The organism is Candidatus Alcyoniella australis, from assembly GCA_030765605.1.
Lineage (GTDB): Bacteria > Lernaellota > Lernaellaia > JAVCCG01 > Alcyoniellaceae > Alcyoniella > Alcyoniella australis.
The window spans coordinates 1-57,105 of sequence record JAVCCG010000038.1 but is presented as its reverse complement, the minus strand read 5'-3'; the positions used below and the strand labels follow the sequence as shown (position 1 = coordinate 57,105).

51 protein-coding genes and 1 tRNA gene (1 of these 52 only partly in view) are annotated in these 57,105 nt (G+C 62.2%); 34 read left to right on the top strand and 18 right to left on the bottom strand.

Annotated elements, in window-relative coordinates; all coding sequences use genetic code 11:
• The 3 genes from P9M14_04625 to P9M14_04615 all read right to left on the bottom strand — a co-directional run.
• On the bottom strand, positions 1 to 1,375 hold the 5' portion of the coding sequence (locus tag P9M14_04625; GenBank protein ID MDP8255011.1) for a GMC family oxidoreductase. 173 nt of this gene lie to the left of the window's left edge; the window shows 1,375 of its 1,548 coding nt (coding positions 1–1,375); its start codon is at positions 1,373 to 1,375; its stop codon lies off the left edge, out of view.
• A 2-nt stretch (positions 1,376 to 1,377) separates the two neighbouring features.
• Entirely contained in the window at positions 1,378 to 1,797 is a 420-nt protein-coding gene (locus P9M14_04620; protein ID MDP8255010.1) for a hypothetical protein, read from the bottom strand.
• A gap of 263 nt (positions 1,798 to 2,060) precedes the next feature.
• Entirely contained in the window at positions 2,061 to 3,749 is a 1,689-nt protein-coding gene (locus P9M14_04615; GenBank protein MDP8255009.1) for a carbamoyltransferase C-terminal domain-containing protein, read from the bottom strand.
• A gap of 106 nt (positions 3,750 to 3,855) precedes the next feature.
• Between P9M14_04615 and P9M14_04610 the strand changes: the two genes are divergently transcribed.
• A complete protein-coding gene (locus tag P9M14_04610; protein MDP8255008.1) occupies positions 3,856 to 4,572 on the top strand; it encodes a hypothetical protein in 717 nt (238 codons plus the stop codon).
• Between the two features lie 155 nt (positions 4,573 to 4,727).
• Here the strand turns inward: P9M14_04610 and P9M14_04605 are convergent, their stop codons facing one another.
• The 3 genes from P9M14_04605 to P9M14_04595 are packed head-to-tail and all read right to left on the bottom strand — an operon-like array spanning position 4,728 to position 8,192.
• A complete protein-coding gene (locus P9M14_04605; protein ID MDP8255007.1) occupies positions 4,728 to 6,281 on the bottom strand; it encodes a hypothetical protein in 1,554 nt (517 codons plus the stop codon).
• Positions 6,268 to 7,917: a carbamoyltransferase C-terminal domain-containing protein gene (locus P9M14_04600; protein ID MDP8255006.1), complete on the bottom strand. Its 1,650-nt coding sequence runs from the start codon at positions 7,915 to 7,917 to the stop codon at positions 6,268 to 6,270. The genes P9M14_04605 and P9M14_04600 overlap by 14 nt, the downstream gene beginning before the upstream one ends.
• On the bottom strand, positions 7,914 to 8,192 hold the full coding sequence (locus P9M14_04595; protein MDP8255005.1) for a hypothetical protein: 279 nt from the start codon (positions 8,190 to 8,192) through the stop codon (positions 7,914 to 7,916). The genes P9M14_04600 and P9M14_04595 overlap by 4 nt, the downstream gene beginning before the upstream one ends.
• A gap of 180 nt (positions 8,193 to 8,372) precedes the next feature.
• On the opposite strand from P9M14_04595, the gene P9M14_04590 reads away from it, so the two are divergent.
• The 4 genes from P9M14_04590 to P9M14_04575 are packed head-to-tail and all read left to right on the top strand — an operon-like array spanning position 8,373 to position 12,510.
• Positions 8,373 to 9,779, top strand: a complete 1,407-nt coding sequence (locus P9M14_04590) for a radical SAM protein (GenBank protein ID MDP8255004.1) — start codon at positions 8,373 to 8,375, stop codon at positions 9,777 to 9,779.
• The gene (locus tag P9M14_04585) at positions 9,776 to 10,756 is read left to right on the top strand and encodes a hypothetical protein (protein ID MDP8255003.1); all 981 of its coding nucleotides are present in this window, start codon (positions 9,776 to 9,778) and stop codon (positions 10,754 to 10,756) included. The genes P9M14_04590 and P9M14_04585 overlap by 4 nt, the downstream gene beginning before the upstream one ends.
• Positions 10,757 to 11,434 (top strand): glycosyltransferase family 2 protein, encoded by a 678-nt coding sequence (locus P9M14_04580; GenBank protein ID MDP8255002.1) that lies wholly within the window; start codon positions 10,757 to 10,759, stop codon positions 11,432 to 11,434.
• Positions 11,431 to 12,510, top strand: a complete 1,080-nt coding sequence (locus tag P9M14_04575; GenBank protein ID MDP8255001.1) for a hypothetical protein — start codon at positions 11,431 to 11,433, stop codon at positions 12,508 to 12,510. The genes P9M14_04580 and P9M14_04575 overlap by 4 nt, the downstream gene beginning before the upstream one ends.
• Here P9M14_04575 and P9M14_04570 read toward each other — a convergent pair.
• Positions 12,478 to 13,269, bottom strand: a complete 792-nt coding sequence (locus tag P9M14_04570) for an MBL fold metallo-hydrolase (protein MDP8255000.1) — start codon at positions 13,267 to 13,269, stop codon at positions 12,478 to 12,480. The two genes, P9M14_04575 and P9M14_04570, sit on opposite strands and share 33 nt — an antisense overlap.
• Positions 13,266 to 14,087, bottom strand: a complete 822-nt coding sequence (locus P9M14_04565) for an inositol monophosphatase family protein (protein MDP8254999.1) — start codon at positions 14,085 to 14,087, stop codon at positions 13,266 to 13,268. Before P9M14_04565 ends, P9M14_04570 begins: the two co-directional genes overlap by 4 nt.
• Before the next feature lie 106 nt (positions 14,088 to 14,193).
• Between P9M14_04565 and P9M14_04560 the strand changes: the two genes are divergently transcribed.
• A complete protein-coding gene (locus P9M14_04560) occupies positions 14,194 to 16,128 on the top strand; it encodes a sulfatase (protein MDP8254998.1) in 1,935 nt (644 codons plus the stop codon).
• Here P9M14_04560 and P9M14_04555 read toward each other — a convergent pair.
• Positions 16,120 to 16,482 carry a response regulator gene (locus P9M14_04555; protein ID MDP8254997.1) on the bottom strand — a complete coding sequence of 121 codons (363 nt, stop codon included), beginning with the start codon at positions 16,480 to 16,482 and terminating at the stop codon, positions 16,120 to 16,122. The genes P9M14_04560 and P9M14_04555 overlap by 9 nt on opposite strands.
• A 156-nt stretch (positions 16,483 to 16,638) precedes the next feature.
• On the opposite strand from P9M14_04555, the gene P9M14_04550 reads away from it, so the two are divergent.
• The 12 genes from P9M14_04550 to ptsP are packed head-to-tail and all read left to right on the top strand — an operon-like array spanning position 16,639 to position 26,814.
• A complete protein-coding gene (locus P9M14_04550) occupies positions 16,639 to 18,252 on the top strand; it encodes a radical SAM protein (GenBank protein ID MDP8254996.1) in 1,614 nt (537 codons plus the stop codon).
• Complete coding sequence (lptC, locus tag P9M14_04545) at positions 18,249 to 18,854, top strand: LPS export ABC transporter periplasmic protein LptC (protein MDP8254995.1); 606 nt, start codon at positions 18,249 to 18,251, stop codon at positions 18,852 to 18,854. Before P9M14_04550 ends, lptC begins: the two co-directional genes overlap by 4 nt.
• Before the next feature lie 8 nt (positions 18,855 to 18,862).
• The gene (gene lptA / locus P9M14_04540) at positions 18,863 to 19,477 is read left to right on the top strand and encodes a lipopolysaccharide transport periplasmic protein LptA (protein MDP8254994.1); all 615 of its coding nucleotides are present in this window, start codon (positions 18,863 to 18,865) and stop codon (positions 19,475 to 19,477) included.
• Between the two features lie 23 nt (positions 19,478 to 19,500).
• Positions 19,501 to 20,214 (top strand): LPS export ABC transporter ATP-binding protein, encoded by a 714-nt coding sequence (lptB, locus tag P9M14_04535; GenBank protein MDP8254993.1) that lies wholly within the window; start codon positions 19,501 to 19,503, stop codon positions 20,212 to 20,214.
• An 18-nt stretch (positions 20,215 to 20,232) separates the two neighbouring features.
• On the top strand, positions 20,233 to 21,657 hold the full coding sequence (gene rpoN, locus P9M14_04530) for an RNA polymerase factor sigma-54 (protein ID MDP8254992.1): 1,425 nt from the start codon (positions 20,233 to 20,235) through the stop codon (positions 21,655 to 21,657).
• Between the two features lie 27 nt (positions 21,658 to 21,684).
• Positions 21,685 to 22,017, top strand: coding sequence for a ribosome-associated translation inhibitor RaiA (raiA, locus tag P9M14_04525; GenBank protein MDP8254991.1), 333 nt, complete (start codon positions 21,685 to 21,687; stop codon positions 22,015 to 22,017).
• Positions 22,018 to 22,037: 20 nt separating this feature from the next.
• Positions 22,038 to 22,490, top strand: a complete 453-nt coding sequence (locus tag P9M14_04520) for a PTS sugar transporter subunit IIA (GenBank protein ID MDP8254990.1) — start codon at positions 22,038 to 22,040, stop codon at positions 22,488 to 22,490.
• Positions 22,491 to 22,497: 7 nt separating this feature from the next.
• Positions 22,498 to 23,490 (top strand): HPr(Ser) kinase/phosphatase, encoded by a 993-nt coding sequence (gene hprK, locus P9M14_04515; GenBank protein MDP8254989.1) that lies wholly within the window; start codon positions 22,498 to 22,500, stop codon positions 23,488 to 23,490.
• Positions 23,487 to 24,347: an RNase adapter RapZ gene (gene rapZ / locus P9M14_04510; GenBank protein MDP8254988.1), complete on the top strand. Its 861-nt coding sequence runs from the start codon at positions 23,487 to 23,489 to the stop codon at positions 24,345 to 24,347. Before hprK ends, rapZ begins: the two co-directional genes overlap by 4 nt.
• A 22-nt stretch (positions 24,348 to 24,369) precedes the next feature.
• Entirely contained in the window at positions 24,370 to 24,771 is a 402-nt protein-coding gene (locus P9M14_04505; protein ID MDP8254987.1) for a hypothetical protein, read from the top strand.
• Positions 24,772 to 24,793: 22 nt separating this feature from the next.
• Positions 24,794 to 25,042: an HPr family phosphocarrier protein gene (locus P9M14_04500; protein ID MDP8254986.1), complete on the top strand. Its 249-nt coding sequence runs from the start codon at positions 24,794 to 24,796 to the stop codon at positions 25,040 to 25,042.
• A complete protein-coding gene (gene ptsP, locus P9M14_04495; GenBank protein MDP8254985.1) occupies positions 25,042 to 26,814 on the top strand; it encodes a phosphoenolpyruvate--protein phosphotransferase in 1,773 nt (590 codons plus the stop codon). Before P9M14_04500 ends, ptsP begins: the two co-directional genes overlap by 1 nt.
• Positions 26,815 to 26,830: 16 nt before the next feature.
• On the opposite strand, the gene P9M14_04490 is transcribed toward ptsP, so the two are convergent.
• Positions 26,831 to 27,505 carry a PilZ domain-containing protein gene (locus P9M14_04490; GenBank protein MDP8254984.1) on the bottom strand — a complete coding sequence of 225 codons (675 nt, stop codon included), beginning with the start codon at positions 27,503 to 27,505 and terminating at the stop codon, positions 26,831 to 26,833.
• A gap of 198 nt (positions 27,506 to 27,703) precedes the next feature.
• Between P9M14_04490 and murJ the strand changes: the two genes are divergently transcribed.
• From murJ to P9M14_04450, 8 genes are read left to right on the top strand one after another with little or no spacing between them, the layout of a single operon-like run.
• Complete coding sequence (murJ, locus tag P9M14_04485) at positions 27,704 to 29,248, top strand: murein biosynthesis integral membrane protein MurJ (protein ID MDP8254983.1); 1,545 nt, start codon at positions 27,704 to 27,706, stop codon at positions 29,246 to 29,248.
• Between the two features lie 57 nt (positions 29,249 to 29,305).
• The gene (locus P9M14_04480) at positions 29,306 to 30,238 is read left to right on the top strand and encodes a glycosyltransferase family 2 protein (protein ID MDP8254982.1); all 933 of its coding nucleotides are present in this window, start codon (positions 29,306 to 29,308) and stop codon (positions 30,236 to 30,238) included.
• A 16-nt stretch (positions 30,239 to 30,254) separates the two neighbouring features.
• Positions 30,255 to 34,208: a sulfatase-like hydrolase/transferase gene (locus P9M14_04475; protein ID MDP8254981.1), complete on the top strand. Its 3,954-nt coding sequence runs from the start codon at positions 30,255 to 30,257 to the stop codon at positions 34,206 to 34,208.
• Complete coding sequence (locus tag P9M14_04470) at positions 34,205 to 36,331, top strand: sulfatase-like hydrolase/transferase (GenBank protein ID MDP8254980.1); 2,127 nt, start codon at positions 34,205 to 34,207, stop codon at positions 36,329 to 36,331. Before P9M14_04475 ends, P9M14_04470 begins: the two co-directional genes overlap by 4 nt.
• A gap of 59 nt (positions 36,332 to 36,390) precedes the next feature.
• Positions 36,391 to 36,723, top strand: coding sequence for a hypothetical protein (locus P9M14_04465; GenBank protein MDP8254979.1), 333 nt, complete (start codon positions 36,391 to 36,393; stop codon positions 36,721 to 36,723).
• Positions 36,720 to 37,766, top strand: a complete 1,047-nt coding sequence (locus tag P9M14_04460; GenBank protein ID MDP8254978.1) for an OmpA family protein — start codon at positions 36,720 to 36,722, stop codon at positions 37,764 to 37,766. The genes P9M14_04465 and P9M14_04460 overlap by 4 nt, the downstream gene beginning before the upstream one ends.
• Before the next feature lie 3 nt (positions 37,767 to 37,769).
• Positions 37,770 to 38,246 carry a D-glycero-beta-D-manno-heptose 1-phosphate adenylyltransferase gene (gene rfaE2 / locus P9M14_04455; protein ID MDP8254977.1) on the top strand — a complete coding sequence of 159 codons (477 nt, stop codon included), beginning with the start codon at positions 37,770 to 37,772 and terminating at the stop codon, positions 38,244 to 38,246.
• Between the two features lie 10 nt (positions 38,247 to 38,256).
• Entirely contained in the window at positions 38,257 to 39,843 is a 1,587-nt protein-coding gene (locus tag P9M14_04450; GenBank protein ID MDP8254976.1) for an alkaline phosphatase, read from the top strand.
• A 26-nt stretch (positions 39,844 to 39,869) separates the two neighbouring features.
• Here P9M14_04450 and P9M14_04445 read toward each other — a convergent pair whose 3' ends face one another.
• Genes P9M14_04445 through P9M14_04430 form a run of 4 tightly spaced genes read right to left on the bottom strand, consistent with a single transcriptional unit; the run spans position 39,870 to position 43,526 of the window.
• Entirely contained in the window at positions 39,870 to 40,967 is a 1,098-nt protein-coding gene (locus tag P9M14_04445) for a DegT/DnrJ/EryC1/StrS family aminotransferase (protein MDP8254975.1), read from the bottom strand.
• Positions 40,964 to 41,668, bottom strand: a complete 705-nt coding sequence (locus P9M14_04440; protein MDP8254974.1) for a glycosyltransferase family 2 protein — start codon at positions 41,666 to 41,668, stop codon at positions 40,964 to 40,966. Before P9M14_04440 ends, P9M14_04445 begins: the two co-directional genes overlap by 4 nt.
• Positions 41,669 to 41,709: 41 nt before the next feature.
• Positions 41,710 to 42,492 (bottom strand): DapH/DapD/GlmU-related protein, encoded by a 783-nt coding sequence (locus P9M14_04435; GenBank protein MDP8254973.1) that lies wholly within the window; start codon positions 42,490 to 42,492, stop codon positions 41,710 to 41,712.
• 2 nt (positions 42,493 to 42,494) lie between these two features.
• Positions 42,495 to 43,526 carry a Gfo/Idh/MocA family oxidoreductase gene (locus P9M14_04430; protein ID MDP8254972.1) on the bottom strand — a complete coding sequence of 344 codons (1,032 nt, stop codon included), beginning with the start codon at positions 43,524 to 43,526 and terminating at the stop codon, positions 42,495 to 42,497.
• Positions 43,527 to 43,813: 287 nt separating this feature from the next.
• Here P9M14_04430 and P9M14_04425 point away from each other — a divergent pair, with 287 nt between their 5' ends.
• Entirely contained in the window at positions 43,814 to 44,719 is a 906-nt protein-coding gene (locus P9M14_04425) for a TIGR01777 family oxidoreductase (GenBank protein MDP8254971.1), read from the top strand.
• A 173-nt stretch (positions 44,720 to 44,892) separates the two neighbouring features.
• Here P9M14_04425 and P9M14_04420 read toward each other — a convergent pair whose 3' ends face one another.
• The 3 genes from P9M14_04420 to P9M14_04410 form a co-directional block, all read right to left on the bottom strand.
• A complete protein-coding gene (locus P9M14_04420; GenBank protein MDP8254970.1) occupies positions 44,893 to 47,577 on the bottom strand; it encodes a PHP domain-containing protein in 2,685 nt (894 codons plus the stop codon).
• 377 nt (positions 47,578 to 47,954) lie between these two features.
• Complete coding sequence (locus P9M14_04415; GenBank protein MDP8254969.1) at positions 47,955 to 48,485, bottom strand: hypothetical protein; 531 nt, start codon at positions 48,483 to 48,485, stop codon at positions 47,955 to 47,957.
• A 76-nt stretch (positions 48,486 to 48,561) separates the two neighbouring features.
• The gene (locus P9M14_04410) at positions 48,562 to 48,849 is read right to left on the bottom strand and encodes a hypothetical protein (protein ID MDP8254968.1); all 288 of its coding nucleotides are present in this window, start codon (positions 48,847 to 48,849) and stop codon (positions 48,562 to 48,564) included.
• A 56-nt stretch (positions 48,850 to 48,905) separates the two neighbouring features.
• Between P9M14_04410 and P9M14_04405 the strand changes: the two genes are divergently transcribed.
• From P9M14_04405 to P9M14_04390, 4 genes are read left to right on the top strand one after another with little or no spacing between them, the layout of a single operon-like run.
• Positions 48,906 to 49,664 (top strand): nucleoside phosphorylase, encoded by a 759-nt coding sequence (locus P9M14_04405; GenBank protein MDP8254967.1) that lies wholly within the window; start codon positions 48,906 to 48,908, stop codon positions 49,662 to 49,664.
• Positions 49,661 to 51,232 (top strand): SGNH/GDSL hydrolase family protein, encoded by a 1,572-nt coding sequence (locus tag P9M14_04400; GenBank protein MDP8254966.1) that lies wholly within the window; start codon positions 49,661 to 49,663, stop codon positions 51,230 to 51,232. The genes P9M14_04405 and P9M14_04400 overlap by 4 nt, the downstream gene beginning before the upstream one ends.
• Positions 51,229 to 52,824, top strand: coding sequence for an SGNH/GDSL hydrolase family protein (locus P9M14_04395; GenBank protein ID MDP8254965.1), 1,596 nt, complete (start codon positions 51,229 to 51,231; stop codon positions 52,822 to 52,824). Before P9M14_04400 ends, P9M14_04395 begins: the two co-directional genes overlap by 4 nt.
• Entirely contained in the window at positions 52,787 to 53,800 is a 1,014-nt protein-coding gene (locus P9M14_04390) for a DUF3187 family protein (GenBank protein ID MDP8254964.1), read from the top strand. Before P9M14_04395 ends, P9M14_04390 begins: the two co-directional genes overlap by 38 nt.
• 27 nt (positions 53,801 to 53,827) lie before the next feature.
• Here the strand turns inward: P9M14_04390 and P9M14_04385 are convergent.
• Positions 53,828 to 53,901: transfer RNA gene (locus tag P9M14_04385), tRNA-Arg, on the bottom strand.
• A 118-nt stretch (positions 53,902 to 54,019) separates the two neighbouring features.
• On the opposite strand from P9M14_04385, the gene P9M14_04380 reads away from it, so the two are divergent.
• The 3 genes from P9M14_04380 to P9M14_04370 are packed head-to-tail and all read left to right on the top strand — an operon-like array spanning position 54,020 to position 56,867.
• Positions 54,020 to 55,840: a carbamoyltransferase gene (locus tag P9M14_04380; GenBank protein ID MDP8254963.1), complete on the top strand. Its 1,821-nt coding sequence runs from the start codon at positions 54,020 to 54,022 to the stop codon at positions 55,838 to 55,840.
• A gap of 3 nt (positions 55,841 to 55,843) precedes the next feature.
• Positions 55,844 to 56,269 (top strand): SxtJ family membrane protein, encoded by a 426-nt coding sequence (locus P9M14_04375; GenBank protein ID MDP8254962.1) that lies wholly within the window; start codon positions 55,844 to 55,846, stop codon positions 56,267 to 56,269.
• Positions 56,270 to 56,282: 13 nt separating this feature from the next.
• Complete coding sequence (locus tag P9M14_04370) at positions 56,283 to 56,867, top strand: hypothetical protein (GenBank protein MDP8254961.1); 585 nt, start codon at positions 56,283 to 56,285, stop codon at positions 56,865 to 56,867.
• The last annotated feature ends 238 nt before the right edge of the window (positions 56,868 to 57,105 follow it).

The following is a 57,105-nucleotide window of genomic DNA, read 5'->3' as shown; positions in this document are numbered from 1 at the left end:
CCTCGCGCGACACGCCGATGCGCGCCGTGCCCAGCGGGTGGAAAGCCATCGACTCCAGACGCATCGGGTCGGGGTCGGTGCGCTCGAACAGGCGCACCTGGTCGGGCTTGATCTGCGGCAGGCCGGCCACCCCGGTGTAGACGCTTTTGGCCCCGGCGGCAAAGTAGATCCGCGCCAGCACGCCCACGCCGCGCAGCACGCGCCGCACGTCCTGCCTGCTCATCTTGTACAGTGACAGCGGCCGGTTGCGGCTGTTGAGCACACGGCCGGTTGCAGTGTCCGAGATCATCACCCCATAGGTGGAGACGTTGGCGTAGTTGCCCATCAGCTCTTTGTATTGCTGTCCGATGTAGGGCAGCACCGGCGCACCCAGGGCCGGCGGCACTGCGATCCCCTCGAACATGATCCCGTCGCTTTTAAAGTCGTCGATGTAGGTCCCCTGGGGCACGCCGATCCAACTTTTAACCTCCTCGTCCATCACCGCCAATACGCGCACCGCCGGATGCACGGTCAGGTTGCGCCCAAGCTGGCCGCTTTGCTTGCCCAGCTTGTTGCGCTTGAGCAGCACCGGGGTATGCAAGGTGCCGCAGGCGATGATCACCAGCGGCGCGCGCACACGCAACTCGCCGCGGACCTCCAGGCCGTCCTCCGAGAGCAAACTGCCGCTGACCCCGACTGCTCGGCCGTTGGCGATTTCGATCTGTTCCACGCGGGCCGAGCTGACAACCTTGCCCCCGGCCTTGATGCACAGCGGCACGTAGGTGGTGTTGGCCGCGCGTTTGGCCCCGTCGGGGCAGCCGATGGCGCAGGTGCCGCAGCCGCGGCAGTTCTCGTTGTTGTGCACCAGCGGCTTGACCGTCAGCCCCAGTTGCTTGGCACCGCGCTCGACGACAAGCGCGTTGTTGCCCCAGACCTCGCGCGGCAGTTCGTGGGCGTGAATGATTTTTTCCACGCGCTCGAACAGCGGCCCCATGCTCGTCGGGTCGAGATCGGGAAGCTGTTGCAGCACGGACCAGCGCAGCATCACGTGGTCCGGCGTGCGAAAGCAGGTGCCGGAGTTGATGGTGGTCGTGCCACCCACGGTGCGCCCCACGGGCATCGAGATCGGCGGTTTGCCCAGGCTGGCCGTGGCTCCCTGCTCGCGGTAGAGCTGCATAAACGCCTCGAGGGCCGAGCGCGGGTAGTTGCGATGGTCGTAGTAGCGCCCCTCCTCAAGCAGCACCACCTCCATGCCGGCCTCGGCTAGCTCCTTGGCCATGGTCGCTCCGCCCGCGCCCGAGCCGACGATCACCACGTCGGCCGATAGATTCAGCGGCGCGTCTACGGTCGAGCCGTCGACGATCTTCGCGTTGAGCTCGTAGTATTCCGGCGCCATGCTCAACCCCCGTCTTCTTCGTCAGGGCAGTGCGGCTCGTAACCCGCGGCCCGCTCCAGGCGCGGGTCGGAGAACGAGATGAACGCGATCAGGAATTTGAGCAGGAAGAGAAACATCCTGCCGCCGAAGCGCTTGTGCCCCTCGAGCTTTTTACAAAACTGTTCGCGCTCCTCGGGGCCAAGCGATGTAAAGCGTCGCGGCTTGAACCAAAAGAGCAGCGGGCCGTAGTCGAAGACCCGCAAGTGCGCGCGGTAGGCCTTGGCGTAGAGCCGGTTCATACCGCGCAGATAGCGCTCGAACGGGCCGTCGAGCTCGATGTCCAGCGCCCCGAGTTCGAAAGCTCCACCGCGCGGCAGCACCGTATCGGCCAGGGCGTGCAGCACGCGGCGCTCCCTGGGTTTAAGTCTCCAGTACTCAGCCATCGATGCCTCCGACGGTTTATTTTTTTACTAATCTTTCGACCATCACCGGAGTATTACCTGGCAGGGGCCCTGTCAAGGCCGATCAAGCCCGCATGCTTCATGATGCTTCGTAGCGAGGCGTGCAAGATGCCGCAAGAACAAGGAAGCCGAGCCGATACTGCGGAAGCGTACTTGCTTAGTACGTTGAGCACGAATCGGCGAGGATAACGCGGCTATTGCGAGCAGATTGTGCGCCGCAGTAGAAGCATCATGAAGCATGCGGGCTAAGCCGTGACCCAGAACGGTCCGCAGATCATCCGCGGCAGGCCTGCGGCGATAAACGCGCGCACCGCGTCTTGCGGCGAGCAGACGATCGGCTCCTCGTGCATGTTAAACGAGGTGTTGATCAAGCACGGCACGCCGCTGAGTTGGTGCCAGCGTTCGAGGATCGCGTAGTACTGCGGCTCGTCTTCGCGATAGAGAATCTGCGGCCGTACCGTGCCGTCGACGTGGATTACGCCGGGGCACAATCGTTTGAGCTCGTCAGTGGCGTGAAAGCTGACCGTCATCAGGCGCGCGGCGCGCGGCGCGAGGTCGGGATTGCGCAGCATGCGATCGGCGTGCTGCGCCATGATCACCGGCGCAAAGGGCATGTACTCGTTACGATGCAGCTTGTGGTTGAGCCAGTCGTTGACCGAATAGTCGTCGGGCCGGTACATGATCGTGCGGTGCCCCAATGCGCGCGGGCCGTACTCCAACGCCCCGGCATAACGCACCACTACATTGCCCTGCATCAGTGCCGCGGCAGCCTCGTCCGCGATGTCAGCGGGCCGCGAATAGCTAAGTCCGCCCTGGATCAGCGCCTGCTCGATCTGCTGCTCGTCGTAATCCGGCCCAATGTAGACCGAGGGCAGATCGTAGCTGCGCAGACCGTGCTCCTGCGCTAAATAGGCCAATCCCGCGCCTACTGCGATCCCCTGGTCGGACATTGCCGGAAAGACGTAGACCTGCTGGACCTGCGGCAGCTCGGCGATCAGCTGATTGACGCGCACGTTGCCGAACACGCCGCCGGCCAGCGCCACGTTGGGCAGGCCGGTGCGGCGCACGGCCGCAGCCGCATAGCCGACCATCACCTCTTCGAAGCGCTGCTGTGTGGCCGCGGCCAAATCGCGGCGGTCAAGCTGCGCCAGCTCGCGATAGGGCGAGGCATGACCCGAGGCAAAAAGTTTGAACGGGTAGACGAAGTCCTCGCCGTCGTCGCGAAGGCCGAACAGCTGCGAGACCAACGGCAGGCCCGGCGCGGGATCGCCGTGCGCGGCCAGGCCGGTGAGCTTGCCCGCCAGCAGCGGGTTGATCCCGGCGATCTGCGCCATTTCGCCGTAGAACTGGCCGGGCGAGCGCAGGGCCGACGAGCCGTAAAGAAATTTGAGCCCGCCGTTCTCAAAGGCGAACACGCGCGAGCTGTGGCCGTCGCCGTAGTTGTCCACGCTGATCACCGTGGCGTCCTGGAATCCCGAGGCCAGGGCCGCGCTGTAGCCGTGGGCCGTGTGATGGTCGATCAGCCGCACGGGCACGCCCGCGCGCATTCGCGCCAGCAGGCCGTTGAACCCGGTCATCAGCCGCCTGAACCAGCCGCAACGATAGACCGCGTGGTGGTAGAGCAGGTTCAGCCGTTGGAGCAGGCCAAACATGTCGTGCTCAAAGCTGGGGAAATGCGAGCCGAACAGCCGCGAGATGAAGTGCGTCTGGTTGCCGCAGACCGCCAGCTTTGTATCGCGTAGCCGCACACCGCTGACCTGCTCGAGCCAGTCGATCGAGCGTTGCGGGAATCCGCCGTCGAAACGTACGCGGCTCAGCCGCTCCTCGGCCACGGCCCAGAGCCGTTCACGGCCATCGAACAGGGCGGCGTTGGCGTTGCTGTCCTCGTGCAGGCAGAACAGTTGCGGCAGTTTGGTCTTGTCGTCAGGTTGCATAAGTCCAGATGAAGTTATCAGATCGCGCGCCCAGTGAACAAGGCGGCGGGCAACGCAGTGTTGCTGCGGCTTGACAGCGCGTACTCCGTGTACTTGTCTTAGTTCGATGAAAAAAGTGGCATTGATGTTCTCAGGCGGAGTCGATTCCACGGCCCTGGCCATCGGCCTGGCCGAGGAGTACGAACGAATCCACCTGCTGACCTATGACAACGGCTACGGCACGACCCGCATGAATCGCAGCGCTGCGCGCGCCCAAGAGCTGAACAGTCTGGTGGCTCCCAAATACGAACACGCGTTGATCTCGATCCGTCCGCTGTTCCAACGCGTGCTGCTCGACACCCTGGACCGCGACTACGAGCAGTACGAGTCCGGATTCATCTGGTGCATGGGCTGCAAGCTGGCAATGCACGGCCGCACCATCGCCCTGTGCCTCAAACACGGCATCGAGCACGCCTGCGACGGATCGAGCGGCGACACGCCGGAGATGGTCGAGCAGATGCCTCTAAGCCTCGAACTGGTGCGCGGCCTGTATCGCGAGTACGGCATCGAGTTCTCCAACCCGGCCTATGATGCGCGACGCGCGGACTCGGACGCGCTTCTTAGCAGCATGGGATTCAAGCTCGGGCTGCCGCTGATGGGACGTCGGCTCTCCAGCCAACCCGCGTGCCGTCCCGGCGAGCTTTACTACCTGCCCTTCCTACTGTTGGGCCAGCCGCCGCAACACGCGGAACAGACAGTGCGCCGTTTCATCGAGGACAAGTCGCAAATCGTCAGGCAGCTGATCGCCGAGCTGACCGAGGATCAGGCCGATGCAACGCGCTGAGCACATTTTACAGCCGCGGCCCATCAGCCGCCTGCGCTACTTTTTCGGATTGGCGATCTTCGTCGGGATTAATTTGGCGATCGGCGCGGCGCTGCACGCGCGGGCGCTGTTCCAGCCGCGCTTTCGCCGCGTGCTGCCTTTCTATCGACGGCAGTTCATTGCGACTCTGGGTCAGGTGTTGCGGCGGGAACGGATACTGATCGGTCCTCGCGCTTCCCGTAAATAGACGACCAGACGTCCTCCACCAGCAGCTCACGCTCGAACCAAGTGTCGCGCAACAGCTCGGCGCGCGGCGTGAACGCAATCGCCGGCCTGGGCAGCAGGTAGGGCCGGGCCAGCCACAGCCGCTGATCCTCGATCTCGCGCTCGCATTCGCGCGTGGCAAAGAACCAGTGGGTATTGCGCAGGCCCTCGGGCAGACACTCCAGGCCCGAATCGTTGTGCGCGGCGCGCGGGAAACGCTCGTACCAGCGCTGGTCCGCGGGCAGATCCACGAACACGCAGGCCGCGCTCAGCGCGGCGATCAACAGCGCCGGGGCGATGTACCACCCGACCAGACGTTTACGCGGCGCCGCGGAAAGCCAGGCACCGCCGTGGGCCATCAGCACGATCAGGAACGGCAGCACCAGAGCCAGGAACGTGGTCTTGAGCTCTTCCCAGTTCTCCTGCACGCCGAAAATCAACATGAACGTCACTACGGCCAAGGCCACTGCAGCGAACAGCGAACGCGAGCGTTGCCACAGCCCGGCCACGCCGGGCACGATCAAGGTCAGCAGCAGCAGACCGAAGCCCTTGAGCAGGGTCAGCGGCAAATGCAGCCAGTTGGGGAACGGGTAATGCGGTGTACGGATCAAGGTCTCGGCCAGCGGCCAGTTGAACAGACCGTTGAACTGAAAACGCCAACCTAAAAGGTTGTGCTCGAAAGTCGGGCGGAAACCCTCGAGGCCCGGATGCTGGGTGGGGTGAACGAGCATCCCGCCGTAGGCAAAACGATTCCAAGCCAGGTAGGGTGCGATCAGCGCGGCCGCAGCCAGGCCGAACAGCAACAGATCGCGCCAGCGCCGCTTTCTGCGCAGCAGCAAAATCAGCATCACCGGCGCGAAGATGATCGCCACATTGCGCACACCGCCCAGCGCGCCGAACATTGCGCCCGCGACCAGTGCCGAGGAATCTTCCTTTATTAAAAACAGCAGCACCAGGGTCAGCCCGACCATGCCGATGGCGTTGGGGTTGAGCAGATCCAGGGAGCCGTAAATCCCGTTGAGCGGAAACAGCAGTGCGAAGAAATAGGCCGTGCCGAAATCGAGCCCAGTGCGCCACAGCAGCGAGAAACCCAGGGCGAAAGCCAGCCCGGCCAGCGATGCATAGAACAGCCGGAAGCCTTCGAGGCCGAAAAGCTTGAACAGCGGACCGGTTGTGATCCCCGAGCCGATGCGCTGGTCTTTACTGATCAGCCCGTAGCTTTGCATGTCCACCAGGTCGTGCGGCAGCCGGTTATCCAGCTCGATCTGCCAACGCTGCTCGCCGTGCGCGTCGAGAAAATCGACCGGCTGCCCGGCGCAGAACATCGCCGGTGCAATGATGTAGGTATCCCAGTAGCCTCGCGCCCAGCCCGCGAACATGCTGTAGAACAATCCGCAGATCGCCAGCGCCGTGAACAGCACGGCCATCGCCCATAGCGTGGGCAGCTTGCGCTCAGCGCACGACAAGGCGTTCTCCGATCCACAGCGCGTCGAGCCCTGACGCAAGATAGGTGGCCACCGCATCCTCGGGCGTGTGCACGATCGGCTCGCGGTGCATGTTGAAACTGGTGTTGCAAAGCGTACCGTTGGGCACGCACTTGAGCAGGGCATGCAGCGGCGTTGCCTGCCGCTCCACGCGCTGGGCGCGGGCCGTGCCGTCGGCGTGCACCGCGTTGGGCAACAGCTGCGCCGCATGGTTGCGCAGTTTGAAGGCTGCGGTCATCAGCGGTGCGCAGGGTCCGGCCGCAGCCTCGTCGTACAGCTCGTTAAAACGTTCGTCAATGGTCGCCGGGGCAAAGGGCATGATCGGATCGCGCTCGATCATTCGCGAAACTTTCGCCGGTAGCCCGGAAACCGCGGCGCTGAACAGGATCGAACGCTGCCCCAAGGCCCGCGGCCCGAACTCGGCCCGTCCCTGAAACAGGCCCACGACCTTGCCCGCGTCGAGCATGTCCGATACGCGCTGCGGCGCGTCAATCAATGTCTCGGATTGCAGCCCCGCGTCCTCCAGGGCGATAGCGATGCGCTCGGGACCGAACTGCGCGCCCAGCGAACAGTGCTCCATCTGCGGCGCGGGCTCGATACCGTGCTCGAGCGCAACCGCGGCCGCCGCGCCCGCGCACAGCCCGCCGTCGCCCATATGCGGAAACACGAACATCCGCCTCAGTCCCGGCAGGCGCGAAATCACGCGGTTGAGCCCGACGTTGGCGAACACCCCGCCGGCCGCCGCCAACTCGTCGCGTCCGGTGGACTCGAGTAGTGCGCTGACCTTTTGCGAAACCAACTGCTCGAGCAGCGTCTGGGCCGCGGCCGCCAACTCGTGATCGCCAAATTGTTCCAGGACGCGTCCGGCCAGATCGATCAATTGCTCCACGCGCGGCTCGCCGTCAGGATCCAACCCCTGACGCAGCATCGACAGCGCCCGATCGCCGCGAGCCAACGGGGCCAATGCGCTGACCTTGCCCTCCTCGCCCTCGACGAACCCAAGCAGGCTGGCCACCGCTCCGAAAAATTGGGCCGGGCTGTTCTCAATGCCCATCCGCTCGATCTCGCGCAGCTGTGGGTCGTGTCGGTCCAAGAGCGCAGCCGCGCCGGACGAGCCGTCACCATAAGCGTCGATCGAAAGGATCAGCGGGTCGCGCATCCCGCTGTACATCAGCGCGCTGGCCAGGTGCGCCTGGTGATGGTCGACCACCGCCAGCGGACCCTGATAGCCGACGGAGCGCAGCCGCGCGCTCAGCGCCTGCCTGGAGAGCGACTCGTCGAGCTCGCGCGTCCAGCGGCTGGAGTGGATCATGCGGTGCAGCTTGCGCGCCAAACGGTTGGTCGGCCGCAACAGCAGCTGGTTGGGGTCGCTACGGCGATACCAGGGGTCGAGCACGCGGAACACGGCGCGGCCCGCTCGCTCGGCCACGGCCACCAGCTCGACCTGCGACCAGCCCAGGCCGCTGCAGCGCAGGCACTCCTCAATCGCCAGTAGCGGAAAACCCGGCTGGCGCTTGCGCCTGGTCAGCCGCTCCTCGCTCACCGCATGCACGATCTCGCCATCGCGCAGCAGGCAGGCCCCGGCGTCGTGCCCATCGCAGATCCCGAGCACGATCATTGTTGCTCCACTCGCGGCCGCCGCAGTCGCGTCCCGAGTATCAGCAGCAGCAGCCAGCCGCCGCCCGCGATCCAGATCAGCCAGAGGCTGAAGTTGGCGTGAAGCAACCAGGCCAGACCGAAGGCGAGCACCGGCAAACCCAGCAGCCCGATCGCCAGGCCGACGATCGCCGACTCGAGTGCGTCGAAGCGTCCGAGTTTCCACGCGGTCATTGCGCCGGGCAGCCATAGCGCCAGGACGAATGTCGCAACGTGGATAATCTCGATCGCGCTCATCAGCGCACTCCGCAGATGGTTGTTCGGATGCCTGTCAACTCCAACCCATTTTTGGTAGCCTAGCCTGAATTATTCATGATGGTTCGTCAACGCGAGCACGCGAGCGTACCGAACTCGTTGGTCAACGACCCTCGCCCAGATGCGAGATTGTTGGCGCTGGATACACCCCAGGCTAGACTGATGCGAGTACTTTTCACCAATACCAACTACCAGCGCCAAGTGGAGCACACCTCGCTGATCAGCGTGGTGCCGCCGTTGGATTTGGCCTACTGCGCGGCGCTGGTGCGACGCGAGATCAGCGCGGCGCAGGTCGAGATCCTCGACGCCAACGCCCTGGGACTGGACCAGACCGCGCAGCTCGAACGCATCCGCCGGTTCGACCCGCAGCTGTTGGTGCTGACCGCGGCCACGCATTCGATCAACGCCGTGGCCGGGCTGCTCGCCGGACTGGATGGGTCATCAGCGCTGAAAGTATTGATCGGCACCCACGGCTCGGCCCTGCCCGAACAGACTCTCGAACAAATCCCGCAGCTCGACGTTGTGGTACGCGGCGAGCCCGAGTACGGCGTGCTCGATATCGCGCAACGCGTTGCGGAGCAGCGCGGGTTGGATGACGTTATGGGGCTGCATTACAGGCGCGAGGGCGCGATCGAATCCACGCCTGATCGGCCGCTACTGGCGAAGCTCGACTCGCTGCCGTTCCCGGCCCGCGATTTGCTGCCCAACGCGAGCTACTCATCGCCCTACTCCGACCGCGTTACCGCGTTGCGAGCCACGCGCGGCTGTCCCGGGCGCTGTAGTTTCTGCGACAGCCACCTGCTGTTTGGCGCCCGAACCCGGGTGCGCGACCCCAAGCTTGTGGCCGACGAAATCGAGCAATGCGTGCGCGACCTGGGACTGCACTACATCGCAATCATCGATCACACCTTCACCGCGAGCCGTAAGTTCGTGATCGAACTCTGCGAGCTGCTGATCGAGCGCGGCCTGGGGCGCAAAATCCGCTGGGCGTGCAACACGCGCGTGGACATGCTCAGCGACGAGATGGTCGCGCTGATGCGCGGCGCGGGCTGCGTGGAGATCGGCATCGGCATGGAGGGCGCGGTCAACGAACAGCTCGCGGCAGTGCACAAAGGAATCACCGAGCAACAGATCGCCGAGGCGATCACGCGGATCAAACGTCAGGGCATCGTGGTCATGGGCTATGCGATCATCGGCTTTCCCGACGACGACGCCGCGTCCATCCGCGCTACAGAGCGCGCAATAAAAAAGCTCGATCCCCACGTGTTGCAGCTGAGCTTTGCCACGCCACTGCCCGGATCGCGCCTGCGCCAACAGTGCCTGGCCGAAGATCGAGTGCTCAGCGATAATTGGGACGACTACGTTTTCCTGCGCCGCTCGATCATCCGCAACAAAAGCCTCGAGACCGAGCAGCTGCAAAACATGCGCGACCAAATCGTGCGCTCGTTCTATCTGCGACCGCGCAAGCTTTTGCAGCTGGTCTATCTGCTGTTGTTTCGCGCGCGCATCAGTCGTTTTAGCGCGATCAGGGCCGGGCTCAAAGTGCTGGGGAACATGCTGCGCAGATGAGTTTCGATAAGCAAAACCTGGCGCGCTGGCTGCTCTCGCAGCGCATGGCCGACCCCCAAGGCTGGGTGCTCAGCTGGGAAGGGCCCGACGCCTTTGGCTACCCCGAGGCCACGGCCTACGCGCTGATGGCAGCCACTACTTACCCATCGGCGCTCGATGAGCTGGACCGGGTACGCCTGGAACAGATGGCGCAAGCGCTGATCTCGTCCGTGCACAAGCGCGGCGGCATCGGCAAGAACGGATCGATCTATTTGTTCGACAGCGCACTGGCCGCCGACGCCCTGGCCCGTCTGGAGCGCTCCGGTACAACCGCGCGACTGCAAGCGGCGATCCGCGACGCGCTGGAAATTTTGGGGCGGACCATCGGCCGGATGCTCAAACAGCGCGCGGCAGTGCTCGGTCATAACGCTGTGAACCGCTGGTCCACGCGGCCCGGCCCGCATCTGCTCAAGATCGTGCGCGGCGCCGAGGCGATCCCCGAGAAGCTGCGGCCCACGGGATTTAGCAACGCGTTACGCGCAATGTTGACCGACCTGGCCCTAGACGCCGACTTGCAATGCCTGCTCAACGGCGTAGCGCCCGACCGCGAGGTCTACACTCACGCCCTGTGCTATGCGTTGGAGGGATTGATCGGCTGCGGCCACGCGGGTCTGATCGACCAGCCCGACTTGCGCGGCGCGGCGCAAATGTTGGCCACGCTGCAACGGCCCGAGGGCGGGGTGCCAAGCTTCATCGATCCTCAGGCCCAGCCCGCAAGCGACTCCACGGCCCAGGCGCTACGGCTATGGCTGCTGATCGACCCCGAACGTTTCAGCGACAACATCGAGTCCGGCCTGAAATTCCTCGAATCGCTGAACAACGGAGCGGCGCCGCGCTACACGCCGCAGAGCAGCGATCGGCCGAGCTGGAGCGCGGTGTTCCTGATCCAGGCCCTGGCCTGGCGCGAACACGGGGCAATCCCCGCGGAGCTGATCTAAGTGAAGATCTCGGCCGTGGTCTGCGCGCACAACGAGCAGGACTCGATCGAAGATGTGCTGCACAAGCTGGCGCGGCTTGGCTCGCTTTACGAGCTGATCGTGGTCGACGACGGCTCGATCGACAGCACCGCTCAGATCGCCGAGGGGGCCGGTGCTCAAGTGCTGGCGCTGCGGCCCAACCAGGGCAAGGGCCGGGCGATCGCCGCGGGGATCAAGGCCGCGCGCGGCGACTGGGTGCTGTTCATCGACGGCGATGGTCAGGACCATCCGCGCGATGTACCAAAGCTGATCCAGGCCGCGACAGACGGCGCAGATCTGGTTAACGGCTCGAAGTTCATCGGCAGCATCGAACGCGGCGCGATCAGCGGGCCGAACTATTGGGGCAATCGACTGATGTCCGGGCTGATCAATCTGCTGTTCGGCGCCCGGATCAGCGATTCGCAATCCGGCTTTCGATTGATCCGCGCCAAGTTTCTCAAGGCCCTACAACTGCGCTCGGCCCAGTACGAAATCGAGACCGAGATTTTAATCAGCGCACTCAAACAGGGTCTGCGCGTGGTCGAGGTGCCGGTGCTGCGCAGCCCGCGCAGTGCGGGGCGCACCGACTTTCGACGAATCCGCAACGGCCTGCGCATCCTCTGGACGATCCTCAGGCTGCGTATGCGACGCGACAGATGAATCCTTTGGGCCTGACGGCTTTGGGTCTGCGGGCCCTGGCCGCAGGGTTCGGACGAAACGCGCGGCCGTTCAAGCTGACCCTGGCGCCGACAATGCGCTGCCCTTATTCCTGCACGTTTTGCCACGGCGATAATCCGCCGCAGTGCGACGAGGCCCCGGCCGAAGCGTTCGCCGAACTGTTCGCGCGCAACCGCTTTGTAAATTGGATCGACCTCACCGGCGGCGAGATCTTCGCGCGCAACGACCTGCCCTCGATCCTGCACGCGATCCGCAGCGAGCTGCCCCACCTGGCGGTGCTGCATTTCCCCACATCGGGCGGCGCGGACCTCGATCTGGTGCGCTCGACAGTACACGAACACCGCCTACGCTCACGCGGACGGCTGGTGGTTACGGTCAGCGTCAACGGCCCGGCCGCGCTCGATTCGCAGCTACGCAACAGCCCGGACTCTTTTGAGCGCAGCGTGCTGACCTATCTGACGCTGAGCGAGATCCCGGGTGTGGACGTTTACTTCGGCATGACCCTCGTGCCGCAAAACATCGACCAGGTGCAGGCAACCTTTGGCGCGCTCAGCGACCGCGTGCCCGGGCTGGAACCGCGCGATTTACACGTCAACTTCTTCAACCGCTCGTCGCACTTTTTCGGCAATATCAACTGCCCCGGGCTCACGTCTGAGCAGACCAAACAGGCCGCGACTAAACTGCTCGAGCTCAGACGCCGCGAGCCGCTGCGTTCGCCGCTGGATTTATTGGAGCGCTGGTTCCTGCGACTGATGCCGCTGCATTTGCGCACCGGCCGTTCGCCCGCGCGCTGCGTATCGTTGCGCAGCAACCTCTACATTGCGCCGGACCTCACGGTTTACCCCTGCACACTGTGGAATCGGCCGTTGGGAAAGCTCGAGGATTACGGCTTCGAGATCGAGCGGCTGCTTAACAGCGACGATGCGCGACAGGCGCGGCAAATGGTGGAACACGATCGCTGCCCGGGATGCTGGACGCCGTGCGAGGCGTTCCCCAGCCTGCTGAACTGGCGCTGGCCCGCGACGCTATTGCGCCGCAGCCTGCGCGACAAACGTTAGCCCTTTCTCGCCCGGTGCGAACTCGGCGCTTGCGCCGGGCTCGAGCACTATCGCCTCGAACTTGGAATCCGGCCGTGCGGCAATCTCGCGCAAGTGCCGCGGACGTCCAGGATGCAGCGACAGCGGAGGCAGGCTGGCCCAGATTCCACCCTCGTGGATCGGGATCGCGTAACGCGCGCCCAGATCGTGGGCAGCCGCGGCCGCATCCTGAGGATTCATCACGATCCGGCGGCCGAAAACCCGCGTGCCGCCAATGGGCAGCAGCGCCACGTCGCAGGGACCGAGTCGCTGGGCCGTGAGATTGAACGCCGGGCTGTAGCGCGAGTCGCCGCCGAAGAACAGGCTGCCGCCCGGGCCGCGAATTACGGCGTTGATCTCGTAGCCGCTGTGGTGCGCCTCCGCGGCGATCAGTTCCAGCGGGCCCAGGGCGCGGCTTTGCCACCACTGCAGCTCGTGAACCTCGCCCGCATGGCCCGGCCCAAGCTTTTCAACCACACCCGGCGGGGCGAAGACCGCCATTCGCGGATTGCGCGCCGCCAGAAATCGCACCGCCTTGACGTCGAAGTGGTCGGGGTGCAAATGGCTGGCCAGCACCGCGTCGATGGGCGGCAATTGATCCAAGGCAATGGGCGGAGCGTAGAAGCACGGCAAGCCGCGCAAATTGTTGCCATACCACGGGTCGGTGAGCACGGTCAGTCCCTGCCACTGGATCAGGGTCATCGAGCAGCGCAGATAGGTCACGCGCAGGCGATCGTTCATCGATTGCCGCTGATGTAACTCAGCAGATCGTCGGGCGGAGCCTGGGCCAGCAGCTTGATCATCTGCTCGTGGATCAGGCCGTTGGAGGCCACGATGAACGGCTCGAACAGATTGAGCTTGTCCCCGCCGAAATCGCTGACTTGGCCCCCGGCCTCGCTGACCAGCAGCACGCCCGCGGCCATGTCCCAAATTTTAAGTTTGAGCTCCCAAAAGCCCTCGAACCTGCCGGCCGCAACCCACGCCAGGTCCAGGGCGGCAGAGCCGATGCGACGCACGGCCTGGGAGCAGATCGAGAACTTGAGAAAGTGATCGAGGTTGGTCTGGGCCGTGTTGCGGATGTCGTAGGGAAAGCCCGTGGCCAACAGGCTGCGGTCGAGCCGCGGTTCGGGTGAGACGCTGATCCGTTGCGAATTAACGTACGCGCCCTGGCCGCGCAGCGCCCAGAAGGTCTCGCTCTGAGCCGGATGATGCACCACGCCCAGCAGCGGCTCGCCGTTTTCAAGCAGGGCGATGGACACGCAGAACGCGCGCAGACCGTGGGCATAATTGACCGTGCCGTCCAGCGGATCGACCACCCACTGGTATTCGCGGCCCTCGATGTTGCGCGCGGTCTCCTCGGAAATGATCTCGTGCTGCGGATAATGCAGGGCAATGGCCGAGCAGATCAGCTCCTCGCTGCCGCGGTCGGCATCGGTCACCAGATCGACCGGCGAGGACTTGCTGTTCACGATCAGCTCGGTGTCGAGCTTGCCCAGCAAATAGTCACCGGCCTGCTGCGCGATCTGCTTTGTAAACTCCAGCGCTTCGCGGTAATCCATAACAGCATTATTGATGAAGCCCCGCTTGCGGCGCAACTTGCCGCCGCAACGCGCCGCGCGATAGACTTCGGGCTTGTAAGAAACGCAAGAACCCGGACGGAGAAGCATGGGCGCGATCGTTCGCAAAACAGCCAGCCGCAGCGGTTGGGTGCTGCTGATCGCCGCACTGATCGGCGTGGTGCGCGGCGTGCTCGAATCGTCCGCGGGCGCGTACCTCTCCCAGGGCATGCTGACCCTCGCCCTGCGCAGCGTGGCCGGGCACACCGCCCACGCCATGGCCTGGGGACTGCTGATCGGGCTGATCCTCGGACTGTTCAACCTGGCGAATTTTTCGTTGCTGCGCACGCGCGGCGGGCGCGTAACAGCGGCCGTGCTGTTCACGGCCTACTGGCTGTTTTTCGCGGTCATCGCTTTTCTGCACGCGGCCCTGGCCTACGAATCGCACATCCCGGCGGACTACCGCGAGCAAGTGACATTCGACGTGACGCTGAACACCCTGCTGCTGCCGATGCTCAGCGAGGCGGTCAACGGCTGGTCGTCGGCCTTTATCCGACCGCTGCTCGGACTGGCGCTGTTGGGCACGGCCATCGCTGTGGGATTGCCGTTGTTGATCGGTCTGCTGGTCCGCGCATTGCGGCGCAAACGGGCCGAGGCCGCGCCGCTGCAGGGCAAGAACGCACTGTGGCCGGGTCTGGTCGGCCTGGGCCTATGGGCCCTGACAGCCGCGCTGCCGGGTCTGCTCGGGCAAAAGCCGGAGCCCACGGCGTTTCCGGTGGTGCTGATCAGCATCGACACCCTGCGCGCCGACCACTTAGGCTGCTACGGCTACGAGCGCGCGTTCACACCGGTGCTCGACCGCCTGGCCGAGGAAGGGGTGCTCTTCGAGCAGGTCGCCAGCCTCTCGCCGTGGACCCTGGCCAGCCACGTGACCATGCTCAGCGCGCAAAACCCCCTGGCCCACGGCGTGACCTCGATCCGGCTGCGGATTCCCCAGCGCACGTTCCTGCTCCAGGAGCTGCTGAGCAACGCCGGCTATGCCACGGGCGCGGCCGTGAGCAACTTCCTGCTCTCGCCGGACTACGGCTTCGCCCAGGGATTTCAAAGCTACGTCTACCTGCCCGAGCAGCGCGGCGAATGGGCCGCTGCCGCGGCGCGCGAGTTCTTCGATCACAACGCGAAGCGACCGTTCTTCTTTTTCCTGCATACCTACGATCCGCACTATCCGTACGACGCGCCGCTGTTCTACAACGACCGCTTCTGGAAAAACCGGCCCGAGCCGCTGGGCTTCCCCGACTCGTTCCCCGAGTTCGCCCGCGAGAACCTCGAGCTAACCGCCGAACAGCTCGAGTACGTACTGGCGCGCTACGACGCGGAGGTCGCCTACTCCGACCACGTGGTGGGCCAGACGATCAGCGAGCTGCAACGGTTGGGGATCTACGATCAGGCGCTGATCGTGGTCACCTCGGACCACGGCGAGGAGTTCCTCGACCACGGATTCCTCGGCCACTCGGTCACGCTCTACGACGAGGTGTTGCACGTGCCGCTGATCGTCAAGCTGCCCCACGGCAGGCTGGCCGGGACCAGAATCGAGCAGCAGGTAAGGCTGAGCGATTTGCCGGCGTTCATCGCGGCCCAGGCCGGATTGCAGTTCCCCGATCCGCATGAGGGGCGAGATCTGAGCTATTTGCTCGGCGATGAGAACGCTGCGGAGCCCGGCCCCGCTCTGGCCTTTACCAACCTCTTCGGTCCGCCGCGTTTCTCACGGCGCGCCGCGGGCTGGAAATGGATCAGCCAGGCTGAATTTCACTACGGGCAATATGAACGCACGGCTGACGAACGGCTGTTCGATCTTGACCAGGATCCCCGTGAAGGCAACAACCTCGCCGGGGAGCTGCACGAGCAGGCGGCCCAAATGGCCCAAGCGGCGGCCAGAGAGATCGAGGCGCTGAAGTCGATCAGCGCGATTCACGGCGGTGCATCGCAACGGGACATCGACCCGGAGACGCTGCAGCGTCTCAGAAGCCTGGGCTATTTACAGTAGGACGCTCTCGACCATCGCGATCAGCCGTTCGGGCCTGATCGGCTTGGCCAACACCAGCGGCTGTTTACCGTCCTCCTCGGGTCCCTCATCGTTCGAGGGGCGGGCGCTGAGCATGATAATCGGGAGTTTGCTGTAGCGTTCGATCGACCGCAGGCTGCGGGCCAGCTCGCGGCCGGTGATCCCGGGCATCAGCGTATCGAGTACGCACAGGTCGAACTGCTCGACCTCGGCCAGTTCCAGGGCCCTCTCGCCGTTGGCTGCGGTTTGCACGGTATAACCTTGGCTGCGCAACAGGTCGGCCACGGCGATCAATACCATCTCGTCGTCGTCGACCAATAGGATTTTCTTTGTCATGGTCCACTGATTCTATCCGCGGCGGGCTCAGATTGCCACACAGGCGGGTTTCGGGGGTAAAGATCGAAAAATCGGTCTTTCCTCACCCCACTATAAATTCAATGCAAGTCGCGTGCCTACTACCTCGGTGTGCACGTATATGCTAACGTGGTGTCGATGAAACCGCTCGTCGTACTGGTCAATCCGCTGGTGGGTGATCCCTATGAGTTCACCCGCGACAAGCGCCCGCTCCCCCTGGGATTGCTCGGCGTGGCCGCCGCGATTCAGGGGCGTTGCGAATGCGTATTGGTCGACCAGCGGATGACGCCGGACTGGGAGCGCAAGCTCGGCGCGCTGCTTCAACGCGGGCCTTTGATGGTCGGAATGCACGTGATGGGCGGCTCGCAGATCAGGCCGGGAATTGCATTGAGCCGCTGGATCAAGCGCCGCTGCGACGCGCCGCTGGTCTGGGGCGGAGCTTTCGGCAGCTTCGCGCCGGAGATCGTGCTGGGCGAGCCGACGGTGGACATTGTGGCCCGCGGCGAGGGCGAGACCGTGGCCCCGGCGCTGGTCGCGGCCCTGGAAAACGGCTCGGACCTGCGCGATGTGCAGGGCATCGCTTATCGTAACAACGCCGACGTAGAGTTGACGTCGGAGCCGCCGTTGGTCGAGCTCGAGCTGCTGCCCGAGCTGCCCTACGAGATGCTCGATTTGCGCAATTACGACTGGTCTGCGGGCGTCAACGTGCGCGATGACCGGCTCAAGCTGCAGATCGAGACCAGCCGCGGCTGCCTGGGACGCTGCGTATTCTGCTACAACCCGTTCGTCAACCGTTCGTCGTGGCGCGCGCAGAGCGCCCAGCGCACCCTGGAACGCATCACCCATCTGGTCAAAGACCTGGGCGCGGGCCAGCTGGACCTGATCGACGACAGCTACTTCGAGGACCTCCAGCGCGTATCCGCAGTGGCGCAGGGAATGATCGAACGCGGCGCGGCAGTGCCGCACCTGATCAACGGCGGCAAGGTCGGCCCGCTGCTCCAAATGTCGGAGCAAGAGCTGGAACTGTTGGCGCGCGCCGGATGCGAGGTGATCCACATCGGCGCCGAATCGGGCTCGGATCGCGTGTTGCAGCTGATGGGCAAGGACAGCAGCGTGGAGCAGATCCGGCAGGTCAACCTCAAGCTGGGCACGGCGGGCATCGCGCCCTCGTTCTACTTCATGGCCGGCATGCCCGGCGAGAGCGACGCGGACCTCGACGCGAGCATGGCGCTGATGATCGAGCTGACCCGCGACAACCCGCTGACCAAGATCGTGGCCAGCTTCGTGTTCACACCCTACCCGCGGACTCCGGGCTACGACCTGGCGTTGCGCCACGGTCTGCGGCCGCCGTCCGATTTGCGCGCCTGGTCGCGCTTTGACAGCGTGCGCACCGAGCAGGGCTGGCTCAGCCCGCGCATGCGGCGCCGGGCCAAGCGGCTGTTCTTCTATGTGATCTGGATCGACCGCAAGGTCGAGGACCTGAGCCCCTCGCCCCTGGTGCGGCTGGTGGCCGGGCTGTTCAGGATTCCAGCGCGGCGACGGCTCGAACACGCCTGGCTGGGCCTACCGCTCGAGATGTGGATCGGCAAGCTCGGCCTGGGCTGCCAGCGAATGCTGGCCAGGCTGGGCCGCACGTTGCGGCGCAGGGTAACGCGGACCAGCGTGGGGCCCTGTGAAACGCAAAGCGTTACGCAACGCAGCGCGGTAAACATCGGCAGCAGCATGGCCGAAGATCGACGGGCCGCCCAATGAGCAAACGCACCCTCAACCTGCTGCTGGGCGTAGGTCTGTTGCTGATCATCGGCGGGGTGCTGATCGCCCTGCTGTGGCCCGAGAAACCCATTGAGCAGGCGATGGAGCAGGTGCTGGCGACCATGCCGGGAAACGCCTTTGGCAAAATCGACAACTTCAGCTACACCAAGTCCGACCGCGGACAAGTGCTGTGGCGAATCGACGCCGAGCGCGCAGAGTACTTCCAAGACGAGGACCGTGCGGTGCTCGACACCATGGTCGCGCTGTTCTACGACGATCAGGGGCGCGAGTTTACGCTCAGCGCCGCGCGCGGCGAGATGAACACCGCGACCCAGGACATCGACGTTTCGGGTGGGATTACAGCCTCGACCTCCGAGGGATTTCAGCTTATTACGACCTCGGCGCACTACGACCGCGAACAAGGAATCGTCTCTACGGACGATCCCGTGCTATTCTTTGGTGACGGCATTACGGTCCACGCCGTGGGCATGCAGGTCCGGATCGAGGATCAACAGGTAACGCTCAAACAGGCCGTGAGGGCCTTGGTCCTAGAGAGGAGCGAACAATCGGACGCACAGTCAATTCCCGCAGTGCCCTGGTAGCGCTTACCGTGCTGCTGGCGCTGGGCCTGTTGTGTCCGGTAGCGACGTGGGGCCAACAGCCCACGCCCACACCGCCGGAAACGCCCGAGGTGCCCCCGGAGCTGCCTCAGCCCACCGGCGTGGCCCAGACCGACGAACCGTACTTCGACTACCTGGACCCCCAGACGCCGATCAACATCGTCTCGGACAAGCTCGAGGCCGACAATAAAAGCCGGATCGTCAAATTCATCGGCAACGTGGTCGCGGTCAAAGGCGACGCGGTGATGCGCAGCGACATGCTGATCGTGCGCTACGCAGCCCAGGGGGGCGACCTGGAGAAAGTCGTGGCCGTAGGCCGGGTGGTGATGGTCCAGACCGACCGCCGAGTGCTGTGCGAGCAGGCGACCTACACCCAAGCCGACGGCAAACTGCTGCTCGAGGGCAATCCCCAGGTCTGGCAGGGAACCGACTTCATCAGGGGCCGCACGATCACCTTCTGGTCCGGCTCCGAACGGGTGCAGGTCCAGGGCAGCAGCACCGAACGGGTGACCACGGTAATCACGCCGGGCTCCAGCGGACCGCTGTTCAACGACGGCGCGGACCAGCCCTCGCAGCCCGGGGAAGCCCAGGGGGATCAACAGTGAGCCAGAGCCGACCCCGCCCGACCCTGGCAACCCACGACCTGGTTAAGGTCTTTAAGGAACGACGGGTTGTGGACGGCGTGAGCGTCGAGATCACCGCCGGAGAGGTAGTCGGGCTGCTGGGCCCCAATGGCGCGGGCAAGACCACCACGTTCTACATGATCGTCGGGCTCTATCGTCCGGACGACGGCTCGGTGACCCTGGGCGAGGCCGATATCACCAAGCTGCCGATGTACCGGCGGGCGCGGATGGGCATCAGCTACCTGCCCCAGGAGCCCAGCGTATTCCGCAAACTCACGGTGGAGGACAACATCCGTGGGATCCTCGAGACCCTACCGCTGAAAAAACCCCAGCGCGAACAGCGGCTGGACCAGCTGATGGACGACCTGGGAATCGGCCATTTACGGCGCAACAAGGCCTACAGCCTGTCCGGCGGCGAGCGGCGGCGGGTCGAGATCACTCGGGCCCTGGCCACAGACCCCGATTTTATCCTGCTCGACGAGCCGTTCGCGGGCATCGACCCCATTGCGGTGATCGATATCCAAAACATCGTCGGACAGCTAAAGAAGCGTGGAATAGGCGTTTTAATCACCGACCACAACGTGCGCGAGACCTTGAACATCTGCGAGCGCGCTTATATAATTCATCAAGGGAAGCTGTTGGAAAGCGGGAACCCGGAAAAGATAGCAAACAGCAAGCAAGCGCGGGAAATCTACCTGGGCGACCGCTTTTCGCTCTGATATGGATAAACTACCCTAATGGCCCTCGAGCTAAGACAAAGTCTCAAGTTATCTCAACAACTTATAATGACGCCGCAATTACAGCAGGCGATCAAGTTGTTGCAGCTCTCGCGGCTGGAGCTGGTCGAGCTGGTGCAGCAGGAGATCAACGAGAACCCGGTGCTCGAGACCCCGGAACCGGGCGAGGAACCGCCGGCAGAAACCAACCCCGAGCAGAGCGTCGAGCCGATGAGCGTCGAGCCGGCCGAGCTGCCCAATGTGCCGGAAAACATCGACTGGGCGACCTATCTGGAACGCACGTCGGTCAACAACTACCGCGGCGGATTCGAGGACGAGGAGCGCTCCGAGGTCGAGTCGGTACTCACCAGGCCCGAATCGCTGACCGACCACCTGCTGTGGCAAATCAAGATGAACCGCATCGATCACGAGCAGGAGCTGGCCTGCGGCCTGCTCGTGGGCTACATCGACGACGACGGCTACCTCAAGGCCGATCTGGCCGAGGTCGCGGCGGCCAACAACGTGGCCCTGGACCTGCTCGAAAGCGCCCTGGCCCGGATCCACAACATGGACCCCATCGGCGTGGGCGCGCGCGACCTGCGCGAATGCCTGCTGATCCAGCTCCAGGCCTCGGGCCAAGGCGACTCATTGGCCGCCAAGCTGGTCGACCGACACCTGCCGGACCTGGAAAAACGCAATTACAAGGCGATAACCCAGGCATTGAAGGTCAATAACGATCAGATCGCCGGAGCGCTCAAGCAGATCTCGATGCTCGAACCCAAGCCCGGCCGGCCGTTCGGCAGTTCCAACACCCAGTACATCACTCCGGACATCTACGTCTACAAGATCAGCGGCGAGTTCGTGATCGTGCTCAACGACGACGGTCTGCCCAAGCTGCGGGTCTCGAACTACTACCGGCAAATTCTCTCCGACCGCGCCAGCGCCTCGCCCAAGGAGCGCGAGTACATCCAGGACAAGCTGCGCTCGGCGATGTGGCTGATCCGCAGCATCCACCAGCGGCAACGCACGATCTACAAGGTCACCCAGAGCATCGTCAAGTTCCAGCACGAGTTCTTCGAGCGCGGCGTGGCGCACCTCAGGCCGTTGATCCTGCGCGACGTGGCCGAGGACATCTCAATGCACGAGTCGACGATCAGCCGCGTAACCACCAACAAATACGTGCACACGCCCCAGGGGATCTACGAGCTGAAATACTTCTTCAACTCCGGAATTTCGTCGGGCAACGGTGAGGCAGTGGCCTCGGAGAGCGTGAAGAACAGAATCAAGCAGATCGTCAGCTCCGAACGGCAAAAAAAGCCGTTTTCGGACCAGGAGATAGTACGAATCCTTAAGTCGGAGGATATCATTATAGCGCGGCGCACGGTGACCAAATATAGAGAGGTGCTCGGCATTCTCTCGTCGACCAAGCGTCGTAAAATCCTTTAATACTCCCTTTTTCCAGGAGGACTCTAGATGAGGATTTCCGTAACTTTCCGTCATACCGAGCCCACAGATGCACTCAAGGAGTACGCCGAGACCAAGTTCGGCAAGGCCAAGAAATACCTTGAGGAGCCGCTGCAGGCCGAAGTAGTGCTCACGGTCGAAAAATTTCGGCACATCGCCGAGATCAACCTCCGGGCAGATGGAACAGTGTTCAACGGGACCGAATCCAGTGACAACATGTATTCATCCATTGACCTGGTAGCGGACAAGCTCGAGCGCCAGATCAAGAAACACAAGACCAAGGGCAAGAGCAAGGCTGTCCATGCGCGGAACGCCGCGCAACAGTCCCTTGGGAAAGAATAGCGGAAGACCTAGAAACAGAGATGAAAATCGCTGAAATTCTTGCGGCCGAGTCGGTCTGCGCCGACTTGAACGCCCGGGGCAAAGTAGAGGTGCTCAAAGAGCTGATCCAGCTGGTGGCCCAAGCCCATCGGTCGATCAACCGCGAGGAGTACCTGACGATCTTGATGGAACGCGAACGGCTGGGCAGCACCGGCGTGGGGGACGGCGTCGCCATCCCCCACGGCAAGGTGCGCGGCGGCAATCAGGTGATCGCTGCGTTCGGCCGCTCGAAAACAGGCGTGGACTTCGACGCCATCGACGACAAGAAATCGCACCTGTTCCTGTTGCTGATGGCGCCGGACAACTCGGCCGGATTGCATCTCAAGGCGCTGGCCAAGGTCAGCCGGATGCTCAAGCGGGCCGAAACCAGGCAGGCGTTGATGGAAACGGCGGACGCGGACGAGATCTATCGCATCCTGACTTCGGAGGACTAATTCGACAATGGTCGAGACCCTTGTCCAGCGCGGCAGCGGGATGACCGTCGAGCAGATCATGAGCCAGCGGGATTTCCCGCTGAAAATGCGTCTGCTGGCCGGTCGCAGCGGACTGTCCAACGAGATCCGCGTTCGCTACGTGCAGAAACCGGGGCTGGCGCTGGCCGGGTACACCGACTACCTGATTCCCCACCGCATCCAAGTCTTCGGCAAGACCGAGATCAGCTATTTGCGCAGCCTGGACCTCGAGCAACAGCGCGAGAGCATGCGCCGTTTCTTTGACGCGGCGGACATCGCCTGCTGCATCGTCGCCCGCGGCATGGAAGTCCCGCCGATGATGGTCGAGGCCTGCGAGAACGCCGGCGTGCCGCTGCTGCTCACAGAGCTGCTGACGCCGGACGCGATTGCGATTCTCACCCGGGTGCTCACCGCGCATTTCGCCACGCGCGACTCGCTGCACGGCGTGCTGCTCGACGTCTTCGGCGTGGGAATCCTACTGATGGGCGATTCGGGGGTCGGCAAATCCGAATGCGGACTAGACCTGATCCTCAAGGGGCACCGGCTGGTGGCCGACGATCTGGTCGAGGTCTCGCTGCTCCCGCCGGCGAGCATCTACGGGCAGAGCCCGGAGATCACACGCTACCACATGGAGGTGCGCGGCCTGGGCGTGCTCAACATCAAGGAGCTGTTCGGCGTCTCGGCGGTGCGCGACCGCAAGAAAATCCAGCTGGTGATCACCTTCGTCGAGTGGGACGAGAGCGTGGAGTACGACCGCATCGGCCTGGAGCAGGACCAGATCCGCATCATGGAGACCGAGCTGCCGCACATCGTGCTGCCGGTGCGTCCCGGCCGCAACCTCACGGCGATCGTCGAGGTCGCGGCCCGCGACTTTCTGCTCAAGCTCGAGGGCTATCACGCGGCCCGCGAGTTCCAGAGTCGATTGCTGGACCAGATCGCAGATCCGCACAACAACGCCCCTCTCGACGAGGAACCGGAGTGACCGACCTCAGCCTGGCGATAGTCACCGGGCTCTCGGGCTCGGGCAAGACCGTGGCGATCCACGCTCTGGAGGACGCCGGCCTGTACTGCGTGGACAACATCCCGGTGCGGATGCTCAGCACGCTGTGCGAGTGGGCCGCGGGCGGGCACGAGATCAACCGCGTGGGCCTGGTGCTGGACACGCGCGACCCGGACGTACCGCTGATGCTGCCCGAGGTGCTGCAAGGGCTCAAGCAAGGCGGCGTCGCGGTCAAAGTGCTGTTCCTGGACTGCGAGGACGAGGTTCTTATTCGACGCTTCTCCGAGACCCGCCGCATGCATCCGATGTCCAAGGGCGGCGACGTGGCCGAGGGAATTTTGCGCGAGCGCGAAGCGTTGGCCAACCTGCCCGAGCTGGCCGATGTGCAGCTGGACACCAGCGGGATGTCCGTGACCGAGCTGCGCGAGGCCGTGGGGCAGGCTTTCGCCTCGGTGGGCTACGAACGGCGGCTGCACGTCAAGGTGATGAGCTTCGGCTACAAACTGGGCCTGCCCTCCGAGGCCGACCTGGTGTTCGACGTGCGCTTCATCCCCAATCCGTTTTACGTGCATGCCTTGCGACCGCTGACCGGCAAGGACGAGGCGGTCAGCCGCTGGGTGCTCGAGGCCGGACCCACCGTCGAGTTCATCGAGCGCGTCGAACAACTGATGCTGTTTCTGCTGCCGCACTACCTGTATGAGGGCAAGAGCTACCTCACGCTGGCCATCGGCTGCACCGGCGGACAACACCGCTCGGTGGCGTTGACCGAAGAGATCGCCCGCCGTCTGAAGTCCGCGGGCCACGAGATCAGAATCAAACACCGAGACCTGCAGCGCTAGATTCTCGGGAGAAAGGAACCAAATGGTCGGGGTGATCGTGATCGCGCACGGTGGGCTCGCCGAGACGTTGATCAACACCGCACGCATGATATTGGGCCAGATCGATTCGCCGCCGGTGTCACTCGACGTGGACGGCACCGATCCGGCAGACGTAATCGGGCCGCGCCTGGAGGAGACCCTACGCCGGGCCGCGTCGCCCAAGGGTGTGCTGATCATGACCGACATGTTCGGCGGCACCCCGGCCAACGTGGCGCTGAGCTACCTGGATCCGGGCAAGGTCGAGGTGGTGACCGGAATCAACCTACCGATGCTGCTCAAGGTGATCGAGGAACGCGGCCAGTATCCGCTGGGCGAGCTGGCCTCGCGAGTACAGCACGCCGGCCGCGAGAACATCATGCTCGCCAGCGCGCTGCTCAATCCTTAGCATGGAGCGCCGCACGACTTTATTGGTTCGCAACAAGCTGGGCCTGCACCTGCGCGCCAGCAGCAAGATCGTCAACATGGCCAACCGGTTCGAGTCGCAGATCCACATGCAGCGCGACGGTCGCAAGGTCAACGCCAAGAGCATCATGAGCATCGCCACCCTCGCCGCGCCCAAGGGCTCCCAGGTCGAGCTGACGGCGCTGGGCCCCGACGCGGCCACGGCCGTCGATCAAATCAGCAAGCTGTTCGCCGACAAGTTCGGAGAGGAATGATGACCTCGGCCCCAGGACAGGTCGTGTTGCGCGGGATCAAAGGCTCGCCGGGCATCGTCGTAGGCCACGTGAGGCTGGTCGACCGCAGCCAGCCGCAGATCCCGCGGCGGATGATCGAGCCCTCCACCGCCTCGCGCGAGGTCGAACGGCTGCGCGAGGCCGTGCTGCAGGGCAAGTCCCAGCTGACCGAAGTCAAAGAGCGGATGGACACCATCGAGGGCTCGGAGCACATCTACATCATCGAATCGCACATGGCGATCCTGGCCGACAAAGTGGTGATCTCCGACATCGTCGACACGATCCGCACCGAACGGATCAACGCCGAGTGGGCCGTGGATAAGGTCTTCGGTCGGCTGCGCCGGATCTTCGACACCATCGAGGACGAGTATCTGCGCGAGCGCAAGAGCGACCTGGACCACGTCCAACGTCGGGTGATCAGCAACCTGATGGGCGTCAAGCGCGAGCGACTCGACGAGATCCACGAGGAGGTCGTGGTCGTGGCTCACGACCTGAGCCCGGCCGACATGGCGCACATCGACCGTAGCAAGATCAAGGGGATTGCCCTGGACATCGGCGGCCAGGCGAGCCACACCACGATCCTCGCCCGCGCGCTGGAGATCCCGCTGGTGGTCGGCCTGGAGAAGATCAGCCAGGAGGCGAACCAGGGCGGCGAGATCATCCTCGACGGCCTGGCCGGGCTGGCGATCCTCAACCCCGAGCTCTCGACCGTCGAGAGTTACGTCAACCGCAAGCGCGCCTACCAGCTCGAGGAGGAGCAGCTGCTGGCGATCGTTGATCGGCCGAACCAGACCCGCGACGGCCGACCGCTGAGGCTCTCGGCCAACATCGAGTTCCCGGACGAAATCCCGGCGATGCACCGTCACGGCGCGCGCTCGGTGGGGCTGTTCCGCTCGGAGTACCTGCTGATGCTGCACCGCGACCTGCCCGACGAGCAGGCGCACTACGAGTTCTACTCCGAGGTGCTCAAGCGCACGGCGCCCGACCCGGTGACGATCCGCACCCTGGACGTGGGCACGGATAAATTGCTGACCAACATCGCCCATCCACGCGAGGCCAACCCGGCGATGGGACTGCGCGCGATCCGCTTCTGCCTCAGCCGACAAGATATCTTCCGCGTCCAGCTTCGCGCTCTCTTGCGCGCCTCGGTCCACGGCGAGCTGCGAATCATGTTCCCAATGATCAGCGGCGTCGACGAACTACGATCGGCCAAGGCGCTGCTCAAGCAGGTACAGCAGGAGCTGGACGACGAGGGCGTGGAATACCGCAAACAGGTCCCGCTGGGCGCGATGATCGAGGTCCCGTCGGCGGCGATCATGTCCGACGTGCTGGCCCGCGAGGTCGACTTCTTCAGCGTGGGCACCAACGACCTGATCCAGTACTCGCTGGCCGTGGACCGCGTCAACGAACACGTCAACTATCTGTTCGATCCGCTGCATCCGGCGATCATCCGCACCCTGCACCTGTTAGTGCGCTCGGCCCACAACGCCGGGATCGAAATCGCGATCTGCGGCGAGATGGCCGGCGAGCCGATCTACCTGCCGCTGCTGCTGGGCCTGGAGATGGACGAGCTGTCGATGAACTCCTCCAGCTTCCTACGGGTCAAGAGCATCCTGCTGGGCACCGACTACGCAGCGTCCCAGCAGATGGCCCAAAGCGCCCTGCAGTGCCACACGGCCGCCGAGGTGCGCGCGCTGGTGCACGGGCACCTGCGCGAACATCACCCGGACCTGTACAAGGAAAAGCAGCTCTAGCCCGATACGGGCTTGATCAGACCAACTTGCGGCTGACTTTGAGTCGTTCGATGTAGTCGTAGAAATAGCGCTCGGAATCGCCGTGGAACTTGATGAACTGCAAGCCCATGCCGGACTTGACCCCGCGCTGCCGGGCCTCCTCGCGATAGACCGTGCGCACCACGCGGCACTCGACGGTGACCACTTCCATGATGTCCAGCACGTACATCTTGAGCACGATCGTGGAGTCTTTATCCAGCGGCTCGTCGCTGACCACGAATAGGCCGCCCTTGCTGATGTTGTGCGCGTACTGCTCGATCAGCGGGGCCGGAGTGTCGAACATCACCTTGAGCACCTTGTCGATGCGCGGCTCTTCGCGATGCTCGCCGATCTCTTGGATCAGCGAGTGCAGCAGGGCGTTGTAGCGCTCGTTTTTCTCGAGAAACATCACGCCCATCTCGCCCTGGGCCATGCTGGTGGCCATCGAACCGCTACGCCAGCGCACTACACCGTGGATCTCGATCTTCTCGTCGTCGTTTTCGATCTGCACCACCACGCGCACGTTGGGATTGAAGACCTTGCGGCCGGTGATCGCCACGCCCGAGCGCGAGAGGTTTTTGACGAAGCCCAGGTGTTGTGGTTTGTCCAGCCCGTAGAATACCTTGAGCCTGCGCGAAACACGCTCCTGGCTACGCTTGCTTCGGTCGTTCACCATCCCCCCGCCTCAAGCTGCTTTGACAAACCGTAACCGATTGCCGGTCCCAAGCACAAGCAAAGGTTTTTACGCGAGGATCGCAAGGCGCAGCAGTAGGGGATTGATGAATAATCATCGCAAGAATTGTTTGCCCGATCTAACCCGGGCTGGACATTGCTGCTATACTCTGGCGGTTTTCGCTTCCGGAGCGCATTGATGACCGAGGCTGGCGACCAGCGCACATTCCGCAGCATTGCTGCCGTTTTCATCATGATGGGCCTGTGTAAGGTCTTTGGCCTGCTGCGCGACGTGCTGATCGCCAAATACTTCGGCGCCTCGGCCAACACCGACGCCTACATGGCCGCGCACCTGGTCCCGGTGCAGCTCGCCAGCGCCCTGGGAACGGCCCTGGCGCTGTCGCTGATCCCGGTCTACCTCTCGCTGCCCAAGGACGATCGACGCTCGTTGGTCGATTCGCTGTTCAACCGAACGGCGCTGGTGCTGCTGTTGCTCTCGACTCTGGGCGTGCTGTTCCCCGGCGCTGCGATCAAGGTGCTTGCGCCGGGTTTCGACGCCGCGACCTCGCAGATTGCAGGCCGCTTTTTCCGCCTGATAGCAATGGTTTTCGCCTTTATCTCGCTATCGGGGATGCTCGGCGGCGTAATGAACGCGCGGCGGCGCTTTGCTCTCCCCGCGGCCGGACCGGGAATCCTCAACCTCTCGATCATCGCCGCGGTGTTGCTGCTCTCGCGCAAGATGGGCATCAACAGCGTGGCCCTGGGAATCTTAATCGGCGGGCTGGCCCAACTGGCGATCTACGGACTCTACCTACGCTTGATCGGCCACCGTCACGACTTCAGGGTACTGCGCCCTCACCCGGCCTCGCGCCAGGTGTTCAAGCTCTTCGGACCGATCTTCGTCGGCCTGGCCCTGGGGCAACTGAGCCTGCTGGTCAACAACGCCCTGGCCTCGACCCTCGACGAGGGAAGCATCACGGTCATGGGCTACGCCTTTAAGATGCTGACCCTGGTGATCGGGCTGTTCCTGCCGATCTCGACGGTGCTCTTCCCCGAGCTCTCGCGCTCCGTGGCAGCCCAGGACGATGCCGCCACCCAGCGCCACGTCAACCGCGGACTGCGGCTGATCGTGTTCCTGGCACTGCCCTCGACCGTAGCGCTGATCGTGCTGGGCCAGCCGATCGTCAACGTGCTGTTCCGCCACGGCGAGTTCGACGCGGACGCGGCGCGGGCAACTGCCTGGGCGCTGTACGCCTTCGCTCCGGGGCTGATCGGCATCGTAGCCAGCGAATTCCTGGCACGGGCGTTCTACTCGCTCAAGGACGCCCGCACGCCGATGTTGATCAGCGCCTCGACCCTGGCGCTGAACATCGTGCTCAACCTGATCCTGATCAAGGTGCTGCCCGCGCCCTACCGCTACCTGGGTCTGGCCGCCGGCACCTCGGCCTCGATCCTGGTCAACGTCAGTGTAATGATGCTGGTGCTGCGGGCCCGGATCAGCGGGCTGAGCTTCAGGCCGTTCATCTTGGGAGCGGCCGTGACCCTGGTGTTGGCGCTGACCATGGGCGCTTGCTGCTGGGCCACGTTCCGGCTGGTCGGATCACGCACCTACGAGGTCGTGGCCCTTGGCGCGTCGATTGTCGTGGGAATCGGAAGCTACGCCGCGTTGACATTGGGCACCCGGCGCACCGAGGCGCTGAAGATCCTGGCCCAGCTGCGGCTGCTGGCTCAACGCAGGCGCTGACGGGCTGGACCACGGTCCGGGCTTGTGTTATCAGGGATCAAAATTGCGGGGCTGAAAATGATCGATATCTCGGTAGTCATTCCGTTTTATAACGAATCCGACAGCCTGCCCGAGCTGATCGACAGGCTGCTGGCCGTGCTCGACGCTCTGGACCGTAAGTTCGAGATCCTGCTGATCGACGACGGCTCGAGCGACAACGGATTCCAGATCGTGCGCCAACGCCGCGAGCTGCGACCCGAGGTCCGCGGAATCCGGCTGCGCAGCAATTTCGGCAAGGCCGCGGCCCTGGCCGCGGGGTTTTCCGAAAGCACGGGAGCGATCGTGATCACCATGGACGCCGACCTGCAGGACGATCCCAAAGAGATCCCGCGCTTTCTCGACGAGCTGGACAAGGACTTCGACCTGGTCTCGGGCTGGAAGCAGGTGCGCCACGATCCACTCGAGAAACGGCTGCCCAGCAAGCTGTTCAACGCGATGACCTGCAAACTCACCGGCGTTAAGCTCCACGACTTCAACTGCGGGTTCAAGGCCTACCGCCGCGAGGTGCTCACCGAGATCTCGCTTTACGGCGATCTGCACCGCTTCATCCCGGCGCTGGCAGCGGGCCGCGGCTTCCGCGTGGGCGAGATCGCGGTGGAACATCACGCGCGGCAGCACGGCAAAAGCAAATATGGGATCGAGCGCTACACACGTGGATTCCTCGATCTGCTGACCGTGCTGACCCTGACCCGTTTTTCGCGCCGTCCGGCGCACCTTTTCGGCGGCGGCGGCGTGCTGCTCTCCGCAGCCGGACTGCTGATCAACTTCTACATGACAGTGCTGTGGGTCGTCGGCGAGCGTCCGATCGGCAACCGACCGTTGTTCTTCCTGGGAATCCTGCTGTTGATCGTGGGGGTTCAGTTCATCTCCCTGGGATTGCTGGCCGAGATCATCACCCGCAGTCTGGCCCGCGATGAACACCCGTACTCGATAGCCGAGCGGATCGAATAACGCGCGGATTGGACGAATGCTCTCCAAAACCGTGAAGCGCCTTGAGGACCCTCGAACGGCGCGGATCGCGGCGCTGCTGATCATCGCGCTGTCGATCCTACCGCGGCTGATCAACCTCGACGCCCCGATCTGGGACGCCCATTCCTGGAACCAGTGCAGCGCGGCCACAGTGGCGCGCAACCTGTGGATCTCGGACTTGGACTGGCTGCATCCCGAGTGGGACGTGCTCAACGCTGGCTCGGCCCGACCGCACGTCGAGGCCGAGGAAGCGCCGATCTACCATTTGCTGTTGGCCGCGGGCTATGGCCTGCTCGGGCGCGAGAGCCTGGGCTGGGCGCGACTGGTGACGATCCTGCTTTCGCTGCCCGGCGCGCTGTGGCTTTTCGCCCTGATGCGGCGCGAGCTGGGAGCGCGCGCCGCGGTCTTCGGCCTGCTGTTCTACTGCTTCTCGCCGCTGATCCTGTTTTTCAACCGCGCCGTGGCCTCGGACGGTGCGATGGTCGCCTTTGGCATCGGCGCGGTCTACTACTTCAGACGTTACTCCGAAGACGGCGGGGCCGCATGCTGGCTGGCGTCGCTGTGCTGCCTGGTGCTCAGCGGCCTGTTCAAACCATTCGGCCTGCTGGTGGGCGTGCCGATCATGGCGATCAGCCTCGGCCGCTGGGGCGCTCGCGCGGCTTTGCGGCCCACGCTGTGGCTCTACGCCCTGGTGGGATTGGCAATTCCGCTGAGCTGGATCGGCTACGCGGCGAGCATCGGCTCCCTGGGGCGCGGCGGCCCGGAAAAGGGGCTGTTCAGCAACACGCGCCTGTGGGGCGAACCCGGGCTGCTGCTCAGCCCACGCTTTTGGAACATCGTCCAATCCTGGATCTTCGACCGCGGGCTGACTCCACCGGCCACGGTGCTCGCACTGTTCGCGCTGTTGCAAAAAAATCTGCGGCCACGATTGCGGCTGTTCCTGTGGTGGGCCCTGGGCTGCCTGCTCTACGTGATGATCGTGCGCAACGGCAACCAGGAGCACGTCTACTACTCAATGCCCTGGCTGCCGCCGCTGAGCGCCCTGGCCGGAGCCGGAATGGCTGCGCTGCTGGACTGGCGGCCGCAATCCACGCTTTGGCAACGCCCGGCCCGCCACAGAATGCTGCTCGCCGGATTGCTGTTGCTGGCGTTCGCGGGTTGGAGCGCGTCGTACACTTACAACTTCTTCCGGGCCGACCGCTCCAGCGTGATCGCCGGACATGCCGCGGACCGATACCTGCCGCCCGGCGCGCTGATCGTGGCCTGGGACCCGGGCTCCACGCGCAAGACCCAGCTGATCTATCACGCGCAACGCCGCGGCTGGCACGTGGGTTCGCTCTCGCCCGAGCGCATCAAGACCTTCCAGCAGCTCGGCGCTCAGGCGGTTGTGGTCTGCCTCAGCGACGAGCAGGCAACGCAGCCCAAGCGCGCGCAGGCCCTGGAATACCTTGAGCGCAACTACGAGCTGCTGTGGAGCAAACGCGGCGAGCTGGGCAAACGCGGGGAACCGCATTTTCTGGCGATCTACGCCCTGCCCCAACAGCCGTCGTCCGAGCTGCCGCTGCATCGCTTTGCCCGCGAACTCCAGCCGCGCAACGTCAGCGGTCCGTGGACCAACCTGCTGCCGTTTCCCGACGTTGAAAGGTCCGCAGAGCTTCTTGATGGCGAACAGTTGCGCTTTGCCCTGGCCAAACAGGTGGCTCGCGGTCGATTGATCCACTTCCTGGAATCGCGCGAAAGCCTGTTGATCGCGCCGGGCGTGGAGTACTCGTTTCCATTGACCGTGCCCGAACAGGCCCGGCTAACCTTTTCGGCCACGGCTCGGCCCGAGCTGCTCGACGCGTTTAAGGGTCGGCTGACGATTGAGGTCTGGCTCGAACAGCCCCAGGGCGGGCGCGAGGCGTTGGGTAAGCTCGAGTTACGACGGCGCCCGCTGCTCGAACAAACCTGGAAACTGCGCGAGAGCTGGCAGCTGGCGTATCAGCACATCAACTTCTGGCGCGACGCAGATCTCGATCTAAGCCCATGGGCCGGACGTTCGGGCAAATTGGTATTTACTTGTAGCGCGGCCGGGATCGGCGAGCCAGGCGATCTTCAGAGGCAGCGCGAACGCACGGGCACGGACGCGCCGTTCGCCGCGGCACTGTCCGAACCCACGCTGTGGGTCCATCAAACGCTGGACCGCAGACCGCCGGACCTGCTGGTGATCCTGATCGACGGCATCCGGCCCGACGCCCTGAGCTGCTACGGCTACGGCCGCCAGACCACGCCGCAGATCGACGCCCTGGCGCAACGCGGCGCGCTGTTCCAGCGGGCCTACGCCCCGTCGAACTACACCCGCGGCAGCACCAGCGCGCTGTTCACCGGGTTCCATCCGGGCCTGCACGGCGTACCTTTGGGCCGCTGGTCGCTCAGCCCGCTGGAGAAATTCGCCTTTCGCCGCGTGGCCCGACGCGGCCTGACCCAACGGTTGCGCGACGCGGGCTACAGCGCGATCCAGGTCGGGGCCAATCCGTTTTTACAAGAGCCGGTCAAGTTCGGCGCGGACGCGGGATTCGACCGGGTCTACTCGTTCAACCTGCGCCGCAACGACACCGCCGCGATCACCAAGATCGGCCGCCGCATGCTGCGCCAAAACCGCGACCGGCCGCTGCTGCTCTATCTGCATTACAACAACGGCCACGGTCCCTACCAGGCGCCGCACCGGTTTCAGGGCCGATTCGACGCTGCCATTGATAACGATCCGCGCACCTGGCCCGCGGGCTACGACGAGGAGCTGGCCTACGCCGACCAGGCGGTCGGTCGGATCCTGGCCGAGCTTGAGCGGCTGGGTCTGAGCGAGCAGACCCTGATCGTGATCACGGCCGACCACGGACGCGGTTGGGACCAGGGGCATCCCCAGGGCCACGGCCAGAGCCTGTACAGCGGCGAGGTGCGGGTGCCGCTGGTGATCAGCGGGCCGGGGGTCGAGCCCGGCGTGCGCTACGGATCGATGGTCAGCCTGCTGGACCTGGCGCCGACCATCGCGGAGTTGGCCCACGTTCCGGCTGACCCGGACTGGCCGGGCGTCAGCCTCGCGCCCGCGCTACGCGGAGACGGCGTGCCGCTGCACCAGCGAATCTACTTCGAGTGCGGCACGGCCGTGGGGCTCAAGACACAGCGCCACAGCGTGATCTCCAAAGCAATGCCCAGCGGCAGTCCGTTCAAGGGAAAGCCGGCGGACGATGGGCTGTTCCTCGAACTCTACGACGATCTGTCGGACCCGCAACAGCTCGACAACCTGGCGAACGACGGCTCGCGCATCACCGGCGAGCTGGCGGGCGAGCTGTTCGCGCACAAGCGGAAGCTGGACAACCAACGCTGGGCCCTGGCCCGCACACTGCTCGATCTCGATCCGCGGGTTATCGGCGACCGATCGGTCAGCGACGGAATCTACGCCGAAAGCTTCGAGGGCAGCTACAGACTACTGCTGCTGCCGGACCAGGATAATCAGGCGACGCACGTGGTCAGCGGCTCGTTGCGCTGCAACCCCGAGGGTCTGGGCTGGATCGACATGGCGTTCCCCGATCCGTTCGGGGCCTCGATCTCGATCAGCGAGGATCGCAAGCGCCTCGATTTCATTGTTGAGCTTGGAGCGGAGCAGCGCACGCTGTCCTGGCGCACGTTTCCCGAGGTCACGCCCATCGAACTCGAACTGCTGCTCGACGGCGAGCCGTTGGACGCAAACCGGCTGAACCTCGGGCCGTGGCAAATCCCGTTCAAATCGCTGCCCGCCAAGCTGGGCACACAGCGCGACTACAGCTGGCTACTCAGCTCCCGTTCGCCGGATATCGCGGGGCTTGACGGGCCGCGGGCCCTGCTGTGGATGGTTGAGCACGATCCGGCCAAGGCCACCGGCGCGCTGGGGCAAGAGGTCGAGGGCGCGCTGCGGCAGTGGGGTTACGTCAAATGAGCCGTGGGCCGCGCCCCGAGCTTACTGCCCGTGCCACAGCGTTACGTGGTGCAGCGGCGGGCGCACTGGTCTACCTGACGTTTTTCGTCTTTTGCCTAGCGCTGTCCGCCGGTTTCGCGGTGATGGGCGTGACCAGCGAGCGCGTCAGCGACCTGGTGCGCGAGCACTACAGCGGCTTGATCGTGGTCCAGGAATTTAAAATTCTTGCGGCCTACAGCTGCATCGGCCTGTTGATCGGTGCCTGGGGCGCGCTCAGCGGACGCGCCCTGGCCCGCACCCGGGGGCGCACCGCGATCCGTCGCGCCTGGCCCTGGGCCGTGGGCCTAGCTCTGGCGACCGAGGCGTTGATGTTGTCCCGTGCGCTGACCGACACCCCGGCGACCTACGCCCCGTGGTTCTACGATCAGGGCGGCGGCCTGCGTGCGCTGCAACTGCTGTTCACCGAGCATGCGCACCCGGCGATTTTCAGCGCAACGCTGGCCGGTCTGTACGCCGCGGGCCCGCTGCTGTGGGCCGCACAGATCGTGCGTAGCGGCCGAACCCGCGAGACGCTCGGGCGACTGCGCGCGCTGACGCGGCCCTGGGCGCTGGTGCTGCTCTCGATCGTGGTCGGAGCGTTGATTTACCGTCATTGCGACCTGGCCCCGCGCGAGCGTCCGGACCAGCCCGACGTGCTGATCCTGGCCGCAGACTCGCTACGGCCCGACCATTTGGGATTGGAGTACGCGCGGCAGACCTCGCCCAACATCGACCGGCTGGTTGCCGAGCAGGCGGCGTTCTTCATCCAGGCCTACTCCCCCCTGGCGCGCACCTTTCCGGCTTGGGCGAGCATCCTCAGCGGCCAAGCGCCCAAGGATCACGGCATCCGCGGAATGTTCCCGCGCCACGACCAGACGCGGCTGGAGCACAGTCTGGCGCGTGTGCTCTCCGAGTCCGGCTGGCACAGCGTGGTGCTCGCGGATTATGCGGGCGACATCTTCCCGCGCTTTGACGCCGGGTTCGACCTGACCCGCGCACCGAGCTTCAATATGCGCGAGCTGGTCCGGCAACACGTGCTCGAGGGACACCGCCTACTGCTGCCCTATTTGCAGGGACGCACCGGGCGCGTGCTGTTCCCGGAGATCGGCGAGTTCCCGCAGATGTCCGACCCGCGGCTGCTGGGCCGCGCGGTAATCGATCAACTCGAGCGCAACCGCGATCGGCCGTTGTTCCTGGCCGCGTTCTTCTCGGTGACGCACTTCCCCTATGCCTCGCCGCATCCCTGGTACAAGGCGTTCGGAGATCCGGACTATCGCGGCCCGGCACGCTTTCACAAGCCCGTGGCTCCCGGTGAGCAGATCAGCGACCCGCGCGAGGTCCAGCGCATCACCGATTTGTTCGACAGCTCGATCCTGGCCTTTGACCATCAATTGGGATTGATCATCGATTACTTGAAAAAAGAGGGACGCTGGAACAACACGCTGCTGATCATCACCGCGGACCACGGCGAGAACCTATTCGAGCACGGTGAGGATTTCGGCCACGGCGACCACTTCCGCGGGATGCACAGCCTGCGCGTACCCCTGATCGTCAAGCTGCCCGGCGGCAATACCGTGGGCTCGATCAAGGGGCTGAGCAGCCTGCTGGACATCGCGCCGACAGTGGCCCGGGCCTGCGGCCTGGAGCTTGGCTGGCCCACCGAGGGAATCAGCCTGCTGCCCGCACTGCGCTCCGGCGCAGCGTTGCCCGAACGCGCGCTGTATTTTGAAAGCGGGATCTGGTTCACCGACGTCTCTCCCGAATACTTCCAAGAGCGGCGCATCCCCTACCCGGACATCAGCCGCATCGGCCGCATCGACTTTAAACACGGCCACCTGGTGACCATCGACCGCGGCTATGAGGCGCTTATCAACCTGGCCAAGCACCGCATGCGCTTCGACGGCCGCTACAAGCTGATCTACATCCCCACCCGCGAGGGCGTACGCTGGGAGCTCTACGACGTGCTCGCCGACCCTGCGGAGCTGCGCGACTTGGCCCCCGCGTCCTTGCAGCCGCTGAATATGCTGCAACACGACCTGCTGCGCTGGATCGGCTCGGAACCGGGGATCGAGCTCTCCAACAGCTTCGCCCTGCCTGCGTCTTGACAGCGACCGGGGGCATAATCTATCGTCAACCAGTAGATTTTTCGGGGAAAATAGCTGTTGTGAGACGTATCGGTCCAGCATTGCTCGCGCTGATCGCGCTGCTGTTTATCTGCAGCGGCATGACCTGCCATCGTTCGGTCCTGCCCGAGTCGGAGTTGGTGCTCGAGGTGACGCTGAACCAGGCCGGTCAGGTGGTCGACCAGGCGAAGGCGGCTGGCGCGCTGCAGATCGACTCCTACAATTACCGCTGCGCTGAACTTTATCTGATGATGGCCCAGGAACAGGTGGATAAGCGCCAACGCGACCGGGCACTGGACTTGGCCCGGCTGTCGATCAAACACGGCGAGCGGGCGTTGCGCAACGCCTCGGCCTTCCACCCCTCGGAACAATGAGCCGCGGCCGCTCGCTCTGCGCGATATCCTTGCTGGCCGGGCTGGCCGTGCTGCTGTGCTCTTGCGGCGGCAGCCGCTACGTGGACCAGCTTGATGCGCTGAAAATCCGGCTGGATTACGCCTCCAGTCAAAACGGCCGCTGGTGCGGTCCCAGCGACTTTGCCAGCGCCGAGACGCACCTGCGCTACGTTGAGATCACCTTGACCAACCGCGACTTCGTCACGGCCGAGGACCATTTAAACAAGGCCCGCGACGCCCTGGACCGACTCGAGCCCGAGCTGGGATGCGACTCGGACATTGACGGCGACGGCACAAGCGACAGCGCCGACGGCGCGCCGTTCGAGGCCGAGGACATCGACGGCTTTCTCGACGACGACGGCGTGCCCGACCCGGACAACGACGGCGACGGCATCCCCGACGAGATCGACGGCGACCCCAACCGCGCCGAGGACTACGACGGCTACCAGGATACCGACGGCGTGCCCGACCTGGACAACGACGGCGACGGCGTGCCCGACAAGCTCGACCTGGCGCCGATGCTGCCTGAAGATCTGGACGGTTTTCAGGACACCGACGGCGTGCCTGACCCGGACAACGACGGCGACGGCTTCCTCGACAGCGAGGACTACTGCCCCAACGAGCCGGAGATCTACAACGGCTACCTCGACGACGACGGCTGCCCGGACGTGATCCCCACGATCAGCAAGATCATCGTCGTGGGCAAGGTCGGGTTCACCGGCCACAACGATCGGCTGACGCGCAGCTCCAAGCGCAACCTCGATCAGTTCGCCCAAGTACTGGCGGACAACCCGGAGATCCGCGTGCGCATCGAGGGGCATACTGCCGACCGCGGCGACGCTGCGCGCAACCGCGAGTTCTCGCAACTTCAGGCCGACGCCGTGCGGCGCTACTTGATCGAGCAGGGGGTGACGCCCGAACGGCTGATCGCCATCGGTTTCGGCGGGACCAAGCCGATCGCCTCCAATTCGTCATCCAGCGGCAGGTCGCGCAACCGACGCATCGAATTCATCTTCATGCAGTAGCCGATGGGCAGCATTCTTAAAGCTAATCGGCTGGCGCGCATCCTCGAGCGCCGACGCGCGCAGGGGCAATGCGTCGTATTCACCAACGGCTGCTTCGACCTGATGCACCTGGGGCATGCGCGCTACCTGACCCAGGCCCGCGCACAGGGCGACCTGCTGGTGGTGGGTATCAACACCGACGCCAGCGTGGCGCGTCTCAAGGGCCCGGACCGGCCGTTGATCCCGCAGGAGCGCCGTGCAGAGCTGCTTTCCGGGCTTGAGCATGTGGACTACGTCACATTCTTCGACGAGCCCGACCCGCTGCAAATTATCGAGCTGCTGCAACCCGACGTGCTGGTCAAGGGCGCGGACTGGCCGCCAGATAAAATCATCGGACGCCAGGCCGTCGAAGCCCGCGGCGGACGCGTATTCATTGCAGAACTAACGCAAGGCTATAGCTCGACAAACATGCTCAAGCGCATACAGAGGCTTGAAAAATAGAGGGACGACGATGAGACGCGCGATGATTGCGACGATCATGGCCGCACTGCTGCTGTTTGCGGCCTGCCAACGGGTGGAGCCCACAGCGCCCGCGCCCGTGCCCGTGCCCGTGCCCACGCCCGTGCCCACGCCCGAGCCGCCGCGCGGCGCGGACTCGATCGTGCTGCTGATCGTCGACGGCATGGGTCCCGAGGCGTTGACCCTGCTCGACGCTTACTTGCTCGCCACCGACAGCGGTCCCAACCGCTTCGCCGAGCTCTACGACCAAGGGGTGCTCGGTCTGGTTACGACCTACGGCACAAATAATGTGACCAGCGATTCGGCCTCCAGCGCCACCGCGCTTTCCTCGGGGATTAAAACCGACCCGGGCAAACTGGGGATGGATCCCCAGGGACGCTGCACGACCACGATCGTCGACGCGGCCAAACGCCGCGGCTGGGCCACCGGCCTGATCAGCACCACGCGCGTAACCCACTCCACGCCCGCGGCCTTTGCCTCGTGTCTGGCCACGCACCTTGACGAGCCGGCCGTGGCCGACCAGCTGCTCGAGCGCGGAGTTGACGTGCTGCTCGGCGGCGGGATCAACGCCTGGATTCCGGCCCAGAGCAAGGCCTCGGATTTCGCGCCGATCAACGCAGCCCTGGACTCGCCGAGCAAGCGCAAGGACGAGAACAATCGGCTCGATCGCGCCGCGGAGCTTAGCTATCAGGTCGTCTTCACCAAGTCGCAGCTCGAGTCGCTTGGCGCATTGCCCGAGGGCAAGCTGCTCGGGTTGTTCAGCGGCAGCGTATTTCCGCCCTCAGTCGATCGACTGGCCGAGGACGCCGAGTATGACCTCCCGACTCTCGAGGGGCTGACCCGCGCGGCGCTGGACGTGCTCGGACGCGACCCGGACGGCTTTTTCCTGATGGTCGAGTCGGCCCAGGTCGACTACGCGGCCCACGCCAACGATCCGGGCTGGTACCTCTCGGAGATGCTCGAGGCCAACCGCACTCTGGGACTGCTGCAAGGCTATCTCGAGCAACACCCGCGGACCCTGCTGATCGTCACCGCGGACCACGCCACGGGCGGTCCGGCCCTGACCTATCGTGCGGGGACTGCGGCCGAGGGCGAGGGCTACACCACATTCGACGAGGTCTGCCAAAAAACGGTCAACGTCGAGGAGACGTTCGTCTGGCCGACCTTTCACGACGTGCGCGCCCTGGGCTGGCAGCAGCACTCGTACAACTGGCTGATCGACCGCGCAATGCTTGGCGACAACGACCCGGCGACCCTGATCTCGCTGGTCGAGCAGCATACGTCGTATAAGCTGGACTTTCAGGCCGCGACGCGGGTGCTGGCGTTTGCCGACCGGAACAACGATCAGTGCTTTGAACTCGACTGCGGCTACCGGCAGTACTACTACCCCTACATCGACACCCGGCGCTCGGCGCAACTGGCAACCGAGCTTGGATTGCAGACCAACCTGGTCTGGGCCACGGGCGCGCACTCCCACGCGCCGGTGACCGTGGGCGCAGTGGGCCCGGGCTCGCAACATCTCGCGGGCTGGATGGACAACACCGAAATTTTCCTGGCGATGAAAGCTGCGATGCAATAGCGGCTGGCCCGCATTATAAATGCGGGCTATGCGTAGAACTCCGCGATTCCCTGGGCCACGAACGCCTGCTGCTCGGGCGTGATCTCCGGGAACATCGGCAGCGAGAGCAGCTCCCCGGCCGCCTGTTCGGTGCGCGGGAACGCGCCTTGTCCAAGACCGAGGTCGGCGTAAGCCGGCTGCAAATGTAACGGCGTGGGGTAGTGAATCCCGCAATAGACCTCGCGGCTTGCCATGAACTGCAACAGCTCGTCGCGTTGCGGCGCGCGCACCACGTAGAGATGATAGACGTGCGTGCCCCAATCGGCGCGCTTCGGCAGCGTCAGTTTGGAGTCGTCCAGCAGCTCGCCGTAACGCTGTGCGGCCTGGACCCGGGACTGATTCCACTGGTCGAGGTAACGCAGCTTTACCCCCAACACCGCGGCCTGCAGATCGTCCAGGCGATGATTGCCGCCCTTGACCAGATGTACGTATTTGCCCTGCTGACCGTAATCGCGCAGCGTGCTGATCCGCTGCCGGATCTCGTCATTGTCCGTAACAACCGCACCGCCGTCGCCGTAGGCCCCGAGATTCTTGCCCGGGTAAAAGCTGAAGCAGCCCACGTCGCCCAGCGAACCGCAGCGCTGCTCGCCATAGTACGCGCCATGGGCCTGGGCAGCGTCCTCGACAACCTTGAGCCCGCGCTCGCGCGCCAGTTCGAGGATCGGCCCGATATTTGCGGACTGGCCGTAGAGATGCACCGGCAAAATCGCCTTGGTGCGCGGCGTAATCGCCGCCTCCACGCGGGTCGGATCGATGTTGTAGAACTCGTCCATCTCGACCAGCACCGGCCGCGCCCCGACCTTGGAGATCGCCAGGGCAGTGGCAATGTAGGTGTTGGCCGCGGTGATCACCTCGTCGCCCGGGCCGACGTCGAGCGCCGCCAGGGCCAGCGCCAGGGCGTCGAGCCCCGAGCTGACTCCCAGGCAGTGCCGCATGCCGATATAGTCGGCGAACCGCTCCTCAAAATTGCGCAGCGTCGGACCCAGGACAAACGCCGTGCGGTCGACCACATCGAGCATCGCGGCGCTTACCTCGTCGCGTATCGTATTCAACTGGGCCTGCAGATCGACAAAGTTCACTTTCATTTGCGGATCCCCAGTCCGAGCAAAAACAGCGGCCGCAGGATGCTCCACCAGCCGCTGAGCGGCCGCATCTTGGTGTAGCCCAGGTCGTGCTCGGGATAAATTTTGCTCACCGGCGCCTCGATCACACGGTAGCCCAGGCGCAACGCCTTGAACAGCAGGTAGACCTCCAGCTCGTATTGATCGAGCCAGGGCTGGTCAATGGCCAGCCGCGGATCGTCGAAGATCGAAAGCCGAATCGCGCGAAAGCCGTTGGTAGTGTCGGTCATCCGCTTGCGGGCCAAAAGCGAAAACAGCAGCGGATGGATCAGACGCGTGCTCAGCTGGCGGTAGAGCGGCATGTTGCCGAACTCCCCGCCGGGCAGATAGCGCGAGCCCTGGACGATGTCGGCCTCGCCACGGGCGATCGGCGCGACCAGTCGCTGGGCCTGGGCCGGCTCGTCTTTATCGTTGCCGGCCATGATCACCAGCACGTCGTAGCCCGCCTCGCGCGCGTGGCCGATCACCGTGCGGATCATCGCGCCCACGCCGCGGCGTTGTTCGTGCCGCACCAGCTCGACGCCGCGTTCGCGCGCCAATTCGGTAGTGCCGTCATCCGAGCCGTCGTCGCCCAGGGCCACGTGCGGCAGATTTGCTGCCTGCAAGCGATCTATCACCCGCCCGATCTTGGCCCGCTCGTTAAAGGCCACGGGGCAGGTCAGCACCTTCAGTCCGTGAAAGTCGATGATCCCTCCCGCTCGCGCGTTCAGCCGCGTCCGTAGCTTTGACGGACCTCGCGCGGCAAGTGCCAGTCCTCGGGAACCGGGCCCATCACGCGCGCGGGCACGCCATAGGCCAGCATGCCGTCGGGCACGTCTGAGGTCACGACCGCACCGGCGCCGATCACCACCTCCATGCCCAGCAGTACGCGCGGCAGGATCACGGCTCGCGCGCCGATGCTCACGCCGAAGCCGATCTTGGGCCCCTGCATCGGGTCGGGCAGGTCGCGGCGGTAGCCGATCGGGTTGTCGTTGGTGGTCACCGACTGCGGCCCCATGAACACGTAGTCGCCAAGGGAGCTCTTGGCCGCCACGTAGGCCTGGCTGTTGATCGAGCAGTAGTTGCCGATGCTGCAGTAGCCCTCCACATCGACCATCGAGCCGACGGAGGTGTGGTGGCCGATCCGCGAGCGCTCGCGCACCAGGGCCTTGTGGTTGATCCAGCACGACGCGCCTATGCGCGCGCCGCGATAGATCACCGCGTCGGTACGCACCAGGCAGTCCTCGCCCAACTCGGCGATTCCCGGGTCGTCCTCGACCTCGCGCCGTCCGGTGGAAAACCAGCCGGTAAGCGTGGAGTAGCCGACCAAGGCGTTGCGCTCCACGCGCACGCCGCCGCCCAATCGGCACTCGCGCAGTTCGACGTTATCGCCGATGATGCAGCGCTCCCCGAGTTCTACGTTGTCGCCGATGATCACGTTGCGGCCGAAGACGCAGCCCGTGCCGATCGATACGTTCTCGCCGATCGCCTGCGGTTTACCGTCCTTCATCTTCAGCCCTCCTTGAGCGCCACGCGGGCGCCGTTGCGCCGCATGGAACGCTGTACCGCGTCGAGTACGCGCATCACGCCCAGCGAGAACTGCGGGTCGGATTTGCGCACGCGCCTGGTGCGCAACGCGCGCAGGAACGACTCGGCCTGGGCCTTGAGCGGCTCGCGCATCTGCACCTTGGGGAAGTGCAAGTCGCCCTCGCGCGCCAGCAGGTTGAACTCGCCGAAGTCAGCGTAGCTCTGGCGCACCACGGTCTTGCGGTACAGCGCGATGGGCCCGATCGGGCTCAGGTCGTCGAAGACCACCATCTGCTTATCGCCGACGATCGTGATCTCGCGCACCTTGCGCGGGTTGAGCCAACTGGCGTGCACGTGGGCGATTATGCCCTGCGGATAGTGCAACGTGACAAAGGCGTAGTCCTCGATCCCCTGTTGCAGCGACGAGCGTCCCACGGCGTTAACCGCCTCGGGCTCTGCGTTGAGCAGCCAGTTGAAGATCGAGATGTCGTGGGACGCCAGGTCGTGGACCGCGCCCACGTCGTAACGGAACGGCCCCAGGTTGGTGCGCTCGGCGTGCATGTAGTGCAGCTTGCCCAGGGCGCCGCTCGCGTGCAGTTTCTTCAGCTCGGCCACCGCGGCGTGAAACAAAAAGATGTGGCCGGTCATCAGCACCCGGCTCTCTCGCTCAGCCAATTGGGCCAAGGCTGTGGACTGGCGCAGGGTTTGGCACAGCGGCTTTTCGCACAACACGTCCTTGCCCGCTTTCATTGCCCGGCGCACGATCTTCGCGTGAGTCGCGGTGGGCGTGGAGACCACCAGCGCGTCAAGCTGCGGGTCGGCCAACAGATCGGCCAGGTCGGCGGTAAAACGCGCCTGGGGCGCGCTGTTGCTCACAACCGCTGCCCGGCTGCGGTCGCTGTCGCAGACCCAGGTCACCTGCGAGTCCGGCAGCTGGGAGAAAACTCTGACGTGGTTCGGTCCCCAGTGGCCCAGGCCCACCACGCCGATATTGAACGGTTTACGCTGCGCACTCATCTAAAATAACTCCTGGTTCGAGTCAGCCGAGCCGGACTCCGTTGACGAAAGAAACGATCGTCGTTGAGCTGCTCGAGAAGCTGCGGGGTCGCATCGAACTCGTTGTAGACCGGTACGATGATCCACAGTGCCATGGCGGATTGACTTTAACCGAACTGCTCGCAGCTAGACAAGCCTGGCACGGACCCGCGATAACACACATCTTTGGACTTGACCGGCAACGGCTCGCCTGGGTTATATTATTTGGAATCGCAATAAATCAATCGATCAGCCATGGGGGTAACCCGATGTCAATGCGTGTACTGCTGACCGGAGGCACAGGATTTATCGGGCGCGAGATCGTTTTCAAGCTGATCGAGCGCGGCGACATTCCGGTGATCGTCACGCGCAACGCGGGCAGCACCAAAGAAATGTTCGGCAGCAAGGTCGAGGTCGAGAGCTGGGACAGCCTGCGCTCCGGTGACGCGCTGTTTAAGGTCGAGAAGGTAATCAACCTCGCTGGAGCGCCCATCGCCGGAAAGCGCTGGACCGAAGGCTACAAGAACGAGGTCTACGAATCGCGGGTAACCACGACCCGCTCCCTGGTCGTGGCCATGGGCCTGGCCGAAAAGCCGCCCTCAGCGCTGGTCAGCGCCTCGGCAGTGGGCTATTACGGATCGAGCGAACGTCCCGGGTTTTCTGAAAGCTCGCCGCCGGGCGATGACTTTTTGGCCAAGCTCTGCGTGGACTGGGAAATAGAGGCGCAAAAGGCCGCTGGTTTCGGGTCACGCGTAGCCATAATCCGTAGCGGCGTGGCGCTCGGGCCGGGCGCCGGTGCGCTGTCCAAGATCGCCGATAACTTCCACCGCCACATCGGCGGCACCGTGGGCAGCGGGGACCAGTGGGTCTCATGGATCGACATCGAGGATCTGGTAAACCTCTACATGTACGCCCTGGACAACGACGATGTCAGCGGCACACTCAACGGCACCTCACCCGCACCTGTAAAAATGCGCACACTCACCGACAAGGTCGGCGAGATCCTGGGCCGCAAATCCTGGATCGACGCGCCGCCGTTCGTCCTGAAGATGCTGTTCAAAGAGGGGGCCGACGTGCTGCTCGAAGGCCAACACGTGCTGCCCAAACGCACCATCGAACAAGGCTTCGACATCCAAAACCGCTCACTGGAACAGACGCTGCGGAAGTATCTCTGACGGTCGCTCTATATTTCCCCTCTTACCCACCCTTGTTCCGGTGGGCCATGGAACGCTACACCCAAATCGCCGGCACCGGTATGTACCTCGTTATTATTCGCAACGACGGCCGCCTTACCAATAAAGCCGTAGTATTTATTACCTAACCTTCATTTAAGATTATTTCCACAGAATTATCTTTCTATTAGGTTGCCGATTTTATATTTATTGCTTCTTCTTTCAAACGCCTCTTTCCCACCTTCCATAATATTCAATATGTACTTAATAATATTCGGCGTTTCCACACATCCTTCCTGTTCTAGTGAACCGTGGTATCCATCGGATTTTAATACTACGATCTTCTCTGCATCGCCTAGTACAGGAATATTGGCCTGGTGTGTCGATACAATAATTTGTTTCGAAAGCTTTCTCTGCCTCAATTTATTTACTATCTCTTCGTATATCACTTTATTATCTATGTCATCCTCTGGTTGATCGATAATCAATGCGTTTTCTGGCTTCTCTAGTATTAATGTTAGTAATACTGTTGCCTTTTGACCGTCTGACAAGCTTTCTAGGTTTTTCCATGTTCCTCTATCATTGAATTGTATTTGAGGAGAGTCTCTTAATATGATTTCGTGAAGCTCATATTGGCAGTCTATAAAAGTCTTATGTCCTAATATTTTATTAACCATTTCTTGTTTTATTCCCGTTTCTCTTGTCATGGTTGAAGCATCATTATTCTTGATTAATTCCGCTAATCTCGCAGGAGATAACTGATCTGCAATTTTACATATGTGATTTTCATATTGTGCACCAGAACCCTGTAGTCTATTTGCTAAAAAGCTTATATAAGACTCTTTGTTCCCATTTTTCTTCCATCCTACCCTAATTAGCTTTGTATTCTTCGTAACTCCCTCTCCATATTTCTTTCTTACTGAATATCGTTTCAATGCTTCCGATTCTATCTCCTTTATCATGTCGTTTCGATCATTCTCAAGCCGTCCCTTGCTATCTATATCTTTCATTAATTCCTTCATTTTACCAGTCTTATCTTCAATTTTTCCAGTCAGCTCATCATATATCATTAAATTATTTTTCATTTCCTGATTTGTTATTATGTTTGCTGATGGATACTTCGTTTTAAATTCATCTGAAATGATCTTTACAGCCTTCTCGTTATTATCAGTTATTGTTTGCTTTTTATCCAGCATCATACTTATAAGGATATCAATCTGGGTCTTTAATTCTTTTTCAGCTTCTTCAATTTCTATCAGTGTTTTGTTATATATCCTAGTAACATCCTTATTTTCACAAGGAGGGCAATCTATACTGGCTAATTTCTCTTCTGGCAATATCCCCCTGATACAATCAATAGTCTTATCTATTGATCTTATAATCGCTTTATACCAACCATTAATTCCTTCTCTATCTTTTACAAATACTTTCAGATCATCAGAAATTGAGATGTTTTTTCTTTGTTCTATCAGCCTTTCGTTTCTCTTTTCGTATTCCTTATACTCTTTGCTACTTTGTTGCACCTTTTCAATTCTCTCTCTATTCATTTTTAAAGTTGCTAAACGTGCTTTTTCTTTGATATTATAACCTTGCACTTCATCCAAAATTGCATCAATTATTTTCTCTTGATTAACAAGACTTGTTGCATTTTCCTTAACTTCTTCATGTCCATATACATCTGCCTGTATCATGTCGTATGACTTTCTAGCTTGTTCAATGCCATACTCATCATAGACAATTCTCCGAATCTTCTTATTCTCATATATGGTTTCAATAATGTATATCGTTTTTGGGGTAGCTTGGACCAGAATATAGATCCTTCCATTTTCTCCAAGAACTTCCTCAATAAACTTTCCCGTCTTTTGCAATTCCTTTTTTAAATTTCCCTCAGAAATCTCATCAAACGAATAATCTTCCTCCAATTTACATAATGAGGCTTTGATAAACTGAATAATAGAGCTTTTAAAAGTACCTCTCTCTCCTATTAGGCAATTTAGGTTAGGGCTAAATCGAACGCAAAAATCATTTAGCATTCCCCCCTTTTGTAAATCTTTCCTATTTGTTTTTTCTCCCCCAATAACTTTTAAGCCAACAATATATGAATGTTCGATCTCTTGGCTCTTTAAGAACACCCGGTATTCTGGATCCTCTAACGCTGCAAATAATCCATGGTAGTTATTTACATCAGCTTTAATCAGAGTTGTTCGTGCAGCTATCATTTCAAGACTATGGGCATCTGATGATATAATATTACATTTTTTCCTACATATATTAGTAATACTAGGTGGCAATTCATCAATATATTCAAAGCCTCGAAGATTCTCTGAATTATAGAAATTATCTCTAACAATTCCCTTCCAACTTTCAAATCCTTTGTCAACATGGGCGACAATCACCTGAGCATTATATTTTATTAAGACACCTAATGCATCAATAGGTGATAAATGAGTATTAGCAGAGGATGGAGATGCTTTTTGTGTTTGAAGATTTATTCCAAGATCCTTTAAGGCTTCAGACATGGAGTCTTTCGTTGCATCATCAGAACTTAATGTAGGGAAAAATGCCAGTAAATGTAGCTGTGTTATCCCTATAGAAAGCTCAAAGCCAGGTATTAGACCGATTGGAACTTGATTCTCCCTAATATATGTTGCTGCCTCAATATACGACTCAACATTGTTGTGGTCTGTTATAGATATTATATCCAGTTTTCTATTGACTGCTGTGTCAATTATATCCTTCACGCTAGGAAGCTCTTTACCGGTCTCCTTCGAATATTTGGAGTGTAAGTGTAAATCACACTTGAAATATTTGGCACCCGTGGGTTGGCTTAATATGGACTCTATCACTTCTTTTACTCTCATACTGATCCCCTATGGCAGCATTTTATTCCAAATCTAAGCTTAGGTTAAATTACTTCTAAAATTCTTGTCACAAGCAACACATGAATAATATGCCCTAAGCATGCTTTAAGTCAAACAAAAATCATTACTACTAGTAATTTATATGGAATTTCAGAGACAATATTTAACATAGTTGGGAGTGTTGGGGACACGTTACTTAATCATCTCGTAACTAACTGAATATTTAAAGTTATCAGCGTTTCAAGGCAAATTCATAATGCGTGCGTAGGTCCTTCGGCCAAAGGCCTCAGAATGACATTTAGCGTACGATAATCGATATTTACTCTAAGCCGACGAGTGCCGCCTTCCTCAGCCGTTGCTGCCGCTTTCGGCGCAGATCATCTGTTGGTTCTTGACGTACAGCGGGCATCCGCCGCCGCAGACAGCGAGGTCGGCGCAGTCCGCGCACTTTTCCGGTGCGAACTCGCGGTTGTGGGCACGAACTCCACGGACACGTAGTTCTCGTCGTAGTCGTCGGGATAGACCATCTGCTCGACGATCCCGCGCACGCGCACTGTGCCCTTGGCCCCGCGGGTGATGATGTAGGGCTCGAGGTGCACCTCTACACCGATGTCCACGTACTCGCTTGGTCGGATGTCGTTCACAGGGTTGTTGTTGACCCAGGCCTCAAAGCTGCTCAGCGAGTAGCTGCGCTGAGGCAGTCCCACGTCGACCACATCGATGCCCGACACGGAGGGGCTGTTCTGGAACACGAACTGGTAGTCCAGCAGCAGCGAGGCATCGGGCCGGATCCAGACGTCGACGGTCTCGCTCTCCAGTGTGAATAGGTAGTTTGCCCACGCCGGCTGCACCAAAAGCAACAGCAGGGCCAGCGCCCCCAGTACGCATCGCAGAGGCATTCTCACCATTTGGGTTTCTCCGCCAGATGGTAGGTGCTCGAACAGTAGGGGCAGCTGATCACCACTGCGCCGCTGGGATCGACGGTCACCGCGCGCTGATCCAGCTCGGCCCCGCAGGAGTGAGCTGCTCGGGCGTGAGCTCGCCGGAGAGGTCGACCTTCTGCACGATCTCCGTGCGCTCGGTGACGCGCACTTGGGTGGGCTTGCGCCAGACGAAGAGGACCAGCAACAGCAGCACGCCCAGGCCGACCATCAGCAGGCCGACGACGAGCACGCCCACGCTTTGCGAGACCGAAAAGCTGATCAGAAACAGCAGCCCCAATACGATCACGAACGCCGCTGCCAACCCGCCGAGGATGCGACCGATGCTCACTTACGCCCCCGAAATGTGATATATGGAGGCATCCAATATAAGCGATGTGCTTCGACATGGGAAAGCCTGTTGCAGATTCCGACCGGGCGCTGATTTCGCCACGGTTTTTCGCGCCGCTGATCGGCCGTACGGCCAAGCGCGTGGTGATGACCTTTGACCAGCGTATGACCGATCGTCTGCGCCGGCGGCTGGGCCTGGACGAGCGCGGCAAGGCGATCGTCACCGCGCGTTACTACCCGCCGCGAAAGTCCAACGGCGTGGGCCTGGTCGGACCGACGATGGGCGCTCCACTGGCCGCTGCCGTGGCCGAGATTCTGTTCGCCTGCGGCACGCACAGCCTGCTGCCCGTGGGAAGCTGCGGCAGTCTGCAACCGTTCGCCAAGCTCGGCTCGCTAATCGTGCCCGATTCCGCGCTTTCCGGCGAGGGAACCAGCCGCCACTACTTCTCCCGCCAACGCGTATTCAACAGCGATCCCCAAGGCTGCGCCGAGCTGCTGCGCTTTTTAGGCGATCACGGCGAGCAAGCGTTCTCAGGCCGGGTCTGGACCACCGACGCCTTATTCCGCGAGACCCGCGGCAAGCTCGCAGAGCTGCGGGCCCAGGGATTGATCGCCGTGGAGATGGAACTCTCGGCCCTGTGTGCCGTGGCGAAGTTTCGCGGCGGCCGCTCGATCGTCCCGCTGCTGATCGTCTCGGACCTGGTGCACGGCAAGTTGTGGAAACCCGGATCAATGCTGCCTACCGTGCGCAAACGGATCGAGCGCGCGAGCGAGCTGCTGGCCGACTTCCTCGAACAAGGCGGCCTCGCCGGATGATCCAACTACTGCTGATCGTTACAGCAGCCCTGTTGCTCGAGGCGTTGTTGATCTCGATCATCGCTAAAAGCCGCTACCTTACATGTTTGCTCAGCGGCTTTGCGCACGCCCTTCCAGCCTGGCTGCCGCTGATATTGCTCAGTGCGGACAATCCGCACCGTGTTCCCTTCGTGAAACTGGGGCTGGGATTTTATGCTGTTTTCAGGGTCGGCTTCGTGCTCAAGCGCTTGGGAATTCTACGGCTTAGCTCACGCGGCGGTGCTCCACTGGCCATCCTTGGCTTGGTCTTGAGCACATGGTCCGTGGCCTTGATTCTCCCTTGGTGCAGCACCCGCGGTTTTCCCGCCCTACTGCTGCTGATCATGGGGCTCGTTTTGGCCTGGCCCGGCAGGGCCGATGGACCATCGCTACTACGCCGCCTGGGTTGGGCGTTTCTACCTGCGGCGCTGGTCTTCAGTTGGTGGACGTTTGACGGCCCGGGGTTCGAACGCGCCATCCCCTGGTGGCTATTGCCCCTCGGGCTTTCGGGACCGGTCCTGGTCGGCTACCAGATCCTCGACAGTGACCTTCTGGTGCGACGGCCCAACAGCAGCCTTTTTTTCATCGCCCTGGCCTTTCTGGTGCTTGCCGACGGCATGCTCGAACAAAGTGGACTGGCCTCGCACCTGCGACCGATGGACCTGGGCGATCCCAGTCCGGTGGCCACCGCTTACATCTGGGTTCCGCCACGAAACCAGGCTGAGCTTAATTCAATGACTCTGGGCCGCGACCTTCCCTTCGAGTGGCCAAGGTCCATTCCCAACGCCAAAAGGCCTGGCGAATACCGCATTTTCGCGGCTGGCGGCTCGGCAACGGCAATGGTCTACGTCGAGCAACAGAACCGATGGCCCGAGCAGCTGGGAAAGGACCTCGGACGATGCGGCTCGTCCGCATCCCAGGTGATCAACGTCGGCATCGACGCCTGGGGTTCGTTCCGCATCCTGCTGATGCTGCGGACCGTGCTGGTCCACTTCGAGCCCGACATGCTGCTGCTGTACATCGGCGTCAATGACAGCAATCGCCACGAATACGTCTATCGCGAACTTTGGGACGAGGAGAATTGGCGCTGGAAGTACTCGCTGTTCAACGATCCCGAGGGAACCCTGGCAGCCTCGGCCCTGGCGCAAGGCCTGTGCCGCATTGTCGAGGGTGTCCATATCCGCCGCGAAAAACCCATTGAGCAGCAACAGAGCGACATGACCCTTTTGCTGGAGGCGAACCTGCGAGACATTAAAAAGCTCTGTGATCGTCATGGCATACGAATGGTGATCGTGAGTGAGGCATTCACTCCGAGCAAGGGACGAAACTTGATCTATGAGCGGTTGGCGGATTTCGCTGAAGCCAATGAGGTTTCGTTTTTTGATATGCACGCCTGGTTCGCATCCCGTGGGCAGCAGTTATTTGAGGACTGCTTTATCGACAACGTGCATCCCAACGAGCACGGCGGTCGGCTGATGGCCCAGATCATCTCCAATTTCCTTGTGCAAAACCGGCTTGTCCCCCTGGACCAAGAGTCAGGCCGCCGATGAACCGCATCGACCTTCCGCTGCTGGCGGTATTCGCGGCGCTCCCGCTCGAGGCCTGGCTCGTGGCCCGGCTGGCGCGCATCAACTACTCCAGCGCCCTTGGGTTGGGTCTGCTGCACACCTCGCCGATCTGGGTGATTATGCTCGGGCTGGCCCTGGGCAACCCTCATCGAGAGGCCTTTCTGCAACTGGCCGTCCCGCTCTACTTGTTGTTCAGGATCAGCTTCATACTGCGCCGCAGGGGCCTGTTCAGCAGGCTGTCGTACGGCAGCACCCTGCTGACCGTGCTCGGACCGATCCTGGTCCTGGTCTGCGTTTGGTGGGCGACGGGCTCCGACCCGCTGCACACCTGCGCGATCCTCCTGCTGCTGGCGGCGGCGGTGCTTCTCGCCCGGCCCCGCAGCCGGGGCCAGGCCGAGCTTGGCCGGCGCGCGGCCTGGTGCTTTCTGCCCGCTGCGCTCTATTTCACCTGGCGCCACTTCAGCATCGAGCCTCCCCCGGCGCTCAACGGCTGGCTGGTGACTCTGGCCCTGTCCGGCCCGGTGCTGTTGGGTTACCAGCTTGTGGAAATGGGCCATCGACTGCGCAATCCCAACCTCGGTCTGTTCTGCGTGGCCCTGGCCTTTCTCGCGCTGGCCGAGTCCCTGCTCGGGAACAGCTACCTGGAGCCGCACCTGAAGCCGATGGACATGGGCGCGCCCACGGCGATCACCGAGTCCATCCTCTGGACTCCGCCGGCTAATAAAGAGGAGGTGGTGTGCCAGATCGTGAACAGGCTGGCGCCGCTGCGCGGCATTGAGCGCGCGGAGCTGGACAAACCCGCGGGAGTCTACCGGATCATTGCGGTGGGCGGTTCGGCGACCATCGGCGACTGCGGGATCAAACCGCCTCAGGCTTGGCCGGCGCAGCTCGAGCTCGCGCTGCACGAGCGTGAATACGACGCGGTGGAGGTGCTCAACGGCGGGGTGAGCGCATTCGGCACCTTTCAGATCTCACTGTTGGTCGAAAACCTGATGGTCTTTTTCGAACCCGAAATGATCATCGCCTACGTCGGATTCAACGACCAGTTCAACCATCCGCCGCTGATTCGCAGCCGCTACAATGCCCTGGAGCGTAGCTGGAACCTCTCGCCGCTGTCCGATCCAGCCAACCCCCTCGCCCAATCGGCACTGATCCAAGGGCTGAGCAGAGTCGTCGAGGGGGTCAAGATCCACCGCGATATCAATACTCCGAAACAGGAACGGCCCGAGGACTACCTACTCAACCTTGAGGACATCAGGCGCAGCTGCCACAGCCGCTCCATCGAGCTGGTGCTGGTCTCCGAACCCTTTTCCCCGGGCTGTATTAATCAGTATCCGATCCATCGGGCGACCTGCGCTTTTGCCGAGCAAAGCCACGTCCCACTGTTCGATCTCAAGGCCTGGTTCGACAAACGCGGACATGATTTTTTCGCTCCCTTTTTCTTTGATCTGGTTCACCCTAATATCCAGGGGAACAAATTCGTTGCCGAGCTGATTGCCAATTTCCTGGTCTCCCGGCAGCTGATCGACGTGGAGCATGCGCAACGTCCTCTTCACGATACTGATAGCCTTTAGCCTGCTGGTCGCGTTGCCGGCCGGAGCTGCGGACGTGCAGTATCCGCTGGACGGCCCGCTGCTGGTGCGCCATCAGGGGATCGCCCACCTGCCGCACATGCTGTTGCTGCCGCGCAGCGGCCGCGTGGCGCAGCAGCAGACCGCACTGCGCGCCACACTGACTCACGCCAACCACTGGGGCTGGCAGGGTGGCCCGCAGCCCAACTACCGCATTGACCTTGAGACCACGGTGCTCGACTTGTACGGCAGCTTAGCCTTGGGTCGCCACATGGAACTGGGCTTGGACATACCGATGCTGTGGCACAAAGGCGGCAGCATGGACGCGGCGATCATGCGCTTCCACTCAGCGTTCGGCATTGATCAGGAACACCGCTCGCGCTATCCGCGCAACGATCAGGAGCTGTGGGTTGCGCCGCGAGGCAAGCGGACAGAATTGCTCAATGAGGGCAGTCCCTGGGCCCTGCCGCTCAACCCATCGCTGTGCCTGACGCTGGCGCTGCTGGACCGCATGCCGGTCGGGCCGGCACTGGCGCTGACCGTGGGCTCCAGCCTGCCGCTGGCCCTGGGAGGCTCGTGCTACTTCCGGCCGCCGTGGTTCGAGCCGCAGCTCGGACTGGCACTGAGCTGGCAGTACAAGAGGTTCGCAATGCACCTCAACGCCGCCTATACGCACATCGGACGCGAGCGCAACCTGGCCGGGATACGGCTGCGCCGGGGGCTGAGTTCGCTGCTGCTGGCGCCGCAGCTTGCCCTGAGCAAAAGCTGCACGCTGAGCGTTCAATTGATCTACGACTCCCCTGCGTTCGAGGACTTCGGCGACATGGGCAACGCGGGCCTGCTGCTTGCCGCGGGCCTGCGTTTCACCCTTGCCCAGGGTTGCTCGCTGGAACTCGGGGCGGTGGAGAACCTGATGTGGTTCGACGCCACGCCCGACCTGAGCCTGTTCTGCGGAATCAAAATAACGGGTGGCCGCTGAACGAAGATTCGCATGGGTGGTTTTTCGCGCGCCCGGCAGGACTCGAACCTGCGACCTGCGGATTAGAAGTCCGCTGCTCTATCCAGCTGAGCTACGGGCGCTTGAAGCATGGATTATATGCCCGACGGCAAAAAAGGCTCAAGTGCCTATTCCAAAACTTGAACGTGTACTCCGGGCATGGTACCAACGTTGCTTCAACCCCGAGGAGCCGAATCTGCGATGAATATCCTGGGAATCAGCGCCTTTTACCACGACTCCGCGGCCGCGTTGTTGCAAGACGGCCGGATCGTCGCCGCGGCCCAGGAGGAGCGGTTCTCGCGGCTTAAGCACGACCCGGGCTATCCGGCGAATGCCATCGAATATTGCCTGAAAACAGCGGGCATCGGGCCGCACGATCTGGACGCGGTGGCGTTCTACGACAAACCGTTTATCAAGTTCGAGCGGATCTTGAAAAGCTATCTGGCCTACGCGCCGCGCGGCCTGCGCAGCTTCATGATGGCGATCCCAATGTGGCTCAAGCACAAGCTGATGGTGCCCGAGATGATCCGCCGCGAGCTCGACGATTATCAGGGCCCGATCTACATGCCCGAGCATCACGAGAGCCACGCGGCCTCAGCGTTCTTCCCCAGCCCCTATCCCGAGGCGGCGATCATCACCCTGGACGGCGTGGGCGAGTGGACCACCACCTCCATCGGCAGCGGCTCGGGCAACGAGCTGCGCATCGACCAGGAGATCCGCTTCCCGCACTCCCTGGGGCTGCTCTACTCGGCGTTCACCTACTACTGCGGGTTCAAGGTCAACTTCGGCGAGTACAAGCTGATGGGTCTGGCGCCCTACGGCGAGCCCAAGTACGTGGACCTGATCCTCGAGAACCTGATCGACCTGCGCGACGACGGCTCGTTCAAGCTCGACATGCGCTACTTCGACTACGTGGCCGGCCTGCGCATGACCAGCAGACGTTTCCACAAGCTGTTGGGCAGGCCGCCGCGCAAAGGCGAATCCAAGATCGACACGTTCTACATGGATGTTGCGCGTTCGATCCAGGAGGTCACCGAAACCGCGATGCTGCACATTGCGCGGCACACCCACCAGCGCACCGGCCTAAGCAAGCTGTGCCTGGCCGGCGGCGTGGCGCTCAACTGCGTGGGCAACGGCAGACTACTGCGCGAAGGTCCGTTCGACGAGGTCTGGATCCAACCCGCGGCAGGCGACGCCGGAGGCGCGCTGGGCGCGGCGCTGTTCGTCTGGCACGTGCTCCAGGGCCAGCCACGACAGGTCGACGGCAAGTCCGACCTGCAGCACGCCAGCTACCTGGGACCAGGCTTTGAACCCGACGAGATCAAGGGCCAACTCGACGAGCGCGGCGCGGTCTACACGCTGCTCGACCAGGGGCAAATTCCCGGGCGGGTGGCCGAGCTGATCGCCGACAACAAGGTGGTCGGCTGGTTCCAGGGCCGCACCGAGTTCGGGCCGCGGGCTCTGGGCTCACGCTCGATCATCGGCGACGCGCGCAGCCGCGACATGCAGACCGTGATGAATCTCAAAATCAAATTTCGCGAGAGCTTCCGGCCCTTTGCGCCCACCGTGCTGGCCGATAAGGTCGCCGATTGGTTCGATTTCGACGGCGAGAGCCCCTATATGCTGATGGTCGCCGACGTTAAGGCCGACAAGCTGCGCGAGCTATCCGACGAGGATCAAGCTGCCCAAGGTCTTGATAAACTACGGGTTATCCGCAGCGAGGTGCCGGCGATCACCCACGTCAACAACTCGGCGCGACTCCAGACCGTATCGCGCGAAGACAACCCGCTGTACTACGAAATGATCAAGGCTTTCGACGACTTGACCGGCTGCCCGGTGATCATCAACACCAGCTTCAACGTGCGCGGCGAGCCCATCGTCTGTTCGCCGGACGACGCCTTTGTCTGCTTTATGCGCACTGACATGGACTACCTGGCGGTCGGGCCCTATCTACTGGATAAGACGGTGCAAAAGCCTTGGAAAGAACAACGCGACTGGCGCGAAACCTATGAGCTGGATTGATTGATGGCACAGCTTAGCGATAAAGAGCTCAAAGCGCGCATTGCCGAGCGCAAACAGATCATCGACTTCGGTGTGCTGCTCACCGGATTCCTGGGCCTGCTGGCCTGCATCTCAGCCTATAAACACGGCAATGCCTGGCCCTATCTAGTTGGTATCGGGGCTGGTTTGGGCCTGCTGGGCCTGGTGTTTCCCAAGGGCCTGACCCCGCTATATCGGGTCTGGATGAAGCTGGCCATGGGCCTGGGCTGGTTCACCACGCGGCTGGTTTTGACCGTATTTTTCTTCCTGGTGCTTACGCCCTCGGGGCTGCTCGCGCGGCTTTTACGGGCCGACCTGATCGAAAAAAAGTTCGACAAATCAGCGCCTACATACTGGCTTGAATTCCCAAAAAGAGACTATAATCCGGAGCTTTACGAGCGTCGGTTCTAGCCTGGAGGTAATAATGGATCCGCGATTTGCAAACGATGTCTACGTGATTCGCCGCAAGGTGCTCAAGGTGCTGGGCGCGGCTTTTCATATCTTTGACAGCGCTGAGCAGCTCTGCTTTTACACCGAGCTCAAGGCGTTCAAGCTCAAGGAAGACATCCGGGTTTTCACGGGTGAAGACAAGCAGTTCGAGCTGCTGCGGATCCAGGCGCGGCAGATTCTCGACATCAGCGCGGCCTACGATGTGTTCGACTCGCAGACCGGCGAGAAGGTCGGCATGCTCCAGCGCAAGGGGCTCAAGTCGATGCTGCGCGACGAGTACACCATCTGCGACGCGACTGACCAGCCCATCGGCATGATCCAGGAGGACAGCACCGCCCTGGCCCTGCTGCGACGCTTCTTCGACCTGGGATCGCTGCTGCCGCAGAAGTACACCGCGACCTTCGGCGACCAGGTTGTGGCCCAATACAAGCAGAATTTCAACCCCTTTGTGCTCAAAGTGACCGTCGATTTCAGCCCCGACACCGGGCGCCAATTCGACCGCCGCCTGGGCGTGGCCAGCGCCATCGTGCTCAACGCCATTGAAGGCCGCCAAAACTGATTTCGTTTCAACTACTATACGCTGAGAGTTGAAGTAACGCCTCAAGTCTGCTTTTTCGCTGTTTTACCAAATTTTGTCTTTATTATTCAGAGATTTAACATCCCACCCTTGGTAAAATACTTTAGGACTTGCATGCGAATTGGGATTTCAAATCACAGATTTCGTATAGGTTACGAAGCGCGTATAGTCGTTGATATTACTTGGTAATCGCGATTTGGCTCCATGCGATGTTCATATA

What these genes read in the sequence shown, in the direction of transcription:
- P9M14_04620 (MDP8255010.1), bottom strand. Translation starts at nt 1,797, where the DNA reads ATGGCTGAGTACTGGAGACTTAAACCCAGGGAGCGCCGCGTGCTGCAC.
- P9M14_04615 (MDP8255009.1), bottom strand. Translation starts at nt 3,749, where the DNA reads ATGCAACCTGACGACAAGACCAAACTGCCGCAACTGTTCTGCCTGCAC.
- P9M14_04610 (MDP8255008.1), top strand. Translation starts at nt 3,856, where the DNA reads ATGAAAAAAGTGGCATTGATGTTCTCAGGCGGAGTCGATTCCACGGCC.
- P9M14_04600 (MDP8255006.1), bottom strand. Translation starts at nt 7,917, where the DNA reads ATGATCGTGCTCGGGATCTGCGATGGGCACGACGCCGGGGCCTGCCTG.
- P9M14_04595 (MDP8255005.1), bottom strand. Translation starts at nt 8,192, where the DNA reads ATGAGCGCGATCGAGATTATCCACGTTGCGACATTCGTCCTGGCGCTA.
- P9M14_04590 (MDP8255004.1), top strand. Translation starts at nt 8,373, where the DNA reads ATGCGAGTACTTTTCACCAATACCAACTACCAGCGCCAAGTGGAGCAC.
- P9M14_04585 (MDP8255003.1), top strand. Translation starts at nt 9,776, where the DNA reads ATGAGTTTCGATAAGCAAAACCTGGCGCGCTGGCTGCTCTCGCAGCGC.
- P9M14_04575 (MDP8255001.1), top strand. Translation starts at nt 11,431, where the DNA reads ATGAATCCTTTGGGCCTGACGGCTTTGGGTCTGCGGGCCCTGGCCGCA.
- P9M14_04570 (MDP8255000.1), bottom strand. Translation starts at nt 13,269, where the DNA reads ATGAACGATCGCCTGCGCGTGACCTATCTGCGCTGCTCGATGACCCTG.
- P9M14_04565 (MDP8254999.1), bottom strand. Translation starts at nt 14,087, where the DNA reads ATGGATTACCGCGAAGCGCTGGAGTTTACAAAGCAGATCGCGCAGCAG.
- P9M14_04560 (MDP8254998.1), top strand. Translation starts at nt 14,194, where the DNA reads ATGGGCGCGATCGTTCGCAAAACAGCCAGCCGCAGCGGTTGGGTGCTG.
- P9M14_04555 (MDP8254997.1), bottom strand. Translation starts at nt 16,482, where the DNA reads ATGACAAAGAAAATCCTATTGGTCGACGACGACGAGATGGTATTGATC.
- P9M14_04550 (MDP8254996.1), top strand. Translation starts at nt 16,639, where the DNA reads ATGAAACCGCTCGTCGTACTGGTCAATCCGCTGGTGGGTGATCCCTAT.
- lptC (MDP8254995.1), top strand. Translation starts at nt 18,249, where the DNA reads ATGAGCAAACGCACCCTCAACCTGCTGCTGGGCGTAGGTCTGTTGCTG.
- rpoN (MDP8254992.1), top strand. Translation starts at nt 20,233, where the DNA reads ATGGCCCTCGAGCTAAGACAAAGTCTCAAGTTATCTCAACAACTTATA.
- raiA (MDP8254991.1), top strand. Translation starts at nt 21,685, where the DNA reads ATGAGGATTTCCGTAACTTTCCGTCATACCGAGCCCACAGATGCACTC.
- P9M14_04520 (MDP8254990.1), top strand. Translation starts at nt 22,038, where the DNA reads ATGAAAATCGCTGAAATTCTTGCGGCCGAGTCGGTCTGCGCCGACTTG.
- hprK (MDP8254989.1), top strand. Translation starts at nt 22,498, where the DNA reads ATGGTCGAGACCCTTGTCCAGCGCGGCAGCGGGATGACCGTCGAGCAG.
- P9M14_04505 (MDP8254987.1), top strand. Translation starts at nt 24,370, where the DNA reads ATGGTCGGGGTGATCGTGATCGCGCACGGTGGGCTCGCCGAGACGTTG.
- ptsP (MDP8254985.1), top strand. Translation starts at nt 25,042, where the DNA reads ATGACCTCGGCCCCAGGACAGGTCGTGTTGCGCGGGATCAAAGGCTCG.
- murJ (MDP8254983.1), top strand. Translation starts at nt 27,704, where the DNA reads ATGACCGAGGCTGGCGACCAGCGCACATTCCGCAGCATTGCTGCCGTT.
- P9M14_04480 (MDP8254982.1), top strand. Translation starts at nt 29,306, where the DNA reads ATGATCGATATCTCGGTAGTCATTCCGTTTTATAACGAATCCGACAGC.
- P9M14_04475 (MDP8254981.1), top strand. Translation starts at nt 30,255, where the DNA reads ATGCTCTCCAAAACCGTGAAGCGCCTTGAGGACCCTCGAACGGCGCGG.
- P9M14_04470 (MDP8254980.1), top strand. Translation starts at nt 34,205, where the DNA reads ATGAGCCGTGGGCCGCGCCCCGAGCTTACTGCCCGTGCCACAGCGTTA.
- P9M14_04460 (MDP8254978.1), top strand. Translation starts at nt 36,720, where the DNA reads ATGAGCCGCGGCCGCTCGCTCTGCGCGATATCCTTGCTGGCCGGGCTG.
- rfaE2 (MDP8254977.1), top strand. Translation starts at nt 37,770, where the DNA reads ATGGGCAGCATTCTTAAAGCTAATCGGCTGGCGCGCATCCTCGAGCGC.
- P9M14_04450 (MDP8254976.1), top strand. Translation starts at nt 38,257, where the DNA reads ATGAGACGCGCGATGATTGCGACGATCATGGCCGCACTGCTGCTGTTT.
- P9M14_04445 (MDP8254975.1), bottom strand. Translation starts at nt 40,967, where the DNA reads ATGAAAGTGAACTTTGTCGATCTGCAGGCCCAGTTGAATACGATACGC.
- P9M14_04435 (MDP8254973.1), bottom strand. Translation starts at nt 42,492, where the DNA reads ATGAAGGACGGTAAACCGCAGGCGATCGGCGAGAACGTATCGATCGGC.
- P9M14_04430 (MDP8254972.1), bottom strand. Translation starts at nt 43,526, where the DNA reads ATGAGTGCGCAGCGTAAACCGTTCAATATCGGCGTGGTGGGCCTGGGC.
- P9M14_04425 (MDP8254971.1), top strand. Translation starts at nt 43,814, where the DNA reads ATGTCAATGCGTGTACTGCTGACCGGAGGCACAGGATTTATCGGGCGC.
- P9M14_04420 (MDP8254970.1), bottom strand. Translation starts at nt 47,577, where the DNA reads ATGAGAGTAAAAGAAGTGATAGAGTCCATATTAAGCCAACCCACGGGT.
- P9M14_04415 (MDP8254969.1), bottom strand. Translation starts at nt 48,485, where the DNA reads ATGGTGAGAATGCCTCTGCGATGCGTACTGGGGGCGCTGGCCCTGCTG.
- P9M14_04405 (MDP8254967.1), top strand. Translation starts at nt 48,906, where the DNA reads ATGGGAAAGCCTGTTGCAGATTCCGACCGGGCGCTGATTTCGCCACGG.
- P9M14_04400 (MDP8254966.1), top strand. Translation starts at nt 49,661, where the DNA reads ATGATCCAACTACTGCTGATCGTTACAGCAGCCCTGTTGCTCGAGGCG.
- P9M14_04395 (MDP8254965.1), top strand. Translation starts at nt 51,229, where the DNA reads ATGAACCGCATCGACCTTCCGCTGCTGGCGGTATTCGCGGCGCTCCCG.
- P9M14_04390 (MDP8254964.1), top strand. Translation starts at nt 52,787, where the DNA reads ATGCGCAACGTCCTCTTCACGATACTGATAGCCTTTAGCCTGCTGGTC.
- P9M14_04380 (MDP8254963.1), top strand. Translation starts at nt 54,020, where the DNA reads ATGAATATCCTGGGAATCAGCGCCTTTTACCACGACTCCGCGGCCGCG.
- P9M14_04375 (MDP8254962.1), top strand. Translation starts at nt 55,844, where the DNA reads ATGGCACAGCTTAGCGATAAAGAGCTCAAAGCGCGCATTGCCGAGCGC.
- P9M14_04370 (MDP8254961.1), top strand. Translation starts at nt 56,283, where the DNA reads ATGGATCCGCGATTTGCAAACGATGTCTACGTGATTCGCCGCAAGGTG.